This window comes from Acidovorax sp. GW821-FHT09A11 (assembly GCF_059418365.1).
On the sequence record NZ_JBWKPS010000012.1, the window covers coordinates 56605 to 113009 of the forward strand.

49 protein-coding genes (2 of these 49 only partly in view) are annotated in these 56405 nt (G+C 66.1%); 22 read left to right on the forward strand and 27 right to left on the reverse strand.

Annotated elements, in window-relative coordinates; translation table 11 throughout:
• The 3 genes in view from AC07PV_RS22350 to AC07PV_RS22360 are tightly spaced (each overlapping or abutting the next) and all read right to left on the reverse strand, a layout consistent with a single transcriptional unit that may run on beyond the window.
• Positions 1 to 331 carry the beginning of a two-component system sensor histidine kinase NtrB gene (locus tag AC07PV_RS22350; protein WP_370627760.1) on the reverse strand. 1730 nt of this gene lie to the left of the window's left edge, so 331 of the gene's 2061 nt are visible here — the first part of the coding sequence; its start codon is at positions 329 to 331; the stop codon falls past the left edge of the window.
• Positions 328 to 1143 carry a carbon-nitrogen hydrolase family protein gene (locus AC07PV_RS22355; protein ID WP_218297221.1) on the reverse strand — a complete coding sequence of 272 codons (816 nt, stop codon included), beginning with the start codon at positions 1141 to 1143 and terminating at the stop codon, positions 328 to 330. Before AC07PV_RS22355 ends, AC07PV_RS22350 begins: the two co-directional genes overlap by 4 nt.
• Complete coding sequence (locus AC07PV_RS22360) at positions 1143 to 5303, reverse strand: YhdP family protein (RefSeq protein ID WP_494631347.1); 4161 nt, start codon at positions 5301 to 5303, stop codon at positions 1143 to 1145. Before AC07PV_RS22360 ends, AC07PV_RS22355 begins: the two co-directional genes overlap by 1 nt.
• Positions 5304 to 5401: 98 nt before the next feature.
• On the opposite strand from AC07PV_RS22360, the gene glnE reads away from it, so the two are divergent.
• The 15 genes from glnE to AC07PV_RS22435 all read left to right on the forward strand — a co-directional run bounded on the left by glnE (position 5402) and on the right by AC07PV_RS22435 (position 24380).
• The gene (glnE, locus tag AC07PV_RS22365; RefSeq protein ID WP_494631383.1) at positions 5402 to 8149 is read left to right on the forward strand and encodes a bifunctional [glutamate--ammonia ligase]-adenylyl-L-tyrosine phosphorylase/[glutamate--ammonia-ligase] adenylyltransferase; all 2748 of its coding nucleotides are present in this window, start codon (positions 5402 to 5404) and stop codon (positions 8147 to 8149) included.
• 105 nt (positions 8150 to 8254) lie between these two features.
• Positions 8255 to 8983: a TetR/AcrR family transcriptional regulator gene (locus AC07PV_RS22370; RefSeq protein WP_218339431.1), complete on the forward strand. Its 729-nt coding sequence runs from the start codon at positions 8255 to 8257 to the stop codon at positions 8981 to 8983.
• Complete coding sequence (locus tag AC07PV_RS22375) at positions 8980 to 10365, forward strand: efflux transporter outer membrane subunit (protein WP_492245170.1); 1386 nt, start codon at positions 8980 to 8982, stop codon at positions 10363 to 10365. The genes AC07PV_RS22370 and AC07PV_RS22375 overlap by 4 nt, the downstream gene beginning before the upstream one ends.
• 191 nt (positions 10366 to 10556) lie before the next feature.
• Positions 10557 to 11762 carry an efflux RND transporter periplasmic adaptor subunit gene (locus tag AC07PV_RS22380; RefSeq protein ID WP_494631348.1) on the forward strand — a complete coding sequence of 402 codons (1206 nt, stop codon included), beginning with the start codon at positions 10557 to 10559 and terminating at the stop codon, positions 11760 to 11762.
• A 12-nt stretch (positions 11763 to 11774) separates the two neighbouring features.
• On the forward strand, positions 11775 to 14894 hold the full coding sequence (locus AC07PV_RS22385; protein WP_218297138.1) for an efflux RND transporter permease subunit: 3120 nt from the start codon (positions 11775 to 11777) through the stop codon (positions 14892 to 14894).
• A gap of 93 nt (positions 14895 to 14987) precedes the next feature.
• The gene (locus AC07PV_RS22390; protein ID WP_218297139.1) at positions 14988 to 16193 is read left to right on the forward strand and encodes an HD-GYP domain-containing protein; all 1206 of its coding nucleotides are present in this window, start codon (positions 14988 to 14990) and stop codon (positions 16191 to 16193) included.
• Positions 16194 to 16491: 298 nt separating this feature from the next.
• Positions 16492 to 17082 (forward strand): glutathione peroxidase, encoded by a 591-nt coding sequence (locus AC07PV_RS22395; RefSeq protein WP_370627761.1) that lies wholly within the window; start codon positions 16492 to 16494, stop codon positions 17080 to 17082.
• 244 nt (positions 17083 to 17326) lie between these two features.
• Positions 17327 to 18634, forward strand: a complete 1308-nt coding sequence (locus tag AC07PV_RS22400) for an NAD(P)/FAD-dependent oxidoreductase (protein WP_494631349.1) — start codon at positions 17327 to 17329, stop codon at positions 18632 to 18634.
• A gap of 8 nt (positions 18635 to 18642) precedes the next feature.
• Positions 18643 to 19434, forward strand: coding sequence for a DUF1365 domain-containing protein (locus tag AC07PV_RS22405; protein ID WP_494631385.1), 792 nt, complete (start codon positions 18643 to 18645; stop codon positions 19432 to 19434).
• Between the two features lie 23 nt (positions 19435 to 19457).
• Positions 19458 to 20687, forward strand: coding sequence for a class I SAM-dependent methyltransferase (locus AC07PV_RS22410; protein WP_494631351.1), 1230 nt, complete (start codon positions 19458 to 19460; stop codon positions 20685 to 20687).
• A gap of 67 nt (positions 20688 to 20754) precedes the next feature.
• Complete coding sequence (locus tag AC07PV_RS22415) at positions 20755 to 21264, forward strand: chalcone isomerase family protein (protein WP_492806814.1); 510 nt, start codon at positions 20755 to 20757, stop codon at positions 21262 to 21264.
• The gene (locus tag AC07PV_RS22420) at positions 21261 to 22559 is read left to right on the forward strand and encodes an MFS transporter (RefSeq protein ID WP_494631352.1); all 1299 of its coding nucleotides are present in this window, start codon (positions 21261 to 21263) and stop codon (positions 22557 to 22559) included. The genes AC07PV_RS22415 and AC07PV_RS22420 overlap by 4 nt, the downstream gene beginning before the upstream one ends.
• Before the next feature lie 35 nt (positions 22560 to 22594).
• Positions 22595 to 23137: a DUF3833 domain-containing protein gene (locus tag AC07PV_RS22425; RefSeq protein WP_218297143.1), complete on the forward strand. Its 543-nt coding sequence runs from the start codon at positions 22595 to 22597 to the stop codon at positions 23135 to 23137.
• Entirely contained in the window at positions 23134 to 23916 is a 783-nt protein-coding gene (locus tag AC07PV_RS22430; RefSeq protein ID WP_369643724.1) for an SDR family NAD(P)-dependent oxidoreductase, read from the forward strand. The genes AC07PV_RS22425 and AC07PV_RS22430 overlap by 4 nt, the downstream gene beginning before the upstream one ends.
• Before the next feature lie 5 nt (positions 23917 to 23921).
• Complete coding sequence (locus AC07PV_RS22435) at positions 23922 to 24380, forward strand: nuclear transport factor 2 family protein (protein WP_369643723.1); 459 nt, start codon at positions 23922 to 23924, stop codon at positions 24378 to 24380.
• Positions 24381 to 24402: 22 nt separating this feature from the next.
• Here the strand turns inward: AC07PV_RS22435 and AC07PV_RS22440 are convergent, their stop codons facing one another.
• From AC07PV_RS22440 to AC07PV_RS22475, 8 genes are all read right to left on the reverse strand, one after another.
• Positions 24403 to 25308: a sugar phosphate isomerase/epimerase family protein gene (locus AC07PV_RS22440; protein WP_369643722.1), complete on the reverse strand. Its 906-nt coding sequence runs from the start codon at positions 25306 to 25308 to the stop codon at positions 24403 to 24405.
• Positions 25309 to 25327: 19 nt separating this feature from the next.
• Positions 25328 to 26227 (reverse strand): VOC family protein, encoded by a 900-nt coding sequence (locus AC07PV_RS22445; protein ID WP_218297147.1) that lies wholly within the window; start codon positions 26225 to 26227, stop codon positions 25328 to 25330.
• A gap of 33 nt (positions 26228 to 26260) precedes the next feature.
• Positions 26261 to 27121 (reverse strand): shikimate dehydrogenase, encoded by an 861-nt coding sequence (locus AC07PV_RS22450; protein WP_494631353.1) that lies wholly within the window; start codon positions 27119 to 27121, stop codon positions 26261 to 26263.
• Positions 27122 to 27253: 132 nt separating this feature from the next.
• Positions 27254 to 28258, reverse strand: a complete 1005-nt coding sequence (locus tag AC07PV_RS22455; protein ID WP_218297149.1) for a TRAP transporter substrate-binding protein — start codon at positions 28256 to 28258, stop codon at positions 27254 to 27256.
• Positions 28259 to 28325: 67 nt separating this feature from the next.
• A complete protein-coding gene (locus AC07PV_RS22460; RefSeq protein WP_218297150.1) occupies positions 28326 to 29606 on the reverse strand; it encodes a TRAP transporter large permease in 1281 nt (426 codons plus the stop codon).
• Between the two features lie 29 nt (positions 29607 to 29635).
• A complete protein-coding gene (locus tag AC07PV_RS22465; RefSeq protein ID WP_492245179.1) occupies positions 29636 to 30223 on the reverse strand; it encodes a TRAP transporter small permease in 588 nt (195 codons plus the stop codon).
• 202 nt (positions 30224 to 30425) lie between these two features.
• Complete coding sequence (locus AC07PV_RS22470) at positions 30426 to 31142, reverse strand: TetR/AcrR family transcriptional regulator (RefSeq protein ID WP_218297152.1); 717 nt, start codon at positions 31140 to 31142, stop codon at positions 30426 to 30428.
• A 91-nt stretch (positions 31143 to 31233) separates the two neighbouring features.
• A complete protein-coding gene (locus AC07PV_RS22475; protein WP_218339443.1) occupies positions 31234 to 31848 on the reverse strand; it encodes a glutathione S-transferase N-terminal domain-containing protein in 615 nt (204 codons plus the stop codon).
• A 104-nt stretch (positions 31849 to 31952) separates the two neighbouring features.
• Here AC07PV_RS22475 and purB point away from each other — a divergent pair, with 104 nt between their 5' ends.
• Both purB and AC07PV_RS22485 read left to right on the forward strand, forming a co-directional pair.
• The gene (gene purB, locus AC07PV_RS22480) at positions 31953 to 33332 is read left to right on the forward strand and encodes an adenylosuccinate lyase (RefSeq protein WP_057271328.1); all 1380 of its coding nucleotides are present in this window, start codon (positions 31953 to 31955) and stop codon (positions 33330 to 33332) included.
• 79 nt (positions 33333 to 33411) lie between these two features.
• Entirely contained in the window at positions 33412 to 33972 is a 561-nt protein-coding gene (locus AC07PV_RS22485; RefSeq protein ID WP_010464548.1) for a YaeQ family protein, read from the forward strand.
• A 75-nt stretch (positions 33973 to 34047) separates the two neighbouring features.
• On the opposite strand, the gene AC07PV_RS22490 is transcribed toward AC07PV_RS22485, so the two are convergent.
• Both AC07PV_RS22490 and AC07PV_RS22495 read right to left on the reverse strand, forming a co-directional pair.
• Positions 34048 to 34353: a DUF2007 domain-containing protein gene (locus tag AC07PV_RS22490; protein WP_218297154.1), complete on the reverse strand. Its 306-nt coding sequence runs from the start codon at positions 34351 to 34353 to the stop codon at positions 34048 to 34050.
• A 62-nt stretch (positions 34354 to 34415) separates the two neighbouring features.
• Entirely contained in the window at positions 34416 to 34850 is a 435-nt protein-coding gene (locus tag AC07PV_RS22495; protein ID WP_218297155.1) for a DUF3717 domain-containing protein, read from the reverse strand.
• Positions 34851 to 35323: 473 nt separating this feature from the next.
• Between AC07PV_RS22495 and AC07PV_RS22500 the strand changes: the two genes are divergently transcribed.
• From AC07PV_RS22500 to AC07PV_RS22510, 3 genes are all read left to right on the forward strand, one after another.
• The gene (locus AC07PV_RS22500; RefSeq protein ID WP_218297156.1) at positions 35324 to 36058 is read left to right on the forward strand and encodes a TerC family protein; all 735 of its coding nucleotides are present in this window, start codon (positions 35324 to 35326) and stop codon (positions 36056 to 36058) included.
• 87 nt (positions 36059 to 36145) lie between these two features.
• Positions 36146 to 36604: a hypothetical protein gene (locus AC07PV_RS22505; RefSeq protein ID WP_494631355.1), complete on the forward strand. Its 459-nt coding sequence runs from the start codon at positions 36146 to 36148 to the stop codon at positions 36602 to 36604.
• Positions 36605 to 36707: 103 nt separating this feature from the next.
• The gene (locus AC07PV_RS22510; protein ID WP_218297158.1) at positions 36708 to 37061 is read left to right on the forward strand and encodes a phage holin family protein; all 354 of its coding nucleotides are present in this window, start codon (positions 36708 to 36710) and stop codon (positions 37059 to 37061) included.
• Here AC07PV_RS22510 and AC07PV_RS22515 read toward each other — a convergent pair.
• A complete protein-coding gene (locus AC07PV_RS22515; RefSeq protein ID WP_494631356.1) occupies positions 37029 to 38585 on the reverse strand; it encodes a M48 family metalloprotease in 1557 nt (518 codons plus the stop codon). The genes AC07PV_RS22510 and AC07PV_RS22515 overlap by 33 nt on opposite strands.
• A gap of 70 nt (positions 38586 to 38655) precedes the next feature.
• Here AC07PV_RS22515 and moaC point away from each other — a divergent pair, with 70 nt between their 5' ends.
• Positions 38656 to 39135 carry a cyclic pyranopterin monophosphate synthase MoaC gene (gene moaC / locus AC07PV_RS22520; RefSeq protein ID WP_494631357.1) on the forward strand — a complete coding sequence of 160 codons (480 nt, stop codon included), beginning with the start codon at positions 38656 to 38658 and terminating at the stop codon, positions 39133 to 39135.
• A gap of 166 nt (positions 39136 to 39301) precedes the next feature.
• On the opposite strand, the gene AC07PV_RS22525 is transcribed toward moaC, so the two are convergent.
• From AC07PV_RS22525 to sucC, 13 genes are all read right to left on the reverse strand, one after another.
• Positions 39302 to 40846, reverse strand: a complete 1545-nt coding sequence (locus AC07PV_RS22525; RefSeq protein ID WP_494631386.1) for a fused MFS/spermidine synthase — start codon at positions 40844 to 40846, stop codon at positions 39302 to 39304.
• 2 nt (positions 40847 to 40848) lie between these two features.
• Positions 40849 to 41490 (reverse strand): spermidine synthase family protein, encoded by a 642-nt coding sequence (locus AC07PV_RS22530; RefSeq protein WP_494631359.1) that lies wholly within the window; start codon positions 41488 to 41490, stop codon positions 40849 to 40851.
• Positions 41491 to 41518: 28 nt separating this feature from the next.
• Entirely contained in the window at positions 41519 to 43270 is a 1752-nt protein-coding gene (locus AC07PV_RS22535; RefSeq protein ID WP_494631360.1) for a phosphoethanolamine transferase, read from the reverse strand.
• A 17-nt stretch (positions 43271 to 43287) separates the two neighbouring features.
• Positions 43288 to 44052, reverse strand: coding sequence for a TfpX/TfpZ family type IV pilin accessory protein (gene tfpZ, locus AC07PV_RS22540; protein ID WP_494631361.1), 765 nt, complete (start codon positions 44050 to 44052; stop codon positions 43288 to 43290).
• 94 nt (positions 44053 to 44146) lie between these two features.
• Positions 44147 to 44722 carry a pilin gene (locus AC07PV_RS22545; protein WP_494631363.1) on the reverse strand — a complete coding sequence of 192 codons (576 nt, stop codon included), beginning with the start codon at positions 44720 to 44722 and terminating at the stop codon, positions 44147 to 44149.
• 207 nt (positions 44723 to 44929) lie between these two features.
• Positions 44930 to 45718, reverse strand: coding sequence for a 3',5'-cyclic-nucleotide phosphodiesterase (locus tag AC07PV_RS22550; protein WP_494631364.1), 789 nt, complete (start codon positions 45716 to 45718; stop codon positions 44930 to 44932).
• Between the two features lie 13 nt (positions 45719 to 45731).
• Positions 45732 to 47933 carry a CHASE2 domain-containing protein gene (locus tag AC07PV_RS22555; protein ID WP_494631388.1) on the reverse strand — a complete coding sequence of 734 codons (2202 nt, stop codon included), beginning with the start codon at positions 47931 to 47933 and terminating at the stop codon, positions 45732 to 45734.
• A 109-nt stretch (positions 47934 to 48042) separates the two neighbouring features.
• Entirely contained in the window at positions 48043 to 48693 is a 651-nt protein-coding gene (locus tag AC07PV_RS22560) for an FHA domain-containing protein (RefSeq protein ID WP_218297165.1), read from the reverse strand.
• A 44-nt stretch (positions 48694 to 48737) separates the two neighbouring features.
• Positions 48738 to 49526, reverse strand: a complete 789-nt coding sequence (locus AC07PV_RS22565) for a Stp1/IreP family PP2C-type Ser/Thr phosphatase (protein WP_218297166.1) — start codon at positions 49524 to 49526, stop codon at positions 48738 to 48740.
• A gap of 17 nt (positions 49527 to 49543) precedes the next feature.
• Positions 49544 to 52177, reverse strand: a complete 2634-nt coding sequence (locus AC07PV_RS22570) for a CHASE2 domain-containing serine/threonine-protein kinase (protein WP_494631366.1) — start codon at positions 52175 to 52177, stop codon at positions 49544 to 49546.
• Positions 52178 to 52421: 244 nt separating this feature from the next.
• The gene (locus tag AC07PV_RS22575) at positions 52422 to 53108 is read right to left on the reverse strand and encodes a TerC family protein (RefSeq protein ID WP_218339452.1); all 687 of its coding nucleotides are present in this window, start codon (positions 53106 to 53108) and stop codon (positions 52422 to 52424) included.
• 152 nt (positions 53109 to 53260) lie between these two features.
• Entirely contained in the window at positions 53261 to 54157 is an 897-nt protein-coding gene (gene sucD, locus AC07PV_RS22580) for a succinate--CoA ligase subunit alpha (RefSeq protein ID WP_218297169.1), read from the reverse strand.
• A 15-nt stretch (positions 54158 to 54172) separates the two neighbouring features.
• The gene (gene sucC, locus AC07PV_RS22585) at positions 54173 to 55333 is read right to left on the reverse strand and encodes an ADP-forming succinate--CoA ligase subunit beta (RefSeq protein WP_218339453.1); all 1161 of its coding nucleotides are present in this window, start codon (positions 55331 to 55333) and stop codon (positions 54173 to 54175) included.
• A 221-nt stretch (positions 55334 to 55554) separates the two neighbouring features.
• Here sucC and argC point away from each other — a divergent pair, with 221 nt between their 5' ends.
• A protein-coding gene (gene argC / locus AC07PV_RS22590; protein ID WP_218297171.1) for an N-acetyl-gamma-glutamyl-phosphate reductase crosses the window boundary here: on the forward strand, positions 55555 to 56405 show its 5' portion. Its footprint extends 82 nt past the window's final position; the window shows 851 of its 933 coding nt (coding positions 1-851); the start codon lies at positions 55555 to 55557; the stop codon falls past the right edge of the window.

Below are 56405 nucleotides of genomic sequence, written 5' to 3' on the forward strand. Positions count from 1 at the left end.
TGGTATCCCGCCACTCGATGCGCACCAGCTCGCGCCGGTTGCGCAGCAGCTCCGAGGCATCCACTTCCCAGGCGAGCTGGCCCGGGTCGCCCGCGTGCAGCGCCTGCAGGCTCTGCAGGTTGCGCGTGAGCGCCACGCGGATGTCGGACACCGCGTCGGCCGTGTCGCGCTCCAGGCGGGACTGCACCTGGCTGGCCTCGTACCGCCCCGCAAGCCACACCATGGTGGCGAGCATGGAGATCACGAGCAGCACCAGCAGGGTCCACAGCGACCAGCGCCGCCATGCGCCCCGCCAGCGCCTGAAAAGTGTGCGCTGCTGCGGGATCTTCACAGGACGCGGTGCGACAGGGAGGGAAGCTGCAGGCGCACGTCGCGCAGGCGCTGCGCGTCGACCACGCCCGACACCACGCCCGCCTGCTGGTCCTGCTCGGCCAGGATGGTGCCCCAGGGGTCCACCAGCATGCTGTGGCCCCAGGTGTGCCGGCCGTTCTCGTGCACGCCGCCCTGGGCGGGGGCCAGCACGTACGCCAGGTTCTCCACGGCGCGGGCGCGCAGCAGCACCTCCCAGTGCGCCTGGCCGGTGGTGTGGGTGAACGCGCTGGGCACGAGCAGGAGGTCCGCTCCGGCGCTGGCATGCAGGCGGTACAGCTCGGGGAAGCGCAGGTCATAGCACACGGAAAGGCCCACCCGCCAGCGGTGGCCGTCGCGCGATGGCAGCTCGAACTGCACGGGCGTGCCACCGGCCTCGATGACCCGGCCTTCGTGGTACTGCTCGCGGCCGTTGTCGAAGTAAAAGAGGTGGATCTTGTCGTAGCGTGCCACGCAGCCGCCCGTGGGGTCGAACACCAGGGTGGTGTTGCGCACCCTGTCCGGCGCGGCGGTCTGCAGCGGCAAGGTGCCGCCCACCACCCACATCCGCAGGTCGCGCGCCGCGCTGGCCAGGAAATCCTGAATCCGGCCTTCGCCCAGGGTCTCGCGCAGCGCGAGCTTGTCGGTGTCCTTGTGCCCCATCGCGCAGAAGTACTCGGGCAGCACCGCCAGCTCGGCGCCGGTGCCGGCCGCCTGCTCCAGCAGCGTGCGCGCGGCGCGCAGGTTGTCTTCCAGGCGGGTGCCCGACACCATCTGGATCGCGGCGACTTTCATCATGAGGCTTCTCCGGTTCTGGCGGGGCTGGTGCGGGGCGCTGCGTCGCTGGCGGGGCCCGGCTCGCGCCCGCGGCGGGGGACGCGCACGACGCGCGGGTCTGTCCAGGTGCCGTCGATGCGGAACTCCTGCGTGGCGGCCTCGATGAGCGGTCCGCGCAGGAACACCTGGGCCAGGAAGCTGCCCAGGCCGATCACGGGGTTGATGGCGGTGGCCACCAGCGATGCCGTCATGGCATTGATCTCGGGCACCACCACCACGCGCAGATCCTGGGTCTCGTGGTCGATGTTGGCGCTGCCCTCCATCAGCACGGCGGCATTCACGCCCTTCATCTGCAGGTTGTTCGTGGTGGCCACGCCCTGCTCGATGCGCACGTCGCCGCGCACGAAGTCGAACGCGAAGCCTTCGCTGAACACGTCGCGGAAATCGAGCGTGAGGCGCCGCGGCAGCGACTGCAGGCTGAGCACGCTGAGCAGCTTGGCCAGGCCCGGCTCGGCCTTGAGGAACTGGCCTGCTTCGATGTTCACGTTGATCTGGCCCGTCATGGACCGGTAGTCCGGGCTGAAGGGCGCGCCCATCCAGGCCACCTGGCCCTCCATGCGTCCCTTGCCGCGCCGCACCACGCCCGGCATGCCCATGCGCCCCAGCAGGTCGCCGGAGTCGCGGATGTCCAGCCTGAAATTGAGCACCGTGCGCCGGTCGGGGGTGCGCGGCCCGCCTCCCGCGGCATTCATCACCGCCCAGTTGCCGTTGGCGGTGAAATTCGCCTCGGGGGCGGTGATGTTGAATTTGGAGAGGCGCCATTCGCGCTGCGCGCCATCGCCGCCGCGGTTCTGCGCTTCGATCTCCACGCGCCCCAGCCGCTTGCCGCGCAACTCGAAGTCGTCCACCACGATGTCCAGCGCGGGCAGGGCTCCGGGCTGTTCATCCAGCAGCGCTTCGACCTGGTTCACATCGCTTTGCGGCATGTTCACGCGGGACAGCCGTGCGAACAGGCGCCCGTTGGGCTGGTCGGCGGCGCCGGGCTGGCGGTATTCCAGGTAGCCGTTGAGTTCGGTGGCATCGAGGTTGGCGCGCCAGGTGGTGCCGTCGCGCAGGGCCCCGGCCACGATGTTGTGCAGCGTCCGGCCCTGGAGGGTGAGCTCGCGCGCGCGCAGGGCCAGCGTGGTGGGCAGGTAGTCCTGCGCCAGGCTGTGCGCGCTGGCCGGGGCCGCGGCGGCCGGCGCGCGCGCGGCGGTTTCCACGCGGGAGGTGGCCTGCGTCAGCACGTCCTCCCAGGCATCCACATCCAGCTTGCCCTGGTTGATGTTGGCGGCCACGCCCTGGGCGGGCATGGGGGCCGATTCGCCGCCCGACAGGCCGACGCCGATGGTGCCCCGCAACACCCGGGCCTGGGGCCCGCTGATATCGCGCACGTACACGGCCGAACCCAGCGCGCCCAGGTCCACCGTGACCTGGTCGCGCAGGGGCGGGGCGTCGGCACCGCTCCCGTGCCCGGCCTGGGTCACGCCGGCCAGGGATTCGCGCGCCACCTGGGTTTCAAAGCGCAGGGGCAGGCTGGTCTCCGCGGTCTTGCCCAGCGGCGGCGGGAGCGCCAGCGCCAGCCCCTGCAGGCTGGTCGTCACCTGCACCTCCGGCACGCCCCGGCGAAACGCCAGCGTCATGGCGTACGGCGTGCTGCCCGTGGCGTGGCGCGCCAGCTGCGAGAGCATGCCCAGCTGCGGCGCCTGCTGCAGCCCTTCGGCCGTCGCGGTGCCCTGGGCGCGCACCTGCACGGCCGACTCGGCCGCCGGCGCGTGGGCCGGCAGCGCGCGCATGCCGCCTTCCAGCTTGACGCTGCCACCCAGCGCCTGCGCCTGCACGGCGTTGAGCGAGAAGCCGCCCTCGGTGAACTGCACCACGCCCCGCACGCGGCTCAGCGCGGGGGTGTCGGGCGTGATGCGCAGTTCGTTGCCGGCCAGCGTGACGCTGCCCTGGACCTTGGACTTGTTGATGTCGCTGATGGGCAGGGACAGGCGCAGCTGGAAGTCCGCATTGCCCGTGCCGCTGGCCTGGTCGAGCGCGTTGCCGGTCATGCGGCCCAGGGGCGACGTGCCCATGAGCGCGAGCAGTTCGGGCAGCGGCCCCCGGGCGTCGGCGCTGACGCTGACCACGGTGTGGGCCAGGTCGGGGATGCGGGCATCCACCTTGGACAGGCGCAGGCCCTGGCGCCCCGCGAAGCTGCCGGTGGCGCCGCGCACCTGCATGGACGAGCGCTCGAAGATCAGCTCGCCGCCCAGTTCCGTCAGCGCGGGCCAGGGCAGGGTGCCCGCCGGCTGCAGGCTGGGGGGCACGTAGGCGTAGGTCACGTCCTTGACGCGCGCGGCGATGCGGAATTCGCCCTGCCTGGGGTCGTTGAACGGCAGGTGGTGCAGGTCGCCCTTCACGCGGAACTGCACGTTGCTGGCGCTGCCCGCGACGACCGCGTCGCGCACATAGTGGCGCGAATCCGCCGGAATGGACAGCGGCAGGTAGCGGTGCACGCGGGTGCCGTCGGCGCGGTGCAGCGTGCCGGTGAGATCCAGCACGCCGGGAAACCGCGACTGGTGCGGCACCTTGGCCGCATCGCTCGTGTGCCAGGTCGCCCGTGCCTCGCCCTGCGCGTCGGCGTTGGCGAACTGCACGTCGTTGGCCTGCACCGCGATGCGGCTGCCCTCGAGCTGCCAGCGCACGTCGGCGCTGAGCCGGTCCAGGGGCAGCACCGGGTCCTCGAACACGCCGGGCAGCACCAGGGCGCCCGAGGCGATGGTCAGGGCCGCCTTGCCTCCTCCCTGGGTCATGTCCACGTCCACCGTGGCCCCGCGCAGGCCCAGGTGGGCGGTGGCCCCGGCGGAGGTATCGCCGGCCAGCGCGAGGCCGCGGATGCGCCCGCGCAGCTGGTACTGCTGCAGGTTGTCCAGGGGGCCTTTCCAGGTGGCCTGGATCTCATCCACCAGGCCTTGCGGCGCGTAGGTGCGGACCGCATCGTGCGCCGTGGCCCCCAGCGGCAGGCGGCTCGCGATCTGCGCGAGCGCGGCCAGGTCCAAGCGGTCCGCGCGGAACTCGCCCTGGGCGGGCACCTTGCCCGCGGCGGCCGTGTGGACCAGCCGCAAATTGCCGCCCGGCCAGGTCAGTCCGTCATCGGTCTGGAACAGCAGGCCCTGGGTTGAAAACTCGAAACCCCCGTTTAGCCGGCGGCCCCCGAGACGCCCCTGGATCGAGGGCAGCACCAGCGCCTGCAAATCGGGGCCCAGCTTCGCGTTGACGTCGGCCAGCGCCAGGTCGGCCGTGCCGCCCACGATCTGCCCGCGCTGCACGTCGGCCCAGGCGCGCAGCGCGCCACGGCCGTGGGCCACCTCCACGCCCACGTCGGCGTGGTGGCGCAGCCGCGAGACGTCCACCCGCGCGAAATCGGCAAACACCTGCCCGTTCCAGTGCTTCCAGTTGCCGTCGCGTGCGCTCAGCAGCGGCGCGCGGAACAGCCCCACCACCGTGAAGCGGTCGCCCCAGGCCTCCGGCGGGGTGGCGTCCAGCCGCAGGTGGTGGTGCCAGTTGCCATTGCGCAGCAGAAGGTCCACCTTCTCCAGGGCAAGCTCGGGGGCACCGCGCTGCTCGTCGGTCCAGCGCACCGTGCCATTGCGGATGAACACTTCGCCCTGCGAAAACAGCCAGTCGGCCGCGGCGTTGTCCTCGCCCTGCTGCTGGGAAAAGTCCAGGCCTGCCACCTGGATGCGCCCGTCGGCGGTGCGCCGCGCCTCCAGCTCGGGCCCTTCAATGTAGAGCTGCTCGAAACCCCCATTGAGCAAGGAGCGGGGCGACAGCGCCACGACCACGCGCGGCAGGCGCAGCGCGGAACGGCCCGCGGCGTCCAGCAGCGCGACATCCGAGAGTTCGACCGATGGGATCAGGCCCTCCGTGTGCGCCGCGATGGCCCCGATCCGCACCGGAACCCCCAGGGCCCGTGCGGCATGTGCCTCCAGCTGCGGGCGGAAATCGCCGATTCGCGGCACAATCCAGCCATGAAGTGCCCCCCACGCGATGGCCAGCAGCAGCCAGAAGGCCAGCAGCAAACCCAGCGACCACCGCGCGAGACCTGCCACGAATTTCAGCAGGCGGGTGGGGTGCGTGGTGGGAGCGATCATGGTGGGATTGAATGTGGCAGGAATTATGACCCGCGGCCTTAGCGCGGGTTCACTACAAACCAGTGTCCTTATGTATGTGGCCCCTTGCCATGTCTGCCATGCCCGCGTCTCCCGCTGATCCCCGCTGCCACCAGCCCCGTCCCGAGGGCCCGCTGGCCGCGCATTCGCGCTTCTACCAGCGCCTGCACCGCCGCTATGCGGACGATCTGTCCCTGCTGCCCGCAGGGGCGCCGGTCCTGGCCACCATGGAGACGGCCTACGATGCGCTGCGCTCGCGCGGCTGCGACACGGGCACGGCCCTGCGCGTGCTGCGCCAGCTCGTCATGGAGCGGCTCGTCCAGCTGGACTGCGACGCGCAGGCGCCGCTCGCCGACATCACCCGCGCCGTGACCGAGCTGGCCGAGCTGGCGCTGGACCGTGCCAGCCACCAGGCACGGCAGGAGCTGGACGAGCGCCACGGCGCGCCACGCGGACCGGACGGCCAGCCCGTGCAGCTGTGGATCATCGGCATGGGCAAGCTGGGCGCGCGCGAGCTCAATGTCTCCAGCGACATCGACCTGATCTACGTGTACGAACACGATGGCGAGACCGCGGGCACGGCCGACGGCCGGGGGCGCATCTCCAACCACGAATACTTCGCGCGGGCGGTCAAGGCCATCTACAGCCTGGTGGGGGATACCACCGAGCACGGCTTTGTGTTCCGCGTGGACCTGGCGCTGCGCCCCAATGGCAACTCCGGCCCGCCGTCGGTCTCGTTGTCGGCGCTGGAGGAGTACCTGCAGCTGCATGGCCGCGAATGGGAGCGTTTTGCCTGGCTCAAGAGCCGGGTGGTGGCGCCGCACGACTGCATTGGCAGCCCTGAAGTGCAGGCGCTGCGGGGCGTGGTGCTGCCGTTCGTGTTCCGCCGCTACCTGGACTACAGCGTGTTCGATGCGCTGCGTTCCCTGCACCGCCAGATCCGCGACCATGCGGCCAAGCGCAGCGCGGGCCACCCCGAGCGCGCCAACGACGTCAAGCTCTCGCGCGGCGGCATCCGCGAGATCGAGTTCACGGTGCAGCTGCTGCAGGTGGTGCGCGGCGGCCAGTTTCCCGAGCTGCGCCGCCGGCCCACGCTCGATGCGCTCACGCGCCTGGCCCAGGCGGGCCTCATGCCGCAGGAAACCGCCGATGCCCTGGCGCGCGCCTATGTCTTCTTGCGCCGGGTGGAGCACCGCATCCAGTACCTGGACGACCAGCAGACCCACGTGCTGCCCACGCGCGACGACGACCTCGCCTGGATCGCCTACACCCTGGGCTACCCTGACTGCTGCGCCTTCCTGCACGAGCTGGACGCGCACCGCGAACTCGTGGCCCAGGAGTTCGACACCTTGCTGGGTGGCGCGGGCAAGAAGCAGTGCAATGGGGGCGGCTGCGGCGGTCCCCGCGCCTCGGCGCCCCCACCCCCCGAATTCGACACCCTGCTGGAACAGCTGCCGCCCGGATTCCGCGAGCGCGTGGCCGAGTGGCGCAGCCACCCGCGCGTGGCGGGCCTGCGCGACGAAGCCCGCGCCCGCCTGTTCCGGCTGGTGCAGCGCACCGCGCAGTGGCTCAAGGAGGGCCGCGTCACCGAAGAGGCCGCGCTGCGCCTGGCCAACTGGCTGGAGCCGCTGCTGCGCCGCGAGAGCTATCTGGCGCTGCTGCTGGAGCGCCCCTCCGTGCACGAGCAACTGCTGCACCTGCTGGGCGCGGCCAAATGGCCCGCCCGCTACCTGCTGCAGCACCCGGGCGTGATCGATGAACTGGTGGGGGATTCGCTGCTGGCCGAGCGCTTCGTGGTGGCGGACTTCGAGCGGGAGCTGGCCGTGCGGCTCGCGTCCCTGCAGTCCACGGGGGAGGACGATGACGAAACCCTGCTGAACCTGCTGCGCCGCGCCCAGCACGCGGAAACCTTCCGCACCCTCGCGCGCGACGTGGAGCGGCGCATCACCGTCGAGCAGGTGGCGGATGACCTGTCCGCCCTGGCCGACAGCGTGCTGCGCATCACCGCCCAGTGGTGCTGGAGCCGGCTCAAGACGCGCCACCGCGACAGCCCGCAGTTCGCCATCATTGGCTACGGCAAGCTGGGCGGCAAGGAGCTGGGCTACGGCAGCGACCTGGACATCGTCTTCGTGTTCGACGACGACGATGAACGCGCGCCCGAGGTCTACGCCGCTTTCGTGCGCAAGCTCATCAACTGGCTCACCGTGAAGACGGGCGAGGGCGACCTGTACGAGATCGACACCGCACTGCGGCCCAATGGCAGCTCGGGCCTGCTGGTCACGAGCTTCGAGGCCTACGCCAACTACCAGCAGCGCCGGGGCAGCAACACCGCCTGGACCTGGGAGCACCAGGCCATGACGCGCGCGCGCTTCGTGATGGGCAGCGATGCCCTGCAGGCGCGCTTCGATGCCGTGCGCGAGGCCGTGATCACCTCCGAACGCGACCCCGCCGCCCTGCGTGAGGAGATCGTGCTCATGCGCGAGCGCGTGCGCGCGGCGCACCCCACGCGCGCCGGGCAGTTCGATGTGAAACACAGCCCGGGCGGCATGGTGGATGCGGAGTTCGCGGTGCAGTACCTCGTGCTCTCGCAATCCGCGAACCACCCGGAGCTGGTGGGCAACGTGGGCAACATCGCGCTGCTGCAGCGCGCCGAGCAGGTGGGCCTGCTGCCGCCCGGCGTGGGCATGGCGGCGGCCGACGCCTACCGCGAACTGCGGCGCGTGCAGCACGTGGCGCGCCTGGACGAGGCGCCCACCCAGGTTGCTCCGCCCGCGCTGCAGGCCGAGCGGAATGCGGTGCTGGCGCTGTGGAGGGCGGTGTTCGGCTGAGGCCGGCCCCGGCGTGACGTTTCGTTGCATTTTTGGCGGGCGAATTTTCCGCTGGCCTTCGCCAATTCAAACAACTGTTTGAATTCTGGTGTTTAATCCGGTGCCATGAGTTTTGGCGCCCATTTCATTCCCGCAGCCCAGCGCACCGCCCGCAGTGATGGCGAGGACACGCGCGCGCGCCTGCTGCACGCGGCGCTGCAGCTGTTCTCCGAGCGGGGCTTCGCACAGACCTCGGTGCGCGCCATCGCCGAGGCCGCTGGCACCAATGTCGCCGCGATCGCCTACCACTTTGGCGACAAGGCCCGGCTGTACACGGCCACGTTCTATGAACCCTTTGGCAGCGGCAGCGACCTCATCGCCGTGTTCGCCGATCCCGCACTGACCCTGCCGCAGGCGCTCGCCTCCTATTTCGGGGGGTTTCTGGAGCCGCTCAAGCACGATGACCTCGTGACCCAGTCGCTGCGCCTGCATGTGCGCGAGCTGCTGGACCCGACCCACGTGTGGCCCGAGCTCATCGAGCGCGAGTGCCGGGCCCCCCACCTGGCCCTGGTCCAGGTGCTGTGCCGCCACATGGGCGTGCAGGAGGTGGACGACGACATGCACCGCCTCGCCTTTTCGCTGGCCGGGCTGATCATGCAGATGTGGACCCAGCGCGACCCGCTGCAGGTCATTGCGCCGCAGCTGGCAGGGTCGGGGGCTGTGGATGAGTGGGTGGACCGGCTGACCGGCTACGCCCTGAGCATGGTGCAGGGCGAGATCGCCCGGCGGCAGGCCGCACAACGGCCCGCGCGCCGCAGTACTTCACGGAATTCGCACAAGGAATCCAACGCATGACTTTGAGCAAGACCCGATTCTTCTGGGCCGCCTGCCTGCCGCTGGCCCTGGGCGCCTGTGCCGTCACGGCGCCCCCCGCGCAGGTGCCCGCGCCGCCGCCGGTGGCGTGGCAGGCGCCCTTGCCGCACCAGGGCTCGCTGGGGGATCTGGCGCGGTGGTGGACGCAGCTGGGCGACCCGCTGCTCGTCGAGCTGATCGATGCGGCGCAAGCCATCAGCCCTGGCGTGGCGCAGGCCCAGGCCCGCATCGCGCAGGCGCGTGCCACGCAGGTGAGCAGCCGCGCCGCGCTGCTGCCGTCGCTCGATGCGCAGGCCAGCGCCAGCCGGGGTTTCAACGAGCAGCTCGCGGGCATCGCCACCACGGCGCAGGCCGGGCTGCAGGCGAGCTGGGAGATCGACCTCTTCGGCGCCAACCGGGCCACCAAGACGGCGGCCGACGAGCGGCTGGCGGGCGCGCAGGCGCTGTGGCACGAGGCGCGCGTGAGCGTGGCCGCCGAGGTGGCGCAGCAGACGAGCAGCCTGCGCACCTGCCTGGAGCAGCTGCGCGTGGCCGAGCGCGATGCGCAGTCGCGCGGCGAGACCTCGCGGCTGTCCGACCTCAGCGAACGCGCCGGTTTCACGGCGCCCGCCACCGCCGCCCTGGCGCGTGCCAGCGCCGCCGAAGCCCAGGCGCGCGCATCGCAGCAGCGCATGCAATGCGATGTCGAAGTCAAGACCATGGTGGCGCTGACCGGGTGGGAAGAGCCCGCGCTGCGCGCGCGCCTGTCCACGCCGGCATCCGCCGCGCCCGACACCCTGTTCGCCATCGCCGCCCTGCCCGCCCAGGTGCTGGCCCAGCGCCCCGACGTGTACAACGCCGAGCGCGAAGTCGCCGCCGCCAGCGCCGACGTGGGCAGCGCGCAGGCCCAGCGCTACCCGCGCCTGTCGCTCAGCGGCTCGGTGGGAACGGCCTGGGTGCGCAGCGGCGGCGTGACGACCGACCTGAACACCTGGACCATCGGCCCGCTGGCGCTCAGCGTGCCCCTGTTCGACGGCGGCCGCCGTGGCGCCCAGGTGGAGGCGGCGCAGGCACGCTACGACGAGGCCGCCGCGCTCTACCGCGCCAAGGTGCGCCAGGCCGTGAGCGAGGTCGAGCAGGCGCTGGTGCGGCTGCAGAGCACGGCCGAGCGCAATGCCAGTGCGCGGGTGGCGGCGGCGGGCTACCGCACCTCGTTCGATGCCACGGAGGCGCGCTGGCGCGGCGGGCTGGCGAGCCTGGTGGAGCTGGAAGACGCGCGCCGCACCTCCCTGGCGGCCGAGAACGCGCTGATCGCGCTGCAGCACGAACGCCAGGCCGCCTGGGTTTCGCTGTACCGCGCCGCGGGCGGTGGCTGGAAAGAGTGAAACACCCCCTGAGTCGCTTCGCGCATTCCCCCTCTCCCGACTCGCTGGGCGAGTCGGGAGAGGGGGACGCCCCCGGCGCGGCGGGGCGGCCCTTGCGCGGGGGCACTGGCCTGCGCCGCGCCAGTTTCATCCCGTGCGAGTGGCGCGTAGCGCCGTGGAAAGTTGATATGAATTCTTCAGGACGAAAGCAAATGCAAAATTTCTCTTCCTTCAAGTTCTCTCCGACGGCCTTCGCCGTGATTGCTGCCTGCGTGCTGGCCACCGGCGGCGCCCTGGTTTTCTCCAGCGCATCGCGCGCCGCCGACGAGCCCAAGGCGGGCCAGCCCCGCCCCGCGCTCACGGTGAGCACGGCGCAGCCCCAGCGGACGTCGGTGCCTTTGCGCCTGGCGGCCAACGGCAACATCGCTGCCTGGCAGGAAGCCAGCATCGGCGCCGAAAGCAATGGACTGCGCCTGACCGATGTGCGGGTGAATGTGGGTGACGTGGTCAAGGCCGGCCAGGTGCTCGCCACCTTCTCGGCCGAAACGGTGCAGGCCGACGTGGCGCAGATGCGCGCCAGCCTGCTCGAAGCCCAGGCCAATGCGGCCGAAGCCGCCGCCAATGCCGACCGGGCCCGCTCGCTGCAGGCCACGGGCGCCCTGAGCCAGCAGCAGATCCAGCAGTACACCACCGCCGAGAAGACGGCGCAGGCCCGGGTGGAGGCCGCCAAGGCCACGCTGAACGCGCAGCAGCTGCGCCTGAAGTACACGCAGGTGGTGGCGCCCGACAGCGGCGTGATCTCGGCCCGCACGGCCACGGTGGGCGCGGTGGTGGGCGCGGGCACGGAGCTGTTCCGCATGGTGCGCAAGGGGCGCCTCGAATGGCGCGCCGAAGTCACGTCCACCGAGCTGCGCCGCATCGCGCCGGGCGCCAAGGTCAGCGTGACCGCGGCCAGCGGCGCGGCGGCCGAAGGCACCGTGCGCATGGTGGCCCCCACGGTGGACCCGCAGACGCGCAACGCGCTGGTGTACGTCGATTTGCCGGCGAACAGCGATTTCCGCGCCGGGATGTTCGCGCGCGGCGAGTTCGCGCTGGGCAGCAGCGATGCGCTCACGGTGCCGCAAGAGGCGCTGGTGGTGCGCGACGGGTTCTCGTACGTGTTCGTGGTGGGCGCCGAGCAGCGCGTGCAGCAGCGCAAGGTGCAGACGGGGCGCCGCGTGGCCGACCGGGTGGAAGTGCTCTCGGGCCTGGACGCGAATGCCTCCGTCGCCGTGCGCGGCGCGGGTTTCCTGAATGACGGGGACCTGGTGCGTGTGGTCGGCGCGCCGCCGGCGAGCAGCAGCACCTCCTCCTTGCAGGAATTCAAACAAAAAGTGCCTGTAGCGCAGGTTGATCAAGCGCTGGTAGCTATCAAATAAGGAGCGTTCTCCATGAATGTATCCACCTGGTCCATCAAGAACCCGATACCGGCGCTGATGCTGTTCGTGCTGCTGACGTTCGGCGGCCTGCTGTCGTTCAACGCGATGAAGGTGCAGAACTTTCCGGACATCGACCTGCCCACGATCTCCGTGACCGTGGCGCTGCCGGGCGCATCGCCCGCGCAGCTGGAAAACGACGTGGCGCGCAAGATCGAGAACAGCATCGCCACGCTGCAGGACTTGAAGCACATCTACACCAAGGTGCAGGACGGCGGCGCCACCATCACGGCCGAGTTCCGCCTGGAAAAGCCCACGCAGGAGGCGCTCGACGATGTGCGCTCGGCCGTGGCGCGGGTGCGCGGCGACCTGCCCGGCGACGTGCGCGACCCCATCGTGACCAAGATGGACCTGGCCGCGCAGCCCGTGCTGGCCTTCACCATCGCCTCGAGCCGCATGGACAGCGAGGCGCTGTCGTGGTTCGTGGACGATGCCGTGGCCAAGAAGCTGCTCACCGTGCGCGGCGTGGGCGCGGTCAACCGCGTGGGCGGTGTTCAGCGCGAGGTGCATGTGGCGCTGGACCCGGTGAAGCTGCAGGCGCTCAACGCCTCGGCGGCCGACGTGTCGCGCCAGCTGCGCCTGGTGCAGACCGAGAGCGCCGGCGGCCGCACCGACCTGGGCGGCAGCGAGCAGCCCGTGCGCACGCTGGCCACGGTGCAGTCGGCCCAGGAGCTTTCCAGCCTCACGCTGTCGCTGTCGGACGGCCGCCACGTGCGGCTCGATCAGGTCGCCACGGTGTCGGACACGATTGCCGAGCCGCGCGCGCTGGCCCTGCTCAACGGCAAGCCCGTGGTGGGCTTCGAGGTGGCGCGCAGCAAGGGTGCGAGCGAGATCGAGGTGGGCGGGGCCGTGCAGGCCGCGCTCAAGGAGATGCGCGCGCAGCACCCCGACCTGGAGATCACCGAGGCCTTCAACTTCGTGCAGCCGGTGCAGGAGGAATACGACGGCTCCATGCACCTGCTGTACGAAGGCGCGCTGCTGGCCGTGCTGGTGGTGTGGCTGTTCCTGCGCGACTGGCGCGCCACGTTCGTCTCGGCCGTGGCGCTGCCGCTGTCGGTGATCCCGGCGTTCATCGGCATGCACCTGCTGGGCTTTTCCATCAACGTGATCACGCTGCTGGCGATGTCGCTGGTGGTGGGCATCCTGGTGGACGATGCCATCGTGGAGGTGGAGAACATCGTGCGCCACCTGCGCATGGGCAAGACGCCCTACCAGGCGGCCATGGAGGCGGCTGACGAGATCGGTTTGGCGGTGGTGGCCACCACCTTCACGCTGATCGCGGTGTTCCTGCCCACGGCCTTCATGAGCGGCATCGCGGGCAAGTTCTTCAAGCAGTTCGGCTGGACCGCGTCGCTGGCCGTGTTCGCCAGCCTGGTGGTGGCCCGCGTGCTCACGCCCATGATGGCGGCCTACATCCTCAAACCCATCGTGGACAAGCACCAGGACCCGCGCTGGATGACCGTGTACCTGCGCTGGGCGGCCTGGTGCATCAGGCACCGCTGGATCACCTTCATCGCCACGGCGGCGTTCTTCATCGGCTCGCTCGCGCTGATCCCGCTGCTGCCCACCGGCTTCATCCCGCCGGACGACAACTCGCAGACCCAGGTGTACCTGGAGCTGCCGCCCGGCGCCACGCTCGCGCAGACCCGCGCCGTGGCCGAGGATGCGCGCGAGCGCATCGCCAAAGTGGAGCACGTGCAGAGCGTGTACACCACCATCGGCGGTGGCTCCGCGGGAGCGGACCCCTTCATGGGCGGGGCCAATGCCGAGACCCGCAAGGCCACGCTGACCATCCTGCTGGCCGAGCGCGGCGAGCGGCCGCGCAAGCAGGGCATCGAGAACAAGATCCGCACGGCCCTCGAAACCCTGCCCGGCGTGCGCAGCAAGGTGGGCCTGGGCGGATCGGGCGAGAAGTACGTGCTGGTGCTCTCCGGCGACGATCCGCAGGCGCTGACCACGGCCGCGCTGGCGGTCGAGAAGGACCTGCGCACCATCCCGGGCCTGGGCAGCATCTCGTCCACCGCCAGCCTGGTGCGCTCCGAGATCGCGGTGCGTCCGGACTTCGCCCGGGCCGCCGACCTGGGGGTGACCAGCAGCGCCATCGCCGAGACCCTGCGCATCGCCACCATGGGCGACTACGACGTGTCGCTGCCCAAGCTCAACCTCGCGTCGCGGCAGGTGCCCATCGTCGTGAAGCTGCAGGATGACGCCCGCAAGGACCTGTCGCTGCTGGAGCGCCTGGCGGTGCCGGGCGCCAAGGGCCCGGTGATGCTGGGCCAGGTGGCCACGCTCGAATTCAGCGGCGGCCCGGCCGTGGTGGACCGCTACGACCGCGCGCGCAACGTGAACTTCGAGATCGAGCTGTCGGGCCAGCCGCTGGGTGACGTGACCAAGGCCGTGGAGGCGCTGCCCTCCATCAAGAACCTGCCGCCGGGCGTGCGCCAGATCACCATCGGCGACGCGGAGATGATGGGCGAGCTGTTCGCCAGCTTCGGCCTGGCCATGCTCACGGGCGTGCTGTGCATCTACATCGTGCTGGTGCTGCTGTTCAAGGACTTCCTGCACCCGGTGACCATCCTGGCGGCGCTGCCGCTGTCGCTGGGCGGCGCGTTCGTGGGCCTCTTGATCGCGCAAAAGAGCTTCTCGATGCCCTCGCTCATCGGGCTCATCATGCTCATGGGCATCGCCACCAAGAATTCCATCCTGCTGGTCGAGTACGCCATCCTGGCGCGGCGCGAGCACGGCATGACGCGCTTCGAGGCGCTGATCGACGCGTGCCACAAGCGCGCGCGCCCCATCATCATGACCACGCTGGCCATGGGCGCGGGCATGCTGCCCATTGCCATCGGCATCGGCGCGGCCGACGCGAGCTTCCGCTCGCCGATGGCGGTGGCGGTGATCGGGGGGCTCATCACGTCCACGCTGCTGAGCCTGCTGGTCATCCCCGCCGTCTTCACCGGGGTGGATGATCTGGGCCAGCGGTTCGGGCGCCTGGTGCGCCGGCTGCGGGGTGCGCACCACGCGCCAGCCGCCCCGGCGCTGCCCCCGGTGCCCGCCTCGCCGCCCGCACCGTGATGGCCCGGTGGTGGTTGCCCGAACAACCGGGCAATCACCCGGGTTGACCAGGGTTTGGTGGCGCGCCAGTCGTTAGATAATGTAACGAGCACCATGAACCTCGTCAGCCTGAACATCGAATCCATTCAGCTTGGCCACCCGCTGCCCTTCGTGCTGCGGGGGGCCGATGGCGTGCTGCTGGCGCAAAAGGGCTATGTCATCCGCACCCGGGACGAGCTGGCCAAGATGGTGGCGCGGGGCCGCCAGCTGTGCGTGGACACCGATGAATCCGGCGACAGCCACCGCGCCTACCTGGCGCAGCTGCAGCGCATGCTGATCGCGGACACCAACCTGGGCGAGATCGCCGCCATGCAGATGACGGCGGCCGACGACCCGGCGGGGCGCGGGCGCGGAGGCCGGGCCCTGCCCGACTGGCCCGAGCTGCAGCTGCGCGCCACGCAACTGCTGCGCGCGCCGTCCCCGTCGGACTTTGGCGGGCGCTTCCAGGCGCTGCACGACGAACTCTCGCGCCACTGTGAGCAGACGCCCGATGTCACCCTGCTGGCCCTGATCTACCTGTCGGCCCAGGAAACCCGCATGTACAGCGCCACCCACTCCATGCTGGTGGCCTGCGTGTGCATGGTGGTCGCGCGCGAGATGCTGCGCTGGCCCGAGGGCCGGGTGCAGCAGCTCGGGCATGCGGCCTTGTCCATGAACATCGCCATGACCGAACTGCAGGACCAGCTGGCCCAGCAGACCCACCCCCTGACTGCCCAGCAGATCGCGGCCGTGGAAGACCACGCATCACGGTCCGAGGCGCTGCTGCGCTCGCTGGGCGTGGCCGACACCGCATGGCTGGAGGCCGTGCGCTGCCACCACCACCGCACGCCTGGCCCGCTGGCCAAGAAGACGGAAGCCCAGCAGATGGCCCGGCTGATCCAGCGCGCCGATATCTTTGGCGCCCGCATGGCGCCCCGCGCCGCCCGCTGGCCCATGCCGGTCACGGCGGCCATGCAGGCGAGCTACTACGATGAGGAGCACCAGGTGGACGAGGCCGGTGCAGCGCTCGTCAAGACGCTGGGCGTGTATCCGCCAGGGGCCTTTGTGCGGTTGGCCAGCCAGGAGGTGGGTGTCGTCATCCGCCGAGGTACGACGGCCACCACGCCCAAGGTAGCGGTGGTGACCAACCGGGACGGCATGCCCACGGGCGAGCCGATTCCCCGCGACACCGGCATGCCGCCCTGGAAAGTCACGGGCGTGGTCGCCTTCAAGGACGTGCGGGTCAAGCTCCCGCTCGACCGCCTGCTCAACCTGGGCTGATCTTTTCGGCCCCGCAGCGGGGCCGCACCCGATGCGGGTGAACGCCCCCTCGCCCGGTGTGGCCGCCATGGGCACTCCCTGGCCCGCTTTTCAACGCTCCCGCGGGGGCTGATGCCCGGCATCCGGCTTGCATCCGATGCCCGCCTGGCCGTGCGCCACGCAATACCCCCTTCCCGCTGCCGGGAATCTGAATCCAGTGGCCATCCATCGGCGTATACCAATGAGTACAAATAAAAACTCATGTGGACAAAAAATGATGGAATGGTTAAATTGCCCACACCACTGCGCTATGAGTCCTATGAAAACCTCTTCCAGACGCCTTTTTCCGGCCACGGGCCTTCTTGTCCTCGCAATGGCCGCCGGGCTTGCCCCTCGCGCGTGGGCGGCGGACGCGGAAAGCTGCCCGGCCACCTTGCAGCACACCTTTGCACGGCTGCAGGACGAAAAGCCGCAGTCGCTGTGCCAGTACAGCGGAAAGGTCGTGCTGGTGGTCAATACCGCCAGCTTCTGCGGCTTCACCGGCCAGTACAAGGGGCTCGAGGAGCTGTATGCCCGGTACAAGGACAAGGGCCTCGTCGTGCTGGGCTTTCCGTCCAACGACTTTTCGCAGGAGAGCGGCAGCAACCAGCAGATCGCGGACTTCTGCGAGAACACCTTCGGCGTGAAATTCCCGATGTTCGCCAAGAGCAGCGTGAAGGGCGCGGACGCCTCGCCGCTGTTTCGCCAGCTGGCACAGCTGTCGGGCACCGCGCCGCGCTGGAACTTCCACAAATACCTGCTGGGCCGCGACGGCAAGCTGGTCGACCAGTACTCCAGCCTCACCGCCCCTGACAGCAAGGGCCTGGTGCGCGCCATCGAACAGCAACTCGCTGTTGCCGCTCCACGGTGATTGCAATGTTTTCTTTACGTTTCTTTAAAAAAAACCGGCGCGGGGCCTGGAACTTCCGCGCGAGGGCCCCACTCTATTCCCTGCACGCTGCGATTGCGTGGCGTACAGTTTTAGTGTTGCGAAGCCTTTCGGGCCCCCGGGTTCCGACTGACCTCCTGGAGCGCTTCTCCTCCCTCCCTCTCTTATTCGTTTCGGGACGCTTCGCAACCTTTTTATTTCAGGCACCGGCCAGAGGGGGCCGGCCATGAAAATCGCCATCATCGGCTCCGGCATCTCCGGACTGGCGGTCGCGCACCGGCTGCGTGGCCAGGCGCACATCACCCTGTATGAGGCCGGCGACCACTTTGGCGGCCACACCCACACCGTGGATGTCACGCTGCGGGATGCCAGCGGCCGGCTGGTCACGCAGGGCGTGGACACCGGTTTTCTCGTCTTCAACGAACGCACCTATCCGCAGCTGATCCGCCTGCTGGCCGAACTGGGCGTGCAGACGTGCCGGTCCGACATGTCGTTCTCGGTGCAGGTGCCCGGGGCCCGGGGCGGCCGGCCGCTGGAGTGGAGCGGCACGAACCTGGGCACCGTCTTCGCGCAGCGCGCCAACCTGGTCAGCCCGCGCTTTCTGGGCATGCTGGCGGACCTGTTGCGGTTCAACCGCCTGTGCACCCGCATCGCCGAGGCCGGGGCCTATGCGGCGCTCATGCAGCCCCTGGGCGACTTCCTGCGCGAGCACCGCTTTGGCGATGCCTTCCGCGACTGGTACTTCCTGCCCATGCTGGGCTGCATCTGGAGCTGCCCGACCGACCAGATGCTGCAGTTTCCGGTGGCCACCCTGATCCGGTTCTGCCACAACCATGGCCTCCTCCAGGTGAGCGACCGTCCGCAGTGGTGGACGGTCGCGGGGGGCGCGCGCCACTATGTGGACAAGATCGTGGCCGGTATCGCGGACACGCGCCTGTCGACCCCCGTGCGCCGCATCGAGCGCGATGCGGCCGGCGTGCGGGTGGTGACCGATGGCGGCACCGGGCATTTCGACCAGGTCGTCGTGGCCACGCATTCGGACCAGGCGCTGGCGCTGCTCGCGCGGCCCACGCCGCAGGAACGCGCCGTGCTGGGCGCCATCCGCTACCAGGCCAACCGCGCGGTGCTGCATACCGACACCGCGGTGCTGCCCGCGCGCCGCGCCGCCTGGGCCGCGTGGAACTATGAGCGCGCCGCGCAGCCCGGCCGCGAATCGGCGCGCGTGTGCCTGCACTACCTCATCAACCAGCTGCAGCCCGTGCCCTTCGCGCAGCCCGTGGTCGTCTCGCTCAACCCCGTGCGCGAGATCGCGCCCGACCAGGTGATCGGCAGCTACGACTACGCCCACCCGGTGTTCGACCTGGCCGCCATTCGCGCGCAGCGGCAGGTGGCCGAGATCCAGGGCCATGGGCACACCTGGTTCTGCGGGGCGTGGACGGGCTACGGGTTCCACGAAGACGGACTGAAGTCCGGGCTCGCCGTGGCCGAACAGGTGCTGGCCCGCCAGCCCGCTCCCCTGGCGGAGGCCGCATGAACATCGGCATGGGCACCGCTCCCGAGGCCCCGCAGCCGCTGATCGGCTTTGGCCAGGTGCGCCATGCGCGGCTGCGGCCCCGGCGGCATGCGTTTGCCTACCCCACGTTCTTTCTCCTGCTGCCCCTGCGCAGCATGGGCGCCGCAGCGCCGGGCCCGCTGGCCGTGAACCGGCGCGGCGCCATCAGCTTTCACGACACGGACCATGGCGACGGCCGCAGCGCCGCGCAGGGCGGGGCGCTGGCCTGGCTGGACGAGCTGCTGCGCGCCGAAGGCATTGCCGACGCCACCGGCGAAGTCTGGCTGCACTGCTACCCGCGCGTGCTGGGCTACACCTTCAAACCCGTGAGCTTCTGGTACTGCCACCGCGCCGACGCCAGCCTGCGCGCCATCGTGGTGGAAGTGAACAACACCTTTGGCGAGCGGCACTGCTACCTGCTGGACGCGCCCCGCTACGGCGTGGAACTGCGGGCGCGCAAGGTGTTCCATGTCTCGCCCTTCTGCGAGGTGGGCGGGGGCTACCGCTTTCGCTTCCTGCGCACGGCGGGCGGGCCCGCCGATGCGGGCCGCACCGTGGCGCGCATCGACTACGACGACGACGCCGGACCGCTGATCGAGACCAGCGTGAGCGGCACCCTGCACCCCATCACGGGGCAGACGCTGCGCCGGGCCCTGTGGGGCTACCCGGCCATGACGCTGGCCGTCATCGCGCGCATCCACTGGCAGGCCTTGCGGCTGTGGCTCAAGCGCGTGCGCTTTCACCGCAAGCCCGAGGCCCCTGCCTCCATCGTGACCCGTTGACCCCACAGCCCGACGAGACCGCCATGAACACGACCACGACCACCGGTGCCGCCCTGCACGCCACCCTGCCCGCCGGCACGCCGGCTGCCGCGCGCACGGCCCTTCGGCTCCTGCAGGGGCTGCAGCATGGCAACCTCACGGTGCAACTGCCGGACGGCACGCTGCAGCACTTCGGCCAGGGGGGCGGCCTCTCGGCGGCCATCACGCTCAGGAACTGGAACGTGTGCAGCGCGGCGCTCAGGTCGGGGGACATCGGCTTCGCCGAGAGCTACATCGCGGGGGACTGGACCACGCCGCACCTCACCGACCTGATCAAGCTCTTCATCGCCAACCGCCAGCAGGTGGAAGGCGTGATCTATGGAAGCTGGGCCGGACGCCTGCTGTACCGCATCAAGCACCTGCTCAACCGCAACACGCGCGCCAACAGCCAGAAGAACATCCATGCGCACTACGACCTGGGCAATGCGTTCTACGCGCTGTGGCTGGACGACACGATGAATTACTCGTCCGCCTGGTTCGAAGGCGATGCGGGCGGCGACATGCGCAAGGCCCAGCATGCCAAGGTGCGCCGCGCCCTGAGCCAGGCGGGGGTGCGGCCGGGGCACCGCGTGCTCGAGATCGGCTGCGGCTGGGGGGCGCTCGCCGAGATGGCGGCCACCGAGTTCGGCGCATTGCTGACCGGTGTGACCCTGTCCACCGAGCAACTGGCCTTCGCGCAAGGGCGCATGGCGGGGCAGGGGGTGGAGCACCGGGCCGATTTGCGGCTGCAGGACTACCGCGACATCCACGATGGCCCCTACGACGCCATCTGCTCCATCGAGATGGTCGAGGCCGTGGGCCGCGAGTACTGGCCCACCTACTTCCAGTCGGTGAACCGCCTGCTCAAGCCCGGTGGCAAGGCCTGCATCCAGAGCATCGTCATCGACGACAGCCTGTTCGAGCGCTACATCAGCTCCACGGACTTCATCCAGCAGTACATCTTCCCGGGCGGCTGCCTGCCGTGCCCGCGCGAGTTCCGCCGCGAGGCCGAGGCCGCGGGCCTGCGCGTGGTGGACGAGTTCGCCTTTGGCCAGGACTATGCCGAAACGCTCAGGCGCTGGCGTGACCGCTTCGTGGCCCAGCGCACGCAGATCCTGCAGCTGGGGTTCGACCAGCGCTTCCTGCACATCTGGGAGTTCTACCTGGCGTATTGCGAGGCGGCGTTTGCGATGAGCAACATCGACCTGGTGCAATACACGCTGGCCAAGGATTGAGATTGCTATGAAAAATATAGCTGCCACCGCGTGTTTTATCTGCGCTGCAGCCGTTTTTCATTCCAGCATGGCTGTGGCGCAAGGGGCAGGGGCGGCCCAGGCCACGGCGGCGCCGCTGTCCGGCGTACGCCTGGCGGGCCAGGGCGTGCTCCGGTTCCTGGGTTTCGAGGTCTACCGCGCCCGCCTGTGGGTGCAGCCCGGCTTTGATGCCGACAACTACGGCGCCCAGCCGCTGGCGCTGGAGCTGACCTACCACCGCGACTTCACGGCGGAGGCCATCGCCAGGCGCTCCATCGAGGAAATGCGCCGCGTGGGCAGCTTCACGCCCCAGCAGGCCGCGCGCTGGCAGCAGGCGCTGCAGGCGGCGCTGCCGGACGTGAAGGCGGGCGACCGCCTTCTGGGCATTCACCAGCCGGGCGTGGGGGCGGTGTTCAGGATGGCCGGGCGCGTGGTGGGCGAGGTGCCCGATGCCGAGTTCTCGCGCCTGTTCTTCGGCATCTGGCTCTCGCCCCAGACTTCCGAACCCAGGCTGCGCCAGGAACTGCTGGGCGCGACCCGCGCCATGGGGCAGCCATGACCCGCACCACCCAGCCCCTGCGCGCCCGCCACGGCCTGGCCTATGGGCTGCTGGGCCTGCCCCTGGCGTTTGTGGCGCTGCCGCTTTACGTGCTGCTGCCCAACCACTATGCCCGCGAGTTCGGCATGCCGCTGGCCACGCTGGGCTCGGTGCTGCTGGCGGCGCGGTTGTTCGATGCGGTGTCGGACCCGCTGCTGGGCCGCCTCTGCGACCACCTGTTCGGCCGCTCGGTGCGTGCCGTGCTGGCGGCGGGCGCGGTGTCGGCCATGGTGCTCGCACTGGGGCTGACCGGCCTGTTCTTTCCGCTGGTGCGCGGGGCCGATGGGCTGACCGCCTGGGCCCTGGTGGCGCTGCTCATCACCTACACGGCCTACAGCCAGCTGGGCATTGCGCACCAGGCGTGGGGCGCGCGCCTGGGCGGCGACGAACTGCAGCGCGGCCGCATCGTGGCATGGCGCGAAGGCGCCGCGCTGGCGGGCGTGGTGCTGGCCTCGGTGCTGCCCGCGCTGCTGGGGCTGCCGGTCATGCTCGGCGTGTTTGCCATGGCCTTGCTGCTGGGCTGGTGGGCCTGGACGCGCGCGCCGCGCCCCCCGGCGCATGCGGGTGGCGCCGTGGCCGGCGGGTATCGCCCGTCGCGGCGCGCCAGCCTGTGGCGGCCGTGGGGGCGCCCCGCGTTCCGCCGCCTGCTGGCGGTGTTCATGCTCAACGGCATTGCCAGCGCCATCCCGGCCACGCTGGTGCTGTTCTTCATCCAGGACCGCCTGCAGGCTCCGCCCGCGCAGGAGCCGATGTTCCTGGCGGCGTATTTCGTCTGCGCTGCGCTCTCGATCCCGCTGTGGCTGCGGGCCGTGGCGCGATGGGGCCTGGTGCGCACCTGGCTGGCAGGCATGCTGCTGGCGATCGCCGTGTTTGTGTGGACTGCGTTTCTGGGCGCGGGTGATGTGATGCCGTTCATGGTGGTCTGCGCGCTTTCGGGCGTGGCACTGGGCACCGACCTGGCATTGCCCAGCGCCCTGCTGGCCGGCGTGATCGCGGCCGAGGGCGACAGCGGCCAGCACGAAGGCGCGTACTTCGGCTGGTGGAACTTCGCCACCAAGCTCAACCTGGCGCTGGCCGCGGGCCTGGCGCTGCCCCTGCTGGGCTGGCTGGGCTACACCCCCGGCACGCGCGGCGACGGCGGCTTGCAGACCCTGGGCATCGCCTATGCGGTGCTGCCCTGCGTGCTCAAGCTGATGGCGGCGGCGGCGCTCTACGCCCTGCTCCTGCGGCGTCCCCGCAGCGCAGCGATTGTTTGAATGAACCTGTCCGAACCGACCCCAGGGCCCACCCCATGATGCAACGACGCCTCCTCCTCTCCGCCGTGGCGGCTGCGCCCGTGGCCCTGTCCGGCTGCGCCAGTCCGGGCATCGAAGGCTATGCCAGCGAGAAGCCCGTGCTGGACCTGGCCCGGTATTTCAACGGCAAGATCGACGCCTGGGGCATCTTCCAGGACCGCAGCGGCCAGATCGTCAAACGCTTCACCGTGGTCATGGATTGCCAGTGGCAGGGCAACGAGGGCGTGCTCGACGAGGCCTTCACCTATTCGGACGGCACCACCCAGCGCCGCATCTGGCGCCTGACCCAGCACGCCGACGGCCGTACCACCGGCACCGCCGACGACGTGGTGGGCACGGCCCACGGGCAGGCGCGGGGCAACGTCTTCCGCTGGAACTACACGCTGGCCCTGCCGGTGGATGGCACGGTCTACCACGTCGACCTGGACGACTGGATGGTTCTCATCGACGACCGCGTGATGCTCAACCGCGCCACCATGAGCAAGTTTGGCGTGCGCCTGGGCGAGATCACGCTGTCGTTCACCAGGCGCGCGCCATGAGCCTGAACCCACCGCTGCGCGACTGGCAGGGCCGCAGGGCCTGGGTGATCGGCGCGTCCAGCGGCATCGGGCGCGCCACGGCGTCGGCCCTGCATGCGCGCGGTGCGCAGGTCACGGTGTCGGCCCGCAGCGGCGATGCGCTCGATGCCTTTGCCGCCCAGCACCCCGGCAGCCTGGCCCTGCCCCTGGACATAGCGCAGCCCGAGCAGGTGCAGGCCGCCGCCGCACGGGTGCTGTCCGGGGGCGCGCCCGACCTGGTGTGCTACTGCGCCGGCACCTACCGCGACATGCGCGCCACCGACCTGGATCTGGCCGACATGCTGCGCCACGGGCAGATCAACTACAGCGGTGTGCTGCACGTGCTGGCGGCCGTGCTGCCCGCCATGCTGGCCGCGGCGCACGCGGGGCGCCCCGGGCATGTGAGCGTGGTCAGCAGCGTGGCGGGGTTCCGGGGGCTGCCCAGGAGCCTGGCCTACGGGCCGACCAAGGCTGCGCTCATCAACCTGGCCGAGTCGCTGTACCTGGATCTGCACGGCTTGGGGCTTGGCGTGAGCGTGATCAACCCCGGGTTCGTGGCCACGCCGCTCACGGCGCGCAACGACTTCACGATGCCCGCGCTGATCTCGCCCGAGGCGGCGGCGGCGGCCATCTTGCAGGGCTGGGAGCGGGGGCATTTCGACATCCACTTCCCCAAGCGCTTCACGCGGGTGATGAAACTGCTGCGCGTGTTGCCGTATCGGTGGTACTTTCCTGCGGTCCGCAAGTTCACGGGACTCTGAGCGCCATGCTGCAGCCACCTCGCACCACAACCTCCACCGAAGAAGCCGTCACCCGCGTGGTGGCCTTCTTCGAGACCCTGGTCCCAGCCGACGTGGCGGCACTGGGCCGCCTGTACGCGGCCGATGCGCGCTTCAAGGACCCGTTCAACGAAGTGCGGGGCCTGCCCGCCATCCAGGCCATCTTCGACCACATGTTCGATGCGCTGGAGCAGCCGCGTTTCGTGGTCACCGGCCGCGTGGTGCAGGGCCCGCAGTGTTTCCTGACCTGGGAGTTCCTGTTCGCCTTCAAGGGCTTTGACAAGGGCGTGACGCAGACCGTGCGCGGCGCCTCGCACCTGGTGTTCGATGACCAGGACCTGGTGGCGCTACACCGCGACTACTGGGACGCCGCCGAAGAACTGTACGAAAAGCTGCCGGTGGTGGGCGCGCTGATGCGCTGGCTCAAGAAACGCGCCAACAGTTGATTGTTGGCCGTTGACGCATTGATCACGCCAGCGTTTTGATGCGCGGGTGCCCCGGCAGCGGCACGGCGCGCTGCAGCACGCCCTCGGCGAGCCACAGGGCGCTGTTCCATGCCCGCTGCGCCACGTAGGGCAGCGGCAGCTGCTGATAATCGTCGTTGAAGACCTCGAAGCTGTAGTCGCCCTGGTAGCCCATGCCGTCGAGCGTGCGCACCAGCTCGGCCAGCGCCTGGCTGTGCACGCCCTCGCCCGGGAACACGCGGAAGTGCCGCGCCGTGTCGATGCGCTCCTGCACCGTGCGGGTCTCCTGCCACATGAAGTCCGAGAGCTGCACCAGATAGATCTTGGCGGGGTCCACGTCGGCCAGCGCCGTGAGCGGCGTGCTGGTGGCGAACTGGTGGTACGAGTCGATGGCCAGGCCGAGGTTGGGGCAATCCGCCTGCTCGACCGCCGCCCACGCCTGATGCACCTCGTTGATGTGCCGTCCCCAGGAGAGGCCTTCGAAGGCCACGCGGATGCCGTGCGGCAGCGCCAGCAGGGCGAGCTTGCGCAGGTCGCGGGCAATCGCGTCGGCATCGGCGGTGGCATGCGACGAGGTGGAGCTGCAGGCCAGCAGCACCGGCGCGCCCAGGTCGCGCGCCATCAGGATCATCTGCTTGGCGATGTCCACCTTGTAGCTGTGCAGGTGGCCCGACAGGCCCTCGAAGTCGCGCAGCACCTGGAAGCCCGTCACGCGCAGGCCGCTGCTGCGCACGGCGTGCACGGCCGCCTCGATGCCCTGCGGATGGCCCACGATGTCGCGGGCCGCCAGCATGATCTGGCCGAAACCCGCCGCCTTGACGGCGGCCAGCTTGGCCTCCAGCGGGCCGGCCAGACTGATGGTGTCCATGCCGAAGTCGGCGACGTTGCGTTGCATGGTCGAAGTGCGCATCGAGGTCTCCGGGCGGTGGTCAGCGGGCGTCGAGAACCAGCTCGAAGCTGGGCGAGCCGGCATCGGCCCGCGTGAGCGCGCCGCGCGTGCCCGTGTGCACCCCCGTGGGGGATTCCACGAAGTCCACGCCCCGGGCGCGCAGCGCGTTCACCGTGGCCAGCACGTCCGGCGTGCCGAACGCCACGCGCTGCAGCAGTTCCTCGGGGTCGGCATCGAGCGCATCCACGAGGGGCTCGATCAGCTGCCAGTGCAGGGTGCCGCAGGGGCTGGCCAGGATGCGGCCATGCGTGAGCACGCCGAACGACTGGTCGGGCGCCAGCTCGGCGAAGCCGAACAGTTCGCCGTAGAAATGGATCCAGTCAGGCGCCCTGCCCAGGCCGATGTACTGCACCACGCCGAACAGATGCAGGCCCTGCAGCGCGGGCGGGCGCGGATTCACGGTGGGGATGGGGATGAAATCCACCTCGTAGATCGAGAATTCCTTCCAGCGGTCCACGAAGTAGATGCGGCTCGCGCCCACGCCGTGGATGGCGGGAATGTTCAGCTCCATCACCTGGACCTCGGTGTGCACGGCCCAGGCGCCCAGCTCCAGCACGCGGCGGTAGGCGGCGGCTGCATTGCCCACACGGAAGGCGATGGCGGCGAGCACGGGGGTTTCCGCCAGGGCCGACGGCGCGTGCGGCCCGGTGCGCTCTTCGTCCTGGTGCGCGTTCACGATGATGTTCATGTCGCCCTGCCGGTACAGCAGGACCTCGCGCGAGCGGTGGCGCGCCACCGGCTGGAAGCCCATGCGCTCCAGCGCCTGCCCCAGGGCCTGCGGGCGGCTGGTGGCGTATTCGATGAACTCCACCCCCTGCAGTCCCAGGGGGTTGGGCAGGTCTCCGAGCGCCTCGCGGGCGGCCATCATCGGGGTGCTCATGCGTTGGACTCCTTGCGTGTGGTTGCGGTGGTGTCAGCGCGGGCTGACGAGCCGGCGAAAGTGGGCGTCCATCCGGTCCGCGTCGGGCGCCACGCCGGTGAACAGTTCAAAGGCACCCACCGCCTGGCCCACGGCCATGCCGCCCCCGTCCGAGACGCGGCAGCCCAGTGCGCGCGCGGCCTGGACCAGGGCGGTGTCGAGCGGGAAGTACACGACCTCGGACACCCACAGCGCGGGGCGCAGCAGGCCCGTATCGAGGGGCAGGCCGGGCAGCTTGTCCATGCCCGTGGGCGTGGCGTGGATCAGCCCGGTGGCCCGCGCCATGGCCGCGTGGATCTCGCCGGCCTCGGCCCGGGGGCCATAGAGCGCATTCACGTCGGCGGCCAGTTGCGCGGCCCGTTCGGGCTGCGCATCGACGATGGTCAGTTGCCGTGCACCCAGGCGCAGCACGGCATGCGCGATGGCGGCGCCCGCACCGCCCGCGCCCAGCAGCACGACGCGGCCGAGGTCGGCGCCCGGCAGCGCACGGGTGAAGCCCCGGGCCCAGCCTGACCCGTCCGTGTTGTGCCCCACGAGCTTGCCATCGTGGACCACGACCGTGTTCACGGCCCCCATGGCTTGCGCTTCTTCCGACAGGCTGTCGAGGTAGGGGATCACGGCCTGCTTGCACGGGTAGGTCACGTTGCAGCCGGCATAGCCCATGATGCGTGCAGCCGACAGCAGCGTGGGCAGCTGTGCGGGAGAAGACGCCGAGCGGTCCAGGTCGATCAGCTGGTAGTGCAGGCGCATGCCGTGTTGCCGCGCCTCCTCTTCGTGCAGGGCGGGAGACAGCGACTTCTGGATGCCGGCACCGATCAGCCCGATCAGCACCTTGCGGGGGCTTGTGGAAGACATGGCGGATGCGGTGGATGACACCGGGGGATCAAGGAGCTGGGTGCTCATGGGCGGGTTGCGTGGAGGACGCGCTGGCGTGTGGGCGTTGATGCCCGCACCGCAGCGCGTGGGTGGCTGCTGCGTTGCGATGGCCTACTTGCCGCCGCGCAGCTTGGCCAGCGTGGCATAGACCTCTTGCACGGTCTCGGCGCCCACCTTGTCGCTGTGCTTTTCCACCACGGGCTTGACCTTGGCGCGCAGCTTGTCGACTTCCGCCGGCGAGAACTCGGTGACCTGCATGCCGGCCTTCTTGAGCTCTTCGAGCGCCACGTCGGCCTGCGAGCGCGAGACGCTGCGCTGGAACGCGGTGGCCTCGGCCATGGCTTCGGTCACGGCCTTCTGGTCGGCGGGATTCAGGCTGTCCCAGAACTTCTTGCTCACGATGACCGCCTGCGGGTTGTACATGTGGCGCGTGATGGTCAGGTGCTTTTGCACCTCGGCGAACTTGGACGACAGGATGGTGGAGAACGGGTTCTCCTGGCCGTCCACGGCCTTTTGCTCCATGGCCGTGTACAGCTCGGGGAACGGCATGGGCACGGCGTTGGCGCCCAGCGCGTTGAACATGTCGATGTAGATGGGCGACTGGATCACGCGGATCTTGAGGCCCGCGATGTCCTCGGCCTTGGTGATGGGGCGCTTGCTGTTGGTCAGGTTGCGAAAGCCCAGTTCCCAGTAGCCCAGGCCCACCAGGTTCTTGGCCGCGAGCTTGTCGAGCAGCTTCTTGCCGAAGGGGCCGTCGGTCACGGCATCGGCCTCCTGGGGCGAGGCGAACAGGAACGGGAAGTCGTAGATGCCGAATTCCTTGGCCTGTGCGGACAGGATGCCGGCGTTGAGCACCGTCATCTCCACGGTGCCGCCTTGCAGCGCCGAGACGGTCTGCAGGTCGCCGCCCAGCGTGCCGCCGGGAAAAAGCTTGACCGCGATGCGGCCGCTGGTCTTGGCCGCGACGAGGTCGGCGAATTTCTGCGCGCCCTGGGCCTGCGGGTGCTCCTTCTGGTTCTGGAACGCGAACTTGATGGTGCGTTCCTGGGCATGCGCACCGGGCAGCAGCGAAGCCGCGACGAGGGCGGTGGCGAGCAGGGTCTTCAAGAGTTTCATGGATGTCTCCTTGGGTTTTGGGCGGGGCAGAAACAGGAAGGAACGGAAGGCGGGAGGGGCACGGGAATCAGCCGCCGAGCCAGCGCAGGGGCACGGTGACGAGCGAGGGGAACGCGACCAGCAGGAACATCACCACGAACTGCGCCAGCATGAAGGGCATCACGCCGCGCGTGACCTGGCCCATGGAGATGCGCCCGACGCCCGCCACCACGTTGAGCACGGTGCCCACGGGCGGCGTGATGAGGCCGATGGAGTTGTTGATGATGAACAGCACGCCGAAGTAGACGGGGTCGATGCCTGCGGCCTTGACCACCGGCATGAGCACGGGCGTCATGATGAGGATGGTGGGCGTCATGTCCATGGCCGTGCCGACCACCATGACCAGCACCATGATCGCCACCAGCAGCAGGGTGGGGTTGCCCATGAAGGGTTCGAGCATGCCGATGACCTTGGACGGCAGGTCGGCCACGGTGATGAGCCAGGCCGACACCATGGCGGCGGCCACCAGGAACATGATCACGGCGCTGGTTCGCGCGGCCGCCTGGAAGATGCCCACCAGCTGGCGCCACGAGAGCTCGCGGTACACCGCCATGGAGACGACGAGCGCATACATCGCGGCCACCACGGCGGCCTCGGTGGGCGTGAAGACACCCATGCGCAGGCCCACCAGGATGATGATGGGCAGGCCCAGCGCCCAGGCGGCCTCGCGCAGCGCCACCTTCAGTTCGGCGCGGGTGGCGCGCGGTGGAGGCATGACGTTTTCACGGCGGCCGAGCCACCACCACGTGACCGCCAGCGAGACGGCCAGCAGCAGACCGGGGAAGATGCCCGCGAGGAACAGCTTGCTGATGGACACATTGGCCGCCACGCCAAAGATCACGAAGCCGATGGACGGCGGAATGATGGGGCCGATGACGCCCGCCGAGGCGATGAGTCCGGCCGAGCGCTCCTTGCTGTGGCCCGCGACCACCATCATGGGCAGCAGCAGCGAGGTCAGCGCGGCCGCGTCCGCCACCGCAGAACCCGACACCGCCGACAGGATCACCGCCGCCATGATGACCACATAGCCCAGCCCGCCAGGGATGTGGCCGACCAGGGCCAGCGCCAGCTTGACGATGCGCCTGGACAGGCCGCCCACGTTCATGATTTCGCCCGCGAGCATGAAGAAGGGCACGGCCAGCAGCGGAAAGCTGTCCGCGCCGTTGATGACGTTCTGCGCCAGGATCTGCGCGTCGAACAGATCAAGGTGCCACATCAGCGCCACGCCGCTGAGCAGCAGCGCGTAGGCGATGGGAATGCCGATGGCCATGGCCAGCAGCAGGGAGCCGAGGAAGATCGCGACGGTCATGGGAGGTATTCCGGGCTGGTTGTCTGTCGTCAGGGCCTGTTCGCGCCCGGGGTGTCGGCGGCCGCTTGCGCGTCCCGCTGGATCTGCTCCAGCGCGGCGGCCTCCTCGCTCTCCTGCACCATGATCAGCTCATGGTCGGCCAGGGGGACGAACAGGGTGCGCAGCAGGTCGCGCAGCAGGATGGCGATGGCCGAGGCGCCCATGAGCACGCCGCTGGCGTAGAAGATGCCCACGGAGGCGCCGGTCACGGGGGCTTCGGTTTCCCAGTTGATGACCGTCTGCGACCAGCTGCCCGTGAGCAGCAGCCACGACACATAGAGCATGGCCACCTGCGCCACCAGGAGGCAGATCTTCTTGCCCAGCGTGGGCAGGCGCGAGACCAGGGCGTCCACGCCCAGGTGGCCATGTTCGCGCAGCGCCACCACGGCACCCATGAAGGTCAGCCACACGAACAGCCAGCGCGACAGCTCTTCGGAGATGGTGATGCCGGAGTTGAGGGTGTAGCGCAGCACCACATTGCCAAAAACGAGCACCACCATGATGGCCAGGCACAGGCCCGCCAATGCATCCAGCACGCGGGCGTATCCCCGCAGCACGCGGTCGGCCAGTGCGAACATGGTGTCTCCAGTCGTTGTGGTTGAAAGGCTGGAAGAATTTTGTACGAACTGGTTAGTATTTGATCTAGGTGCAAACCCTGAACGCCGTTTTGCCGTATTGGCCGCAGCCGCGTGGGGACGCAATGCCGCCCGGGCGCGGTGCTGCATCGCGCTGCGGCCTGTTCAGGGAGAGGGCGTGGTGGCGCGCGCCGGCGCCGGTGGTTCAGGGGCGCAGGAAGCGCACGATCATCTCGATGATCGATTCCCGGCGTTGCGCCGTGGCGGCCGGGGTGTCGAGCGAGCGTTTGAAGATCGCGCCGAACGTATGGCGGTTGGCCACATTGAAGAAGCACAGCGCCGAGATCGACATGTGCAGGTCCACCGGGTCCACGTCGGGGCGGAAGACGCCGGCAGCCACGCCGCGCTGGTACACGTTGTGCACCGCGTGGATGACGGGAATGTTGAGTTCCTGGATGGTGGTGGAGCGGCTGATGAACTCGCCCCGGTGCATGTTTTCATTCATCACCAGGCGAATGAAATCGGGGTTGGCGAGCTGGTAGTCCACCGTGAACCCGACCAGCGTGCGCAGCGCCTGCTCGGGCGCCAGGTCTTCCAGGTGCAGTTCCGATTCGATGCGGCGGATGCGCCGGTAGGCATCCTCCAGCACAGCGACATACAAGCCTTCCTTGCTACCGAAGTAGTAGTAGATCATGCGCTTGCTGGTGCTGGTCAGCGCCGCGATCTCATCGATGCGCGCCCCCGCCAGGCCCTTGTCGGCAAACTCCGCCGTGGCCACCTGCAGGATGTTGGCCATGGTGCGGTCGGGGTCGTTGACGCGCACCCGGTCCGCGCCCGGCGTGGCGGCGGCGTCGCGCGCCGCGCGTTGCCGGCTGGCGCGCGCGCCAAGGGCCTTGGGGATGTTTTGAACCATTTCGTTCATAAGCTGCGTAGCATACGGCATGCCCGCCACGCCGTGCCGCAAGCCCGTGCGCGGCGTCCGGCCGTGCCGCCCCGCGCCGCTGGCGGGCGGCTCAGCTGGGCCTGGTGTCCGCGAAGCTCGGGCGCAGCATCAGCTTGTCCAGCAGCTTGCCCAGGTTGGGGTATTCATTGCGCCAGGCGATCTCCGGAAAGCGGAATTCCAGCCAGCCCAGCGCACAGCCCACGGCGATGTCGGACAGGCTCAGGTGGATGCCGCTGCAAAACGGCTTGTCGCCCAGGCCCTGGCTCATGGACTTGAGGCTGTCGTGCACCTTGCGCAGCTGGCGGTCGATCCAGGCCTGGCTGCGTTCGCTGTCCTTGCGGTGGGCCCAGGTGGCTTCCAGCCGCGCGAGGATGGCGGCGTCCACCACGCCATCGGCCAGGGCTTCCCAGGTCTTGACCTCGGCGCGTTCGCGGCCCTGGGTGGGGATGAGCTTGCCCACCGGGGACAGGGTGTCCAGGTATTCCACGATCACGCGCGAATCAAACACGGCTTCGCCGCCCTCCATCACCAGGCAGGGCACCTTGCCCAGCGGGTTGGAGGTGGAGATATGGGTGTCGTCCGCCCAGACGTTTTCCTGTACGAACTGGTAGTCGAGCTTTTTTTCAGCCATCACGATCCGCACCTTGCGGACGTAGGGACTGGCAGAGGCTCCGATCAATTTCATGGTTTGTCTTCCAGTGCGCGGGTAAGCAGAACAATTCGAGTTTGATTCTATCGGCAGCGGCCTGCGCGGGGCTGACTGATGCGCGGCGCCTACAATTGCGCGCCATGAGCCTGTCCACCATCACCGCCCTGTCGCCGCTTGACGGCCGTTACGCCAGCAAACTTGCCGCCCTGCGCCCGATCATGAGCGAACATGGCTACATGCACCGCCGCGTGCAGGTGGAAGTGGCCTGGTTCATCGCCCTCTCGGACGCTGGTTTTGCCGAATTCAAGCCTCTCACGACCGGCGCCCGCGCCTACCTGCTGGGCCTCATCAAGAACTTCTCCGAGGCTGACGCCGCGGCCATCAAGGAGATCGAAAAAACAACAAACCACGACGTGAAGGCCGTGGAGTACTGGATCAAGAGCAAGTTCGAAGCGCGCCCAGAGCTGGAAAAAGCCTCGGAGTTCGTCCACTTTGCCTGCACCAGCGAAGACATCAACAACACCAGCCACGCCCTGCAGCTGCGCTCGGGCCGCGACCAGGTCGTGCTGCCGGGCCTGGACCGCATCGTGCTCAAGCTGCGCGAAATGGCGCACGCCTACGCCGACGTGCCCATGCTCAGCCGCACCCATGGCCAGACCGCCAGCCCGACCACCGTGGGCAAGGAGATGGCCAACGTGGTCATGCGCCTGCAGACGGCGTGCGAGCGCGTGGCCGCCGTCAAGATCATGGGCAAGATGAACGGCGCCGTGGGCAACTACAACGCCCACCTGTCCGCCTGGCCCGATTTCGACTGGGAAGCCTTCAGCAAGAAGGTCATCGAAACCCCCGAGCCGCTGGGCCTGGGCCTGACCTTCCAGCCCTACAGCATCCAGATCGAGCCGCACGACTACATGGCCGAGCTGTTCGACGCGGTGGCACGCGCTAACACCATCCTCATCGACCTGTCGCGCGACATCTGGGGCTATGTGAGCCTGGGCTACTTCAAGCAGCGCCTGAAGGCTGGCGAGATCGGTTCCAGCACCATGCCGCACAAGGTCAACCCCATCGACTTTGAAAACGCCGAGGGCAACCTGGGCCTGGCCAATGCGTTGCTCAAGCACCTGTCCGAAAAACTGCCGATCAGCCGCTGGCAGCGCGACCTGACCGACAGCACCGTGCTGCGCAACATGGGCGTGGCCCTGGGCTACGCGGCGCTGGCCTATGCCTCGCTGCTGACCGGCCTGAACAAGCTGGAGCTGAACGAAGAGGCCCTGGCCGAAGACCTGGACGCCTCGTGGGAAGTGCTGGCCGAGCCCATCCAGACGGTGATGCGCCGCTTTGGTGTGCAGGGCGCTTACGAAAAACTGAAGGAAGTCACGCGCGGCAAGACCGTGACGGCCGAGGCGCTGCACGGGCTGATCCATTCGCTGGAAATCCCCCAGGCCGAAAAGGACCGGCTGCTGGCGATGACGCCGGGCAGCTACGTCGGCAAGGCGGCCGAGCTGGCTCGCCGGGTCTGACCTCAGGTTTTTCAGCCTTTTTGGCCTCTGGCGCTTGCCTGTCAAGCGCTGGCAGCTATCTATTTAGTAGTGAGGCTGCATGGCCATCAAATCCACCATCTTCAAGGCGAATCTCCAGATCGCCGACATCGACCACGGCTACTACGCCGACCATGCGCTCACGCTCGCCCGCCATCCCAGCGAGACGGACGAGCGCATGATGGTCCGCTTGGCCGCCCTGGCCATTGCCGCGCACCAGCTCAACGACCTGTGCAATGGCGACGCCACGCTGGCGTTTGGCGCGGGCCTGTCGGACCCCGATGACCCGGATGCGTCGCTGACCGACTTCACGGGCCGCAAGCGCGTCTGGATCGAGGTGGGCCAGCCGGAAGACAAGCCGCTCACCAAGGCCTGCAGCAAGGCCGATTCCGTGATCGTCTACTGCTTCAACCACGCCGCGGAAATCTGGTGGAAGGGCATCGAGACCAAGCTGTCGCGGCTGGAAAAGCTGCAGGTGTGGCGCATTCCCACCGAGGCCTCCCAGGCGCTCGCCCAGCTGGCCGAGCGCAGCATGCAGCTGCAGGCCACGGTGCAGGAGGGCGCGATCACCCTGAGCAGCACCCAGGGCAGCGTACATGTGGAGCCCGTGCGCTGGAAGTGACGGAAATACTGGTGAAAATGGCCTCTGGCGCTTAATAAATAAGCGCTAGCAGCTATTAATTTAGTAGTCGCTGATTCAATCCCGTGGCATGAGCGTGCCACATCGCCAGCACTGCTCGAACCCGCCTTCGACCGTCTCCCCACACTGGCATGCCCAGCGGCGCTGCGGCAAATCTTGCAGTTCCTGCAGCAGAGTACGAGCGCGGGCGGCGTGTTCGTCGTAGTCCAGCCAGATTTCGGGCAGGCACTGGTCGGGCGGCAGGTGCCCCGCCGCAGCGCCCAGATACTGGCGCTGCACGGACGCCGCCATGCCCGCCTCGCACAACAAGTCCGCCCACAGCGTGGCGATGGCGATGTTCGGGGCTTGGGTGAGGCGCAGCATGGGACCACCATAGCGGTTTGAACGCCTGGCGTACAGTCCCCGCGGGGCGCGGGCCCCAGCCGCTAAGGTGCCTCGGCCGGTGTCCGGGATGCGCCTTCGGCGGCACGCTCCGCATAGCGGTTGAACCGCCACGCGGAATGCTCCAGCGTGATGCGCCGCCACACCGTGCGTTTCTCGACAGGTGTCATCGCCGGCCAGAACTGCACCTCGTCAAAAGTCCGTCCGCAGCCCTTGCACAGGTCATCGCCCTGGCTGGTGGAGCAGATGGCGATACAGGGCGTGTCGGGGGTCGTGTCATACCAGGCCTGCCAGGCGGCCAGCGCGTCGAGGGGGAAGCTGTCCTCGTCCACGGCATCCTCGCGCCGGTACACCATCAGCGCATACACCTCCCCCAGGGCGCGGATCTGCGGCGCCAGGGTGACTCCATCGGGCGACGGCGCGCGGCCGCGCCAGTGGTTGATGGCGGCTTCGATGTCGGTGATGTGAATGGCGGCCATGGGCGATTGCGCGAAGGGGGCTGGATCATAGCCGCGCGGGCAAGGCAATCCTGGCAAAGGTGTTATGCCCCGGCGGACCGCCATCGCGTCGCATACGCAATAACCACAATCGCGCCGCACTTGCGCGTCCGTGCTGGCGATGTTCCAATCGACGCTTCGAAGGGGAGTAGCTCCCGACTTGCATTCCGGCACGGCCAGGCGCTGGCGATTGGGAAGCGAGGCATCGGAACCGTCGTCAATACGAAGCGAAACATCGCTTCCGGCGGTCCGGGTTCAGCGCGCACCACCAGGGCGCCGGACTGAGCAAGACCTTTGATGGGCCCGCCAGGGCTGATCAAGGCCGCCCTTCGCATTCACGCCCCAGCCCCGGGGCCGTCCTGATCCTCCTGCCGCAGGCCCTCTATCCCTTGGGCGGACTCGGCGCTACAGTGGCGGCGAGACCCTCCTTCGCGCACATTGATACTGAGGACTTTATGGACTTTTTGGCTTCGCCCGAATTCTGGCTCGCACTCGGCCAGATCATCATCATCGACATCCTGCTGGGCGGCGACAACGCGGTGGTCATCGCGCTGGCCTGCCGCAAGCTGCCTCCCGCACAGCGGACCAAGGGCATCATCTGGGGCACAGCTGGCGCCATCGTGCTGCGCGTGATCCTGATCGCCTTCGCGATGACCTTGCTGGCGCTGCCGTTCCTCAAGTTCGTGGGCGCGCTGCTGCTGGTGTGGATCGGCGTCAAGCTGCTGGCCCCCGATGAAGAAGGCCACGGCGACGTGCAGGGCAGCGACAAGCTGCTGGCCGCCATCAAGACCATCATCGTCGCCGACCTCGTGATGAGCGTGGACAACGTGATCGCCATCGCGGGCGCGGCACAGAATGCGGGCGACCACTCGTTCCTGCTGGTGGTGCTGGGCCTGCTGATCTCCATCCCGATCATCGTCTGGGGCAGCCAGCTGGTCATCAAGCTCATGGAGCGCTTCCCCATGATCATCACGCTCGGCGGCATGCTGCTGGGCTGGATCGCTGGCGGCATGCTGGTGACGGACCCCGCCTTCTCCAACCCCGACAAATGGCAATGGATGCTGAAGCTGCCGCAGACGGATGTGATCAAGTACGGCGCCAGCGTGGCCGGTGCCCTGCTCGTCTTGCTGGCGGGCAAGATCATCCTTGCACGCCGTGCGGCCGCGGCACCTGCCGAGCAGCAGGGCTGAGGAATAGAGGCAACAATCTGAACCGGCCAGGAGAAAAAGGGGGGCGTTCAGCCCCCCTTTGTTCTTGGCACCAACAGGAGAGGCGGTATGGACAGAGTCATCGTGTATGTGGACGACGCGGCATATGCGCAGCAGGTGCTGGCACCCTTGTTCGCCCGTGACGCGGCTGCCCAGACGCAGTGGGTGCTGGTGGCATGCGCGCCGCGAATGACCCACCGCATCAGCAAATGGGTGAGCCACAGCGCGCGGGAGAACTGGCGGCTCAAGTGGGCAGACAAGCTGTTCGCCCAGATTCTTCCCGTGCTGCGAGTGCCCGCAAGCAGGGTGACCACGGTGCTGGCCAAGGGGCCGCTGGCCGAACTCACGGACCAGCTCCAGGCTGCGGGGGCGTCTGTCGCCCAGGTGGTGGATGCCCGCCGGCCGAAGACCGACATGCCCCAGGAGCCCGCCCGTCCCGACAACAACAAGCGCTGGTCGCCGCTGCCCGGAACGCTGGGCAGCCTGCTCACGGGCTTCGGGGCGTTGTGGGTGCTCGCACTCGAGTAGACCGGCGGCGGGCGGCGGGCCTGCATGGGCGCCTTCTTCCCGGCGTCGGGGGGCCTGCTTCGCGCATTTCCTTTTCGCGCCGGGCCGGTGCTATTCTCCGGCCATGAAACTCCTTCTGAAATGGCTGCTCAGCGCCGCGTCGCTGCTGTTCGTGGCCTATGTCTACAGCGGCGTGGAAGTGCAAAGCTTCACGTCCGCGTTGATCGCGGCCTTTGTGATTGGCCTGTTCAACGTGGTGTTGCGGCCGGTGCTGGTGGTGCTGACACTGCCGGTCACGATCGTCACCGTGGGCCTCTTTCTCTTCGTCATCAATGCGCTGATGTTCTGGGCGGCGGCCAGCGTACTGGACGGTTTCCACGTCAATGGCTTCGGCGCCGCGTTGCTGGGATCGCTGATCTACTCCCTGCTCGGCGTGGTGATCGAATCAGCGCTCGGCGGCCTGTTCACGAAGAAGTGACTCCACGGCCCGCAGCCGCGTGTCGATGATGGATGCCTCGATGTGGTCCACCTGCGGCCCGCCACGCCGTGCGAGATCCTGGCCTGCCTTGAAACGGTCCACCGCCGCCGCGTAGTCATAGCGCGCGGCGTGCGCCTCCGCTTCCGCACGCACGGCCCGTAGCGGCTGGCCTTGGGCCTGCCAGGTCGATGCCAGGAGCTGCCACGCCGTGGCGTCCCTGGGGTTTGTGGCAACCCAGCTTTGCAGTGGCCCGCTGCCCTCGGCCGCACGCCCGGCACGCAGGAGGGCCTGTGAACGCAGAACCAGTTCAGGGCGGCGGTTGCCGCCGCCGCCCACATCGCTGGAAAGCATGTTCACAGCGGCGCCTGCCTCGCCAGCCGCCAGTTCAATTTCGGCCTCCAGCAGCCTTGCCAATCGGTGGGCCGGGGCGTCGTTGCGAACCAGATCTTCCAGTTTTTTTGCGGTCGCGCGCGCGCCTGTGGCATCACGCAGTTGGCTGCTGCCCAGGGCTGCCGCGTACAGCACGGCGGCGCGCCGGGTGGCGGGCTGGGAGGTAAACCCCGTGCCCTGGGGCTCGGCGATCCACTGGCGCAGAGTGTCGACCCCCGGATTGGACAGCACCCTGGCACGCGCCGCGACCATCGCGTGTTCCAGCGTGGAAGGCGCTGCCGCCGTGGTGGTGGCACCCGGGGGAATGCGCGAGTGCATGTCCGCCATGCGCTCGGTGGTCAGCGGGTGGCTGCGCAGATAGGGCCAGGAGCCGTTGTCATTGAGACGGTTGGCCTGCTGGAGCTTGTCGAACATGCTCACGAATCCTCGCGGCGCGAACCCCGCGGGCGCCATCAGGCCGTAGCCGATGCGGTCTGCCTCCCGCTCCATGTCGCGCGAGAAATTGAGCTGGTTCTGCATCGCCAGCGCCTGGCCTCCCACCACCAGCGCCTGTGTGGCACCCGGGTTCTTGCTGGCCGCCAGGGCACCCAGAATCATCGCGCCCAGCAGCAGGGGCGTCTGTTTGCTTTGCTGGGTGACCAGGCGGGAGATATGGCGCTGGGTGACATGGCTGAGTTCATGGGCCAGCACAGAGGCCAGTTCGTCGCGGCTGGTCACGACGCCGACGAGCCCCAGGTGCAGGCCCAGATAGCCCCCAGGCAGCGCGAAGGCATTGACGGTGCGGTCCCGCCCCAGAAGGATTTCCCAGGCAAAGCGCTCATCCAGCTCGGAAGAAAGCTCCCCGCGTGCCTTGGCGGCAGCCATCAGCGGGCGCCATATGCCTTGTACATAGTCCGCGATCACAGGATCGTCGATGTAGTCGGGATCCCGGTAGAGTTCGCGGATGATGCGGTCACCCAGGCGGCGCTCGGCGCTGGTGGTGAGGTCCGAACCATCACCCAGCGTGGGCAGCGCGGCATGTGCCGTGCCGGGCTGTGTTTGCAGGGCGCCGAGGGCAATCAGCAAAGACGCTCCGAGCGCCCGGGGAATAAGGCCTGATGGCCAAAAGTGCTTGGAATCAGGCATGAAGGGCATCAAAGGTGCGGCGGTTCCACATGCCCGTATGATGCTCCGATCCCGCAAATGTTTCGCCTTCCCCCCGACCATGACGACCCCATTGACCCACTTCGACGCCCAAGGCCAGGCCCATATGGTGGACGTAGGCGCCAAGCACGCCACCCACCGCGTGGCCGTGGCCATGGGGCGCATCACCATGCTGCCAGCCACGCTGGCGATCATCGAGGGCAGCACAGCCAAAAAAGGCGACGTGCTGGGCGTGGCGCGCCTCGCGGGGATCATGGCGGCCAAAAAAACCAGCGACCTCATTCCGCTGTGCCACCCTCTGGCGCTGACGCGGGTGGCCGTGGAGTTCGAGCTGGTACCGGCTGACAACGCAGTGCAATGCACCGCCACCGTCGAGACCGTGGGACCCACGGGGGTGGAGATGGAAGCCTTGACCGCCGTGCAAGTGGCCTTGCTCACCGTGTACGACATGTGCAAGGCGGTGGATCGGGGGATGGAAATTGGCGGGGTGCGCGTGCTGGAGAAACACGGGGGGCAGTCGGGGAGCTTTTTTGCAACTTGAAAGCCCTAAGACTCGCTTTGTATGTTTTGCCCGAAAACAGTTCATCAGCGAATCCTCTTCCCGCTCGATATTTCAGCCTCGCATAGATTGATGGATTTTTCGTGTAATTGAATCTTCAACTGATGGTGATTTTCTGCGTTTACAAAGATGACGAGCTGTGATGACCTTAGAGCTTTCTACCGTATTTGTACTCGACAAGCATGTTGTCATCTGTAATAACCTCGGCGGGGCGATTTAGCTGTTTAAGATCTTTTTCAATTTTTGAAAAAGGGATTTTTGAGTATTCAGCTATTTTTACGCTGTTCTGACGGAAACCAGGATTGCCATCTATGGTTACATTTCTTAGCCTTTCCCAGGCTTCAGGTTGCGATGCGCCATCGAATGGATTCCACTCGGCAGCATAGATGAAATTCTGATAGCGCCGAACCTCTTTAAAAACTGCAGAGGCCGTGAAGAACGCGTCTACGGAGCCCGTGGCATTGAATGCCAAAACACCTTGATCCGACAAATGGCGTTGTGCAAGCTCCATCATTTCTTTAGAAAGTAGCATGGAGCTATTGGACCGCCAATGCCAAGTTGTGTTCATCAGGATGAGGTCATATTTCCGACCTGGATGATATTGCAGCCAACGTCGGGCATCGTCGATCACCATGGTCACTCGTGGATCTTCCAGTGCACGCTTTTGTGGAGGATAGTTTTTTGCCATCTTCAGATAGCCTGGGTTGATCTCAATGACATCGATCGCTTCTATGCCTGGAAAACCTTCCACCACTGTCAACCAGGATCCAATGGACAAGCCAAGTATGAGGACATTCTTGGCTTTGGGTTGTAGCACGTGCAGGGCCAGGGGGCGTTCAAGCCCGTTGGTGTTCCGCTCCAAGCTCACATTCACCTTCCCATCGTAGACATTGCCGCCATACACCAAATGATCAACGAATGATTCACCAAAGCGTTTGGTGGGGTAGTCTTCTGCAATTGAAATAATGCCATGGCGATTCTCATGGGTGGCAATAATCTTGTGCCCTCCCGCCAAGGCGAAAGACGTCGCCAGTGCATTGGGAAGCTGCCAGCTATGGTGGAGTGACCACAGAGATACTGCCAGGGCAGCCGTTGCTGATCCCAAGAGGATAATTTTTCTGGTGCTTTCTGTCAGGGTCCATGCAATTAGTGTGACCAAGGCAATCAATGTGGCGAGCGTGGGGAATATCTGAGTGATTGTCAGATGCTCCAGCAGGATATAACCTGTCACTAGAGGCCCCAGTGCTGCGCCCGTGACATTCAAAACATAGACATGGGAAAAGTGTTTGCCTTTTTTCGTGATTGCCGTGATAGAGTCTTTGGGTGTTCCCAGATGGTGGGTGATTGGAAAAAGAACGGAAAGAGACGCAGCGGTAAGGAAAATTGCAAAAGGAGCCAGTATCCCATCGAGGGCAAGGCTTTGTGAGTGGAGGTAAATCCAAGGTGATGCAACTGCAATGGGGGCAGAGATGCCAAGTACAAATAGTGATGCGCGCTCAATTTCTCCATGGGTCGATGCCCTGCAAATACGCTTGCCGAGCTGGGCGCCGAATGCAATGCCCAGCAGATAGATCATCAAAACATAGGCAAATGCCTGGGGAGTACTGCTATTTGCATACCCATACAAACGGACCCAGGCGATCTCGAGGGATAGACTTGCGAATCCAACCCAAAAACTCATGAAGCGGGCCATGTTCACTGAATACCTCCAATTTCTGGAGTTTTTTGGGAATTTTTGCCCGAGAGGAAAACAGCTGCTAAGGTGAAAGCGAAGCAGCACAAATTGATGAACGCTGCAAGTTGCACGCTGAAATCAAGGCCCCAATGCATGAACAGCAGGTTGGCGGTCAACCAAGCCCCAAAAGCAGCCCCCAAGGTGTTAAAAAAATAGAGCATGCCTACGGAGACTCCTACGTTGGAAAGCGCCTCGTCGAAATGCATGGTGAGGACTGGCAGGGTGGTGCCCATAATAGCTGTGGGAATCAGCACTACTGCCACGGCCACGACACTGACGCTGGAATAGGACCAGCCCCATGAACCCATGAGTTGGATTCCATGAAATACCCCTGGGCTGGATATTCCAATAATGGCCAAGGCAAGTTCGGCCAAGGCGTAGATCGCAAGCCGATTATCTGGCCGTCGATCGGCCAGCCAGCCTCCCAATGCACCGCCTGCGCCAATACCCAGCATAAAGGTCGAGACGATCAGCGTGACGGAATCGATATCGACCCCCAAGCCAATGAATAGATAACGCTGCCAAGCTATTTGGTAAATCAAGGCCGAACAGCCCGATGCAAAAAATGTGAACAATATTAATGATGAAATAATTCTGGTCATGCTGTAAATTTCGTGTCGCAGTCTTGAATTATTTGATGAAGCAGGGATTCCGATTTGCTGCATCTCGGTAATTTACCCATGATTGGGTTGAAGAGACGACCATCTGAGCGGCGGCTGGGCTGCTTGATCGCAGAAGGCTCATTGGGTCTTCCGTCATTGCATCTGGCCTGATTTCACCTTGGATCAGATCAACGAGTGTTTGATAAACGGCTCCGGCAGTGTAAGGGAGCGTTTCGTTCTTTCGAAGAATTTCAGGAGCAGATGGATGGGATTTTTCATATGATTGACTCAGCCATACTAGTGCGGGTATCTCATAAGAGTCTGTGGTGACTCGATTGATGTGTTCCTTGTTGCATCGGCCTCCGGGCAAATCTTGCCCATGGTCCGATATATAAAGCAGTACCGCTGATCGATTGTCGTTTTCCAGAGATCTAATTATCTGTTCAAGCAATTCATCTGTGTAGGCGATGCTATTCTGATAGGCTTGAGTTGAGTCTTTTGGGGTAGGGAAAATTCCAAAGTCCGGCGGGTAACGGTGCTCGAATTTGAAATGACTGCCCATTGTGTGTAATACGACGAATGACCTAGTACGGTTGGATAGCTGCCGACGCAATGCAGATAGCAAGATTTCATCATATGTACCTTGTTGGAAGAAGCTTGAAGGGTTCAAAAATGCTTGGACGGCTGCTTCATCTGCATAGGTGGCAATCACACCGTCAAACTGACCTATCGCTGCTTGATTGGAGAGCCAAGCACTCTTGTAGCCAGATCTGGATACTAGCGAGACGATGGATTCGGTGGCGTGCGGGTTTGGTGATCCATCGGGCCAAAGCAATGGCTGTGGCGTGAGGAGAGACGGCACGGCCTGGCGTGTCGCGGTGCTCTGTGCGACCACATTGGAAAACGGGTACAGGCCTTGTGCTTTCGCTAGGCGGGCACTGAGGCGTGGCGTTGTTTCGGGCGCAGATGGATTGAACAAATGCCAGCCACTCCTTGAAGAGGACTCGCCAATGACCAAGACGACTATATCGGGAGCATCTGTGCCGAGAGCCAATGTCTGGGCGGCTGGCAGAGGCTTTAGACTTGCTCGAGCGATGCTGACAACGCGCCTGGCTTGCCAGTACTGCGCAATGGCCAGGGGTAATTCATAAGGGAAGGCGCGAGGGAGATCTGCGTCAGATCCGATTTCCCGATCACCTTCAATAAAGAGACTGGCAATTTGATTGGATTTAGTTTGTGGTGTTGATGGACCCCAATTTTTGCCAAAAAATACATATGGAGTCAAGAGTAGCAGCGAGCAAACAATAAATATCTTAACCCGATGCCGCAAATCCCATCGCCAGCCGTTTCTATTTTTGAGGTAAAAAAGGATTGCTCCACAAATACCATTCCAAAACAGAAAGAGGGGGAATGATATCGGTGGAATCGAGCTAGCGAAATTCATCAGCTCTCCAGGACTGCTTGCTAAAGCGATCCCCACCAGGTTGCTGGTAATTGGCGCATCGCCTAGCCATCTTGTGGCAATCGATATCGGCATCCACCAGAGGAAAAGACACCACCCTGCCAACCAGGCCTGCCATGGTCGGGAAAAAAGGCTAAGGAAAATCGATGCCAAAATTATGCATTTGATAAGTCGTTCTTGCAGATCGACAATGTAGGCCGTGGGATAAATTGATTTTTCCCAAGGAATGGTATTCGGGATGTTCAGCACAATGACTATGCCAAGAAATACCCACCATGCATAAGTCGATTGACTACTTTTTTTAAGTGGTTTGAGCACGGTCTTGATCGCTCAATTTAGAAGCCGCCTGCATTTGCATAGCCGATGATCTTCGCTTCGGCATCCAGGAGAACAATCCAGTCATCTAGCGATTTTGAGCTTACTAGCGGCAGATAGTAAACATCATGGAGGGGATGCAGAGTCTTTTTCACTGCGGTGTCAATAGCAGCCTGTGAGGCTGGGGAGGAACTTGACCGCAACTCTGCCAGTTTTCGAAAGCGTTGCTTGATCTTGGGTTTGCTGCTTTCATAGGATTGCCACCAATCAGGACGAGCGCTTGGCTCCACTCCTTGGATTGACATTTCGATGCTCTTGATGGCTTCTTCTCCATCCTCGGGTTCTCGGGTACCCATCGGTACCGGCCCAAGCCAAGACAGCGCCTGACCTTGTTGCCGCAGGGTCTTCTGATCGATCTGCGCAGCGGATACCACCACAAATCTGTCGATCTCAAATGCTAGAACTACGGGGCGTGCTTCGCTGATGGCGTGCAGCCCGTACGCCAATGCAGCCAGTTGAATGGTGGCGATCAGGCACAGGTCGAGCAGCAATTCTCGTCGTGATTTTTTTGGATTGAAAACAACGGCCGTCAGCAAGGGGCCGCAGACCACGTCCGCACTGACCAGTATCCAGAAGAGATGCTGCCCGCCGGCCACATCACGATAAGGAAATGCAAACCACACGCCCAAGACGATGGCAGCCACGATTGCGGCAACCACCATGCTCAGTCCCAAATGAATGAGGAACGCCTTGATGGCGACGCGTAGACGGGAGCGGGTGATCATGAGATTGGTTTTCAAAAAAGAAAAAGCCCATCTACGATGGGCCTTGTTGGTCAATAAATCCTCCGCAAGCAGAGGAAATATTTAACTCTTGCAATTATCGGCACTGGGCAGGCGCGAACTTTGCAAGAACTGTACCGGCTGCATCCACCGTGATGCCGCGGCTCGTGGCAGAACTGGAGGTGGTGGCGGAGCAGCCCCAATCCAGAGAACCCGAACGCCCGGCCGAAACAGCAGCAAAAGCGGTTTCACCGGCTCCAGCCGAACCAGAGCGAATCCATGGGGTCAGGGTGATAGTGACGTTGGCAGCGTTGAGGCCGACCTGTGTGTCATGGTAGGTAATCGTGATCATGGGGTTTGCCGTCTGTGGGTCGCCCGCATTGGCTGGTGCGCCCGCGAACAAGATGCTGTTCACAAACTTCGAGTTGGCACCGGTGCTGCCAGCTTGAAGATTCCAGGTCCGCGTCACATTACCCATGTCAATGAGGGATGAAACACCCTCAGAAGCCAAAGTGGCCTTCATGGGTTCAACGAGGCCCAAGCCTTCCGTGATACGCGTGCGCACGGTGTAGTCCTGATAAGCAGGCAGCGCCACGGCAGCCAAAATACCAATAATGGCCACCACGATCATCAGTTCGATCAGGGTGAACCCCTTTTGTGCAAAACGCTTCATACATTTCTCCTTGGAGTAGGGTGAGAACGGCACCCGCAGAGGATGCCTACGGGTTGCGTTGAGATCAGCAGCTTTCGTGCCAGCGCGATTTCGCGGTATCGGCTTGCAAAAATGGCAACCAGGCGCGCTCAAAGGTCAGCCCATTGTCAAGTGGGCGAAATTTGGTCTAGGCGCGACAATTTTGTAATGCAAAAGTGTTGCGCATGTTCACACATACAGTACCGGCACAGTTTGTAGGTCGATGATTCGAAACGCCCCTTGCTCCAGCGCGTTGACCTCGCACATGATGAGTCCGCTTTCCTGGGGCTTGGCGTGTGTGATGTAGATGGGGAAGTGGGCTTGTGGCGTCAGGGCGAGAAGCTCTTGTGCCAGGGTGTTGGGGGATAGGTGCTGGCTTTTGCGCGCCAGCGCCTGCTCGCGGTTGCTGAAGGCGGTTTCGATGAACAGGGCCGCCACCCCTCCCCTGGATTGATGCAGGGCATTCACTCGGTCCCAGAAGCCTGGCGTCTGCCCTTCGGTGTCGCCGCTGTACACCCACCAGCCGGTCGCGCCGCGTACGGCGTAGCCCACGGCTGGTACGCTGTGGCGGGCGGGGAGCACTTCGAGCGTGGTGCCCGCCACGTTCAGCAGGTCGCCAATGGCCAGGGGCTGTAGTCGCAGGAACGGTGTCTTCGCGGTCGGGATGCGGGTGAAATCCGGCCAGATGACGTTGTTGAAGATGTGCTGGCGCAGCGCGTTCAGGGTCTCGGGCAACGCGTACACTTCAACGGGACGGGTGCGTCGGGAAGAGACGGCGTCCAGCATGAGCGGCAGCGCGGCGATATGGTCCAAGTGAGAATGGGTCAGGAACACATGGTCTATAGCCTGCATCTCGTCCAGTGTGAGGTCGCCCACACCCGTGCCTGCATCCACAAGGATGTGCTTGCCTAGCAGGAAGGATGTGGTGCGGCAGCCCTGGGCGATGGCACCCGAGCAGCCAAGCACGCGAACTTGCAAAGGAGCGGAGGGGTTATTTGCTGTCAAAGTTGGTGGTGCCGTCCCAATGGGAATCGTAGGGTAACACTGCTCTACTCTCGACGCGCTGGGCATATAGGGCGTGCAGCGTTGCATTGCACTCTGGCTGCGCAGCCAGATGCTGAAGCAGTTCCTGGCATTCGGCCCAGTTTTGGGCGCGATAGGCGACCAGTAGTTGCTCCCAGAGAGTCTTGGGCGCCTGCGCCCCATGGCTCCACGGGGAGTAGATGCCGACGGCTTGCGCCTTGCCCTTGACCCGCACGAGGTCTAATTCCTGCCAATTGTGATTTGTGGCTTGGGCGCGGGTGGTTTCACTGGCCACGATTTCGATGCCGTAGGTTTTCGACAGGCCCTCCAGGCGCGACCCCAGGTTCACTGCGTCACCGATCACGGTGTAACTGCGGCGGATGTCCGAGCCCATATCCCCCACGCACATCATGCCGGTGTTCAGCCCGATGCCAATGCCAATGAGCGGCAGGCCGCGAGCCTTGTGCTCTTGGTTAATCTGCCGCACGGCTTCCGTTATTCCGAGTGCGGCAGTGACCGCCAGATCCGCGTGGTCGGGCGTGTGCACCGGAGCCCCCCAGAAGGCCATGACGCAGTCGCCCATGTATTTGTCGATCGTGCCGCGCTGGCTGCGGATGGTCTGTGTCAAGCGGCTGAACACATCGTTGAGCAAAGCCTGGAGCTGCAGCGGCTCCATGGTTTCAGACATGGCGGTGAAGCCGCGCATATCGCAGAACATGACGGTCAGCTCCTGGTTGCTGGCCTGCATGCTGTATTTGTCGGGCTGCTTGATCATCTCGTCCACCAGTTCCGGCGGCACATACGTGCCAAACAGCGCAGCCAGTTCCCGCTTGGAGCGGCTTTCCACAAAGTAGCCGTAGACCATGTTCAGGGCGAATGCGAACACCGCCATCACCACCACGGTAGCCAATGGCATGGCCAGGCCATGGGCGAGGTAGAGCCAGAGATTGAGCACGGCAAGGACTGAGACGGTCCCAAGGCTGAGCAAGACCGCGGAGGTCGCCGAAAGCGCTGGCAGCGCCCCCGCCAGCAAAAGGCCTGCGATGAGCAGCTGCACGGCATCAAAGCCCACGGCGTAGTCTGGCCGCACGATGCTTTTCCCGTCCAGAAAGGCCGAGAGCATGTTGGCGTGCGTCTCCACGCCTGGGTAGGTGCGGCCCACCGGGGTCACGCGCAGGTCCAGCAATCCTGGTGTAGTTGAGCCCACCAGCACCAGCTGGTTTTGCAGGTTGTGGGGTGGGAGTTTGCCCTCCAGGACATCGGAGGCGGAAATATACCGAAAGGACCCTCCACCGACATCCCCCGGGCCGCGAAAGGGGATGAGGGTTGCGAGCTGGGCGTCCACGGGCAATGCCAGCGCGCGGCCATCCTGGCGCAGCACGACGCTCTGCAGCGTGTCGTATCCGCCTTCAGGGAGGAGGCTGGCAAAGCCGGGGTGCACTTCCGGCATGCCAAGCACCGTGCGAAACATCGCCAGCGCGAGGGATTCGTAGTACTTCCCCTGGTGCTCCGCAAGCAGGGGGAGGGAGCGGACGACGCCATCGTCATCGGTGATGGAGTTGAAAAAGCCTGCGGTGGGCACGGCGCTGGCGAGTTCTTCGATATTGCTGCCATAACCGCCCCAGGAAGTAGCTTTCAGCGGCAGCCCGCGCAGTCGATCCGGGGGGAGCGCTGGCGCGGGCAACACGCCTTTTGTCCTTCCGTCCCGGTCGCTGGTGAGGTAGTAGCCCAGAACCGCCGGCCGCCCCTGGAGCGACCGGGCGAAGAGCGCGTCATAGTCGAGCGCCGGGGCCAGGCGCGCGAGTTGTTCCTTGAACCCTGCCTGGGCCCGCAAGGGGCCCCGGGCCAGCTGCTCGAGGCTGGAGAGTCCCGAGCTTCCGTCGGCCTCCGCAAAGAGGACGTCGAAACCCACGACCGCCACCTGCTGGCGCTCGAACAATTCACGGCTCAGGGTGGCGAGCTTGTCCCGCCCCCAGGGCCAATGCCCCACCCGCTCCAGGCTTTTCTCGTCGATGTCGACGATGACGATGCGCTCGTCCAGCGTGCGCGGCATGGTGGCGCGCAGCCGGGTGTCGTAGATGATGTTTTCCAGCCGCTCCAGGACCTGGAGATGAAGAACGCCTGCAATGTGCAGCAGCGCAAATACCAGCGGAATCAACGTGACCGCCATGCGCCGCCCATGGCGCCAGAACAGGTGCAAGACGGGATTGCGCACGAATTCCAGGGGCAGTGGGCCGGAATGAGCCGCCTATGGGGCTGCTGCAGTCCGGCGGTGGCGGTCAGCTCTGTTCGAACTGCATTTCCGTGCCGGCCAGTTCGAGCCGGTCACCGTTCTTGAGCGGCACGGGCGATGTTCCGATGGAGGCGCCGTTGAGCAACGGCATGTCGGGACCTTCCACATGGGCCAGCACGAATCCTTGATGGCGCTTGGTGATGGAGGCAACCGCCACGCCGGGCTTGCCAATGGTGGTGACCACCTTCTGCAGCGACACTTCACGCCCGGCGGCGGCTCCCGACATGACCCGGATGACCGCGGAAATGGGAACAGGAGCCGGCGCCGGAACTGCGGGGCGCGCGGCTGCGCCGACGGGCGGGACCATGCCGGGCTTGAAGATCATGGTCTTCTCGAAGTTCTGCCCCTCGGCCTCGTGCAGGAAGCGGATCTTGTACTTGCCCACCTCGACCGTGTCGCCGTTGCGCAGTTCCTGCCGCTTGACGGCCTTGGCATTGACGTAGGTGCCGTTGGTGCTGCCCAGGTCTTCAATCTCCACATCCTGGCCCGCCATGTGGATGACGGCATGCTCGCCGCTCACCGCGAGGTTGTCGATCACGATGTCGTTGTAGGGGCGCCGGCCCAGCGTGGTCCGCTCCTTGGTCAGTTGCACTTCCTTGATGACAACCCCGTCGATTGAAACGATCATTCTGGGCATGATCCACTCCTGATGTGATGAGTAATTGTTGTAGTAGTGGCCACTCACGCGGCCCCTAGCAATCGGGACATAAGGCCGCGCTTCTTGCCTCCCGCGGCCGCTTGCACCAGCAGTACGCTCACGTTATCACGGCCACCATTCGCATTGGCGGTGTCGATGAGCAGTGTGGCTTTTTCCTCCAGGGGAACAGGTGCCCGCACCAGTTCCGCCAGGTCCGCGTCCGCGACCATGTCCGTGAGCCCGTCCGAACACATCAGGAACAAGTCATTCGGCGCGACCTGGAATTCGTTGACTTCCATCATGACGTTGGGCTCGACGCCCAGCGCGCGGGTGACCAGGTTGCGGTTGGACGACAGGGCCGCTTGCTGTGCGGTGAGCAAGCCGGCATCCACCTGTTCCTGAAGCCAGGAGTGGTCGCGCGTGATCTGCTGCAGGACGCCGTCCCGCACGCGGTAGCAGCGGGAGTCGCCGATGTGCCCGAGGATGAGGCGGCTGCCGTGGAAGACCCCCACCACCAGCGTGGTGCCCATCCCTGCGTACTGGGGGTTGGACAACGACGCTCCAAGGATCGCGTGGTTGGCGTTCTCCACGCAGATTTCCAGGGCGCGGCGTACATCGGTGGATTGCGGCGTGCCGCCTGCCTGCCCCAGCCAGCGGGCCATCTCGGTGCGGATGAAGGTGGTGGCCATGCCGCTTGCCACTTCGCCGGCGTTGTATCCGCCCATGCCATCGGCCAGGATGGCGACCTGCGCATCCCGGTCGACCGCCACCGCGTCTTCATTGTTGGTGCGCACGCGGCCTTTGTCGGTCCGCGCGAAAAATTCGTAGGTCATGGGTGTGGAGGCGTGCGTCATCGGGCGCCTGGAATCGGCGGGGATGCCGCACCCCGCCCGGCGGGTGGCTCCATCACGGTTTCCTGAAAATCCGCCATTTCATGCCCTGTTGCATCGCGGTCCGCATCATAGACGACTGCTTCCGGGCCCGGTAACACTTCCGGCGCCGAGGATGCTGCGCCTGCCTGGCGAAGGTCGGAAGCGAATTGCCGCCCCGTCTGGTAGCGCGCCTGCGGGCGCTTCTGGAGGGCCAGGGCCACCACGCGGGCCACCGCGGATGAAAGCTCCGGCCGCAGCTGGCGGATGTCGGGTGCGTCCACGCTGGCGATCTTGTGCATGAGCTCGGTCATCGACTCGCCGCGCAGCGGCAAGGACCCGGTCAGCAGCTGGAACAGCGTGACGCCCAAGGAATACAGGTCCGATCGGCCATCCACCTTCTTGCCCGCGAGCTGCTCGGGCGACATGAAGCTGGGGGTGCCCAGGACCATCCCCGTGCGCGTCTTGCTGGAGTCCGTGATGCGCGCGATGCCAAAGTCCGTCACCTTCACGGCGTCCGTGGCGGCGTCGAACATGATGTTGGCCGGCTTGATATCGCGGTGCACCACGTTGTGCGCATGGGCATAGTCCAGTGCCTCGGCGACGCGGGCCGCAATGGACAGCACGGTGTCCACGGGCAGGAGCTGCCCGGCCCGGCATGCCTGCGTCAGGTCGGAGCCCTTGAGGAATTCCATGGCGATGTAGGCGAGGTCGTGTTCTTCGCCGGCATCGAATATCGTCACGATGTAGGGATGCTGCAGGCGTCCCGCGGTTTCCGCCTCGCGGAAGAAGCGGGCCCTCGCGTCGATCAGCGCGTCCCCTTCGAATTCTTCTCCCAGGGCCAGCGTCTTGATGGCGACCACGCGCCCGATCTTCGGATCCCGTCCCAGGTAGACGACGCCCATCGCTCCTTTGCCGATCTCCTTGTCGATCCGGTAGCGACCGAGCATCGGGATACCGGCTGTGGCATCGCCCGGCAGGCGCGGCGAGGCCGGCGGGACCGACGCGGGCGTGCTGGAGGGCGGGCCATCCACGTCCTTCTGCAGCTGGGCCCGCACGCGCTTGTAGCGGGCATATGCATCCTTGTAGGCGCGGTTGTGCTGCAGGATGTGCTTGTAGACGGATTTGGCCTTGGCAAAGTTGCGCTTGCGCTCGAAGTCCTGCGCCAGGTGGTACAGGTTGTCCATCAAGGCATCACTGGGAGGTACCTTGCGCAGGCGCTCGAATGCCATGTCGAGCTGCCCCTGCCCTTGCAGGGCCAGCCCCATCATGCGGTCGGTTTCGGCGGCTTCCCCGGACGATTCCTGGGTGCTGCCTCCCCCCATGCGCAGCGCGGTGAATGCCACCACCCCCACGAGCAAGGCCAGGGTGCCGGGTGCCAACGATATCCACTGCCCGGCATGGCGCAGCAAGCCCCATTCGGTGCCTGCCAGGAGCAACAGCAGCACTGCGCTCAGCGCCCATCCCGCGGCACGTGAAAGCCGGGGAAGGACCAAGGCCACGAAGAGCCAGGCCCCCAGCACCGCTCCCCATGCAGCCGCGGGCGCCCAGGAGGGCCTTTGCACACCGAGGCCCTGCCGCATGGCGGAGACGGTGTGCGCGAGCATCTCGACCGGGTACATCGTCCGTGCGCCCGGCTGAACCCAGGGGGCCGCCAGTGCCTCGCTGGTGTCCCCCACCAAGACGACCTTGTCCTTGAAGGTGTGAAGGGGCACCTTGCCGCTGAGCGCCTGGGCAAAGGACACCGTGGGAAACGGTGTCGCGCCATCCTGCGCGGCATGAAAGCGCGGGTGCATGGCGGCGGCCTCGTCCGTGGCAATGTGCAGTCCCCCCACACGCACACCGCGCGGCTCGTCCTGGGTGCGGATCTCGTTCGGGCCCAGATGCAGGCTGTGCCGCGTTGCCAGCAATGCCAGCGAGGGCACCGCGACTCCGTCATACCGCAGCAGCAGTGGGATGCGGCGCACGCGGCCGTCGTCATCCGCTTCCATGGACAGGTGGCCGACGCCTGCCGCCACGGAGCCGAGTTCCGCGATGGGGTGCCGGGCCGACGTGGCGGGCGTGGCGAAGGACCCGGAGTCGGGCAGGACGCTGCGGTGCGCATAGGGGGGAAGCGGCGTGGCCTTTCCTCCGGCCAGGGCATAGCTTGAGGCCAGGAACACATTGCCGGCGCGCTGGATGCTGGCCGCGAGGCGGCCATCGGTGTCGAGCGCCTGCTCCGCCTCGGCGGTGGCACGGCCCAACTCGGCGGCCAGCGGAGATGTTTCTCCGGCACGCGCAAGCGTCTCCCGCACCGTGCGGACGTAGGCAAGGCCGCGGTCGGATTCAGGGGTGGCGAAGGAAGGGGTCAAGACAATGGTCTTGGCGCCCGCGGCCGCCAGCTGGTCGACGAGCCGGGCGTAGACATCGCGGGACCGGGGTGCGCTTCCCAGCGCTGCCAGGCTGGCATCGTCCATGCCGACGATGACAATTTCAGGCAAGGGGGGTGGCGTGGCGACACTGCTCGCTGCGTCATACACGCGGTATTCCAGGGACTGGAAGACACCAGCGGCCGCACACAGCGCAATGACCACCGCCGAGGCCACTGCGCCCCGAAACCCATCGGTCCGCCACATGCCCAGCCACCGACCCGAGGTTGTTCGTCCCACTTGCTATTGGTTCCACACTGTATTTGTGTGGGTAAAAGCAATATCTGCGCCCGGGCGGGCAGGGTGCGCGGCCGTCGCCGTTACCGCGGCGCCGCTGGGCCCCTGCAGGCACGGATGCCCTTCTTGTCGTGGCGGGGCGGCCGCCACGCTGTCAGGGTGCCACTTTTGTCACACGGTGCAACAATTTGTTGCACCGTGTGATGGGGCGTAATCAGGCCGCCGATTCCCGCCGGGCCCTGTGGGGCCAGAATTTCCCGGCGCCCACCACCAGCAGCGCGCCAAGCGCCGCGGCCACATAGTGCAGCGAAGGATGCGCCACCACATAGCCATGCAGCGCTGCGTCATTGGCAATGGTTTCGCCCCCCACCCATCCAATCAAGGCGGCCCCCATCAGCACGATGGCGGGGAAGCGCTCCATGAGCTTGATCATCAGCGTGCTGCCAAAGATCACGAGCGGAATGCTGATGGCCAGGCCGAGCACCAGCAGCAGCACGTTGCCGTGCGCCGCAGCGGCAACGGCGATCACGTTGTCCAGGCTCATCACGAGGTCCGCAATGAGAATGGTGCGCACCGCCGCCATGAGGCTGCCATAGGCCTTCGACTCGCCTTCCTCTTCCTCATCGTCACTGAGCAGCTGGAAGCCGATCCACAGCAGCAGGCAGCCGCCGACGATCTGCAGGAACGAGAGCTCCAGCAGCTTGGCTGCCACCACGGTGAGCAGGATGCGCAGCACCACTGCCGCGCCAGACCCCCAGAAAACGGCCTTGCGCTGCTGATGGGGAGGGAGGGACCGGGCCGCCAGGGCGATGACGACGGCGTTGTCGCCCGAAAGAATGATGTTGATCCAGACGATCTTCATCAGGCCGATCCAGAAATCGGCACTTTGCACAAACTCCATACTGAACTCCACTGTTATGAATGCAAGAAGCGCCGGGAACCAGGGTTCCGAGCGCTTCTCTTTTTATTGGAGCGGCCAGTTTATCGGGCCTTGCGGCTGCGGGCGTCCGTAATTGTGCTTACGAATGCCCGTGCCGGTGTAGGGCCGGCAGCTTACTTGAGCTGGGCCTTGAGCAGCTTGCCCAGCTCCGACGGGTTGCGGGTGATGATGAAGCCCGACTCTTCCATGATGGCGAGCTTGGCATCGGCCGTGTCGGCGCCGCCGGAGATCAGCGCGCCGGCATGGCCCATGCGCTTGCCGGGAGGCGCGGTCACGCCAGCGATGAAGCCCACGATAGGCTTCTTCATGTTGGCCTTGCACCACTGGGCGGCTTCGGCTTCGTCAGGGCCGCCGATTTCGCCGATCATGATCACGGCGTCGGTGTCCGGATCGTCGTTGAACGCCTTCATCACGTCGATGTGCTTCAGGCCATTGATGGGGTCGCCACCAATGCCCACGGCGCTCGACTGGCCCAGGCCCACTTCGGTCAACATGGCCACGGCTTCGTACGTCAGCGTGCCGGAGCGGCTCACGACGCCGATGCGGCCCTTGCGGTGGATGTGGCCGGGCATGATGCCGATCTTGATTTCGTCGGGCGTGATGAGGCCGGGGCAGTTCGGGCCCAGCAGCAGGGTCTTCTTGCCCCCGGCGGCTTCCTTGGCCTTCATCTTGTTGCGCACCATCAGCATGTCCTTGACCGGAATGCCCTCGGTGATGCAGATGGCCATGTCCAGGTCGGCTTCCACAGCTTCCCAGATCGCATCAGCAGCGCCTGCGGGCGGCACGTAGATCACCGACACGGTGGCGCCGGTCTGCGATGCGGCTTCCTTGACGGAGGCGTAGATCGGGATGTTGAAGATCGACTCGCCGGCCTTCTTGGGGTTCACGCCTGCCACGAAGCAGTTCTTGCCGTTCGCGTATTCCTGGCACTTTTCGGTGTGGAACTGGCCGGTCTTGCCCGTGATGCCCTGGGTGATGACCTTGGTGTCTTTGTTGATGTAGATCGACATGTGTGTTCTCCGGGCTTACTTGACGGCAGCAACGATCTTGGTCGCAGCTTCGGCCATGGTGTCTGCGGCGATGATGGGCAGGCCGGACTCGGCCAGCATCTTCTTGCCCAGCTCTTCGTTCGTGCCCTTCATGCGCACGACCAGCGGCACGTTCAGGTTCACGGCCTTGCAGGCGGTGATCACGCCGGTGGCGATGGTGTCGCACTTCATGATGCCGCCGAAGATGTTGACCAGGATGCCTTCGACCTTTGGGTTCTTGAGCATGATCTTGAAGGCTTCGGTGACCTTCTCGGGGGTGGCGCCGCCGCCCACGTCCAGGAAGTTGGCCGGCTCGCCGCCGAACAGCTTGATGGTGTCCATGGTCGCCATGGCCAGGCCGGCACCGTTGACCAGGCAGCCGATGTTGCCGTCCAGGCTGATGTAGGCCAGGTCGAACTTGGATGCTTCCACTTCGGCTGGATCTTCTTCGTCCAGATCGCGGAAAGCCACGATGTCAGGGTGGCGGAACAGCGCATTGGCGTCGAAGTTGAACTTCGCGTCCAGGGCCATCAGGTTGCCCTTGGAGTCGCAGTTCAGCGGGTTGATTTCCACCAGCGACGCATCGGTGTCCATGTAGCACTTGTAGATCTTGGCGAAGATGTCCACGGCCTGGTCAATGGAAGCACCGGTCAGGCCGATGGCGGCTGCGACCTTCTTGCTCTGCTCGGTGGTGATACCGGCAATCGGATCGATCATCTCGGTGATGATCTTCTCGGGCGTGGAGTGCGCCACTTCCTCGATGTCCATGCCGCCTTCGCTCGAAGCGATCAGGGCCACCTTCTGCGTGGCGCGGTCGGTGACCAGCGAGACGTACAGTTCGTTCTTGATGTCGGCGCCGTCTTCGATGTACAGGCGGCGGACCTTCTGGCCTTCGGGGCCGGTCTGGTGCGTCTTGAGCTGCATGCCCAGGATCTCGCCAGCGATGCGCTTGACGTCGTCGATGGTCTTGGCAACCTTCACGCCGCCGCCCTTGCCACGGCCACCGGCGTGGATCTGGGCCTTGACGACCCACACGGGGCCGCCCAGTTTCTGGGCTGCTTCCACGGCTTCTTGCACCGTGAATGCGGGAATGCCGCGCGGAACGGGCACACCAAAATTGCGCAAGATTTCCTTGCCTTGGTATTCGTGAATCTTCATGAGGTCTCTCTCAGGGAAGGATGGTGGTTACCCGTTTGCCATGAACAACAAAATGTCTGGCCGCGGGCTGGGGACATGGCAACCAGCGACTGTATCATGTTGCAATGCACCATCCTTGTGCGTGGCTGACGGCTTCGCCGCGCCTGCCGGGTGGCAGTTTCTTGGCTTTTCTCGTGGTTTCTTGGCAGACTTTGCTGCCCATTTTTTGCAGGAGCACCCTTATGTCCAGAGTCTTTATCGATGGCGAAGCCGGCACCACGGGCCTGCAGATCCGTGAGCGCCTGCAGGCCATGCCGCAGATCGAGCTGGTCAGCATCGCGCCCGAGTTGCGCAAGGACCCTGCCGCGAAACGCGACCTGATTGCCGGCGTGGATCTGGTGATCCTGTGCCTGCACGACGATGCTGCGCGTGACACCGTGGCGATGGTGGACGAGATTGCCCGGAGCACGGGCCGCAAGGTCAAGGTGATCGACGCCAGCACGGCCCACCGCACGGCGCCCGGCTGGGTGTTCGGCTTTCCCGAGCTGGCCGCCGGCCAGCGCGAAGCAGTCGCGCAGGCGGACCGCGTGGCCAATCCCGGCTGCTATGCCACCGGTGCGATTGCGCTGCTGCGCCCGCTGGTGGATGCGGGCCTGGTGCCCCCGGACTTCCCGCTCGCCCTGCCCTCGGTCAGCGGCTACTCGGGTGGCGGCCGGACCATGATCGAGGCCTATGAGGCCGGCACGGCGCCGTTGTTCGAGGCCTATGCGCTCACGCTGCAGCACAAGCACCTGCCCGAAATCATGCGTTACACGGGCATCACCCGCCGGCCCATCTTCGTGCCGTCGGTAGGCAACTTCCGCCAGGGCATGCTGGTGCAGCTGCCGCTGCATCTGGACCTGCTGCCCGGCGCGCCCAAGGCGGCCGATTTGCACGACGCGCTGGCGGCGCATTACGCCAGGAGCAATACACCCGAGCAGTGGGTCAGCGTGCTGCCCGCCACGGCCGACGGCAAGCTGGATGCGACCGCGCTGAACGACACCAACAAGCTGGAGCTGCGCGTGTTCGCCAACGAAGAGTACCGGCACGCGGT

What these genes read in the sequence shown, in the direction of transcription:
- AC07PV_RS22355 (WP_218297221.1), bottom strand. Translation starts at nt 1,143, where the DNA reads ATGAAAGTCGCCGCGATCCAGATGGTGTCGGGCACCCGCCTGGAAGAC.
- AC07PV_RS22360 (WP_494631347.1), bottom strand. Translation starts at nt 5,303, where the DNA reads ATGATCGCTCCCACCACGCACCCCACCCGCCTGCTGAAATTCGTGGCA.
- glnE (WP_494631383.1), top strand. Translation starts at nt 5,402, where the DNA reads ATGCCCGCGTCTCCCGCTGATCCCCGCTGCCACCAGCCCCGTCCCGAG.
- AC07PV_RS22370 (WP_218339431.1), top strand. Translation starts at nt 8,255, where the DNA reads ATGAGTTTTGGCGCCCATTTCATTCCCGCAGCCCAGCGCACCGCCCGC.
- AC07PV_RS22375 (WP_492245170.1), top strand. Translation starts at nt 8,980, where the DNA reads ATGACTTTGAGCAAGACCCGATTCTTCTGGGCCGCCTGCCTGCCGCTG.
- AC07PV_RS22380 (WP_494631348.1), top strand. Translation starts at nt 10,557, where the DNA reads ATGCAAAATTTCTCTTCCTTCAAGTTCTCTCCGACGGCCTTCGCCGTG.
- AC07PV_RS22385 (WP_218297138.1), top strand. Translation starts at nt 11,775, where the DNA reads ATGAATGTATCCACCTGGTCCATCAAGAACCCGATACCGGCGCTGATG.
- AC07PV_RS22390 (WP_218297139.1), top strand. Translation starts at nt 14,988, where the DNA reads ATGAACCTCGTCAGCCTGAACATCGAATCCATTCAGCTTGGCCACCCG.
- AC07PV_RS22395 (WP_370627761.1), top strand. Translation starts at nt 16,492, where the DNA reads ATGAAAACCTCTTCCAGACGCCTTTTTCCGGCCACGGGCCTTCTTGTC.
- AC07PV_RS22400 (WP_494631349.1), top strand. Translation starts at nt 17,327, where the DNA reads ATGAAAATCGCCATCATCGGCTCCGGCATCTCCGGACTGGCGGTCGCG.
- AC07PV_RS22405 (WP_494631385.1), top strand. Translation starts at nt 18,643, where the DNA reads ATGGGCACCGCTCCCGAGGCCCCGCAGCCGCTGATCGGCTTTGGCCAG.
- AC07PV_RS22410 (WP_494631351.1), top strand. Translation starts at nt 19,458, where the DNA reads ATGAACACGACCACGACCACCGGTGCCGCCCTGCACGCCACCCTGCCC.
- AC07PV_RS22415 (WP_492806814.1), top strand. Translation starts at nt 20,755, where the DNA reads ATGGCTGTGGCGCAAGGGGCAGGGGCGGCCCAGGCCACGGCGGCGCCG.
- AC07PV_RS22420 (WP_494631352.1), top strand. Translation starts at nt 21,261, where the DNA reads ATGACCCGCACCACCCAGCCCCTGCGCGCCCGCCACGGCCTGGCCTAT.
- AC07PV_RS22425 (WP_218297143.1), top strand. Translation starts at nt 22,595, where the DNA reads ATGATGCAACGACGCCTCCTCCTCTCCGCCGTGGCGGCTGCGCCCGTG.
- AC07PV_RS22430 (WP_369643724.1), top strand. Translation starts at nt 23,134, where the DNA reads ATGAGCCTGAACCCACCGCTGCGCGACTGGCAGGGCCGCAGGGCCTGG.
- AC07PV_RS22435 (WP_369643723.1), top strand. Translation starts at nt 23,922, where the DNA reads ATGCTGCAGCCACCTCGCACCACAACCTCCACCGAAGAAGCCGTCACC.
- AC07PV_RS22440 (WP_369643722.1), bottom strand. Translation starts at nt 25,308, where the DNA reads ATGCGCACTTCGACCATGCAACGCAACGTCGCCGACTTCGGCATGGAC.
- AC07PV_RS22445 (WP_218297147.1), bottom strand. Translation starts at nt 26,227, where the DNA reads ATGAGCACCCCGATGATGGCCGCCCGCGAGGCGCTCGGAGACCTGCCC.
- AC07PV_RS22450 (WP_494631353.1), bottom strand. Translation starts at nt 27,121, where the DNA reads ATGTCTTCCACAAGCCCCCGCAAGGTGCTGATCGGGCTGATCGGTGCC.
- AC07PV_RS22455 (WP_218297149.1), bottom strand. Translation starts at nt 28,258, where the DNA reads ATGAAACTCTTGAAGACCCTGCTCGCCACCGCCCTCGTCGCGGCTTCG.
- AC07PV_RS22460 (WP_218297150.1), bottom strand. Translation starts at nt 29,606, where the DNA reads ATGACCGTCGCGATCTTCCTCGGCTCCCTGCTGCTGGCCATGGCCATC.
- AC07PV_RS22465 (WP_492245179.1), bottom strand. Translation starts at nt 30,223, where the DNA reads ATGTTCGCACTGGCCGACCGCGTGCTGCGGGGATACGCCCGCGTGCTG.
- AC07PV_RS22470 (WP_218297152.1), bottom strand. Translation starts at nt 31,142, where the DNA reads ATGAACGAAATGGTTCAAAACATCCCCAAGGCCCTTGGCGCGCGCGCC.
- AC07PV_RS22475 (WP_218339443.1), bottom strand. Translation starts at nt 31,848, where the DNA reads ATGAAATTGATCGGAGCCTCTGCCAGTCCCTACGTCCGCAAGGTGCGG.
- purB (WP_057271328.1), top strand. Translation starts at nt 31,953, where the DNA reads ATGAGCCTGTCCACCATCACCGCCCTGTCGCCGCTTGACGGCCGTTAC.
- AC07PV_RS22485 (WP_010464548.1), top strand. Translation starts at nt 33,412, where the DNA reads ATGGCCATCAAATCCACCATCTTCAAGGCGAATCTCCAGATCGCCGAC.
- AC07PV_RS22490 (WP_218297154.1), bottom strand. Translation starts at nt 34,353, where the DNA reads ATGCTGCGCCTCACCCAAGCCCCGAACATCGCCATCGCCACGCTGTGG.
- AC07PV_RS22495 (WP_218297155.1), bottom strand. Translation starts at nt 34,850, where the DNA reads ATGGCCGCCATTCACATCACCGACATCGAAGCCGCCATCAACCACTGG.
- AC07PV_RS22500 (WP_218297156.1), top strand. Translation starts at nt 35,324, where the DNA reads ATGGACTTTTTGGCTTCGCCCGAATTCTGGCTCGCACTCGGCCAGATC.
- AC07PV_RS22505 (WP_494631355.1), top strand. Translation starts at nt 36,146, where the DNA reads ATGGACAGAGTCATCGTGTATGTGGACGACGCGGCATATGCGCAGCAG.
- AC07PV_RS22510 (WP_218297158.1), top strand. Translation starts at nt 36,708, where the DNA reads ATGAAACTCCTTCTGAAATGGCTGCTCAGCGCCGCGTCGCTGCTGTTC.
- AC07PV_RS22515 (WP_494631356.1), bottom strand. Translation starts at nt 38,585, where the DNA reads ATGCCCTTCATGCCTGATTCCAAGCACTTTTGGCCATCAGGCCTTATT.
- moaC (WP_494631357.1), top strand. Translation starts at nt 38,656, where the DNA reads ATGACGACCCCATTGACCCACTTCGACGCCCAAGGCCAGGCCCATATG.
- AC07PV_RS22525 (WP_494631386.1), bottom strand. Translation starts at nt 40,846, where the DNA reads ATGGCCCGCTTCATGAGTTTTTGGGTTGGATTCGCAAGTCTATCCCTC.
- AC07PV_RS22530 (WP_494631359.1), bottom strand. Translation starts at nt 41,490, where the DNA reads ATGACCAGAATTATTTCATCATTAATATTGTTCACATTTTTTGCATCG.
- tfpZ (WP_494631361.1), bottom strand. Translation starts at nt 44,052, where the DNA reads ATGATCACCCGCTCCCGTCTACGCGTCGCCATCAAGGCGTTCCTCATT.
- AC07PV_RS22545 (WP_494631363.1), bottom strand. Translation starts at nt 44,722, where the DNA reads ATGAAGCGTTTTGCACAAAAGGGGTTCACCCTGATCGAACTGATGATC.
- AC07PV_RS22555 (WP_494631388.1), bottom strand. Translation starts at nt 47,933, where the DNA reads ATGGCGGTCACGTTGATTCCGCTGGTATTTGCGCTGCTGCACATTGCA.
- AC07PV_RS22560 (WP_218297165.1), bottom strand. Translation starts at nt 48,693, where the DNA reads ATGCCCAGAATGATCGTTTCAATCGACGGGGTTGTCATCAAGGAAGTG.
- AC07PV_RS22565 (WP_218297166.1), bottom strand. Translation starts at nt 49,526, where the DNA reads ATGACCTACGAATTTTTCGCGCGGACCGACAAAGGCCGCGTGCGCACC.
- AC07PV_RS22570 (WP_494631366.1), bottom strand. Translation starts at nt 52,177, where the DNA reads ATGTGGCGGACCGATGGGTTTCGGGGCGCAGTGGCCTCGGCGGTGGTC.
- AC07PV_RS22575 (WP_218339452.1), bottom strand. Translation starts at nt 53,108, where the DNA reads ATGGAGTTTGTGCAAAGTGCCGATTTCTGGATCGGCCTGATGAAGATC.
- sucD (WP_218297169.1), bottom strand. Translation starts at nt 54,157, where the DNA reads ATGTCGATCTACATCAACAAAGACACCAAGGTCATCACCCAGGGCATC.
- sucC (WP_218339453.1), bottom strand. Translation starts at nt 55,333, where the DNA reads ATGAAGATTCACGAATACCAAGGCAAGGAAATCTTGCGCAATTTTGGT.